Source organism: Desulfosediminicola sp. (assembly GCF_048381775.1).
In the GTDB taxonomy this organism is placed as follows: Bacteria; Desulfobacterota; Desulfobulbia; order Desulfobulbales; family Desulfocapsaceae; genus Desulfopila; species Desulfopila ganghwensis.
In genome coordinates this window covers 57672-115342 of record NZ_JBLXGE010000004.1, presented here as the reverse complement: position 1 = coordinate 115342, position 57671 = coordinate 57672, and the positions used below count along the sequence as shown (strand labels likewise).

Annotated in this window: 42 protein-coding genes (1 of these 42 only partly in view); 18 read left to right on the top strand and 24 right to left on the bottom strand. The window is 48.6% G+C overall.

The window, feature by feature from the left end:
• Positions 1–211: 211 nt before the first annotated feature.
• From ACN5NT_RS08160 to ACN5NT_RS08150, 3 genes are all read right to left on the bottom strand, one after another.
• Complete coding sequence (locus tag ACN5NT_RS08160; RefSeq protein ID WP_136797832.1) at positions 212–778, bottom strand: NUDIX hydrolase; 567 nt, start codon at positions 776–778, stop codon at positions 212–214.
• Between the two features lie 113 nt (positions 779–891).
• Positions 892–1488 carry a MarC family protein gene (locus tag ACN5NT_RS08155; RefSeq protein WP_419175096.1) on the bottom strand — a complete coding sequence of 199 codons (597 nt, stop codon included), beginning with the start codon at positions 1486–1488 and terminating at the stop codon, positions 892–894.
• A gap of 374 nt (positions 1489–1862) precedes the next feature.
• Positions 1863–2408 carry a GNAT family N-acetyltransferase gene (locus ACN5NT_RS08150; protein WP_419175095.1) on the bottom strand — a complete coding sequence of 182 codons (546 nt, stop codon included), beginning with the start codon at positions 2406–2408 and terminating at the stop codon, positions 1863–1865.
• Between the two features lie 126 nt (positions 2409–2534).
• Between ACN5NT_RS08150 and ACN5NT_RS08145 the strand changes: the two genes are divergently transcribed.
• Positions 2535–3542 (top strand): LysR family transcriptional regulator, encoded by a 1008-nt coding sequence (locus tag ACN5NT_RS08145; RefSeq protein ID WP_419175094.1) that lies wholly within the window; start codon positions 2535–2537, stop codon positions 3540–3542.
• A gap of 293 nt (positions 3543–3835) precedes the next feature.
• Here ACN5NT_RS08145 and ACN5NT_RS08140 read toward each other — a convergent pair whose 3' ends face one another.
• The 6 genes from ACN5NT_RS08140 to ACN5NT_RS08115 all read right to left on the bottom strand — a co-directional run bounded on the left by ACN5NT_RS08140 (position 3836) and on the right by ACN5NT_RS08115 (position 11938).
• Positions 3836–5866: a molybdopterin-containing oxidoreductase family protein gene (locus tag ACN5NT_RS08140; protein WP_419175093.1), complete on the bottom strand. Its 2031-nt coding sequence runs from the start codon at positions 5864–5866 to the stop codon at positions 3836–3838.
• A 32-nt stretch (positions 5867–5898) separates the two neighbouring features.
• Positions 5899–7284, bottom strand: a complete 1386-nt coding sequence (locus tag ACN5NT_RS08135) for a glycerate kinase type-2 family protein (RefSeq protein WP_419175092.1) — start codon at positions 7282–7284, stop codon at positions 5899–5901.
• Positions 7285–7677: 393 nt separating this feature from the next.
• Entirely contained in the window at positions 7678–8913 is a 1236-nt protein-coding gene (locus ACN5NT_RS08130) for a HEAT repeat domain-containing protein (RefSeq protein WP_419175091.1), read from the bottom strand.
• Between the two features lie 322 nt (positions 8914–9235).
• Positions 9236–9601 (bottom strand): hypothetical protein, encoded by a 366-nt coding sequence (locus ACN5NT_RS08125; RefSeq protein ID WP_136797839.1) that lies wholly within the window; start codon positions 9599–9601, stop codon positions 9236–9238.
• 343 nt (positions 9602–9944) lie between these two features.
• Positions 9945–10724, bottom strand: a complete 780-nt coding sequence (locus ACN5NT_RS08120) for a TatD family hydrolase (protein WP_136797840.1) — start codon at positions 10722–10724, stop codon at positions 9945–9947.
• A gap of 209 nt (positions 10725–10933) precedes the next feature.
• Complete coding sequence (locus tag ACN5NT_RS08115; RefSeq protein WP_419175090.1) at positions 10934–11938, bottom strand: extracellular solute-binding protein; 1005 nt, start codon at positions 11936–11938, stop codon at positions 10934–10936.
• 494 nt (positions 11939–12432) lie between these two features.
• On the opposite strand from ACN5NT_RS08115, the gene ACN5NT_RS08110 reads away from it, so the two are divergent.
• Positions 12433–12834, top strand: a complete 402-nt coding sequence (locus ACN5NT_RS08110) for a YkgJ family cysteine cluster protein (protein WP_419175089.1) — start codon at positions 12433–12435, stop codon at positions 12832–12834.
• Positions 12835–12839: 5 nt separating this feature from the next.
• Here the strand turns inward: ACN5NT_RS08110 and ACN5NT_RS08105 are convergent, their stop codons facing one another.
• Positions 12840–13154 (bottom strand): MTH1187 family thiamine-binding protein, encoded by a 315-nt coding sequence (locus ACN5NT_RS08105; protein WP_136797843.1) that lies wholly within the window; start codon positions 13152–13154, stop codon positions 12840–12842.
• Positions 13155–13528: 374 nt separating this feature from the next.
• Here ACN5NT_RS08105 and ACN5NT_RS08100 point away from each other — a divergent pair, with 374 nt between their 5' ends.
• The 8 genes from ACN5NT_RS08100 to ACN5NT_RS08065 all read left to right on the top strand — a co-directional run bounded on the left by ACN5NT_RS08100 (position 13529) and on the right by ACN5NT_RS08065 (position 26749).
• Positions 13529–16159 carry a cation-translocating P-type ATPase gene (locus ACN5NT_RS08100; protein ID WP_419175088.1) on the top strand — a complete coding sequence of 877 codons (2631 nt, stop codon included), beginning with the start codon at positions 13529–13531 and terminating at the stop codon, positions 16157–16159.
• 479 nt (positions 16160–16638) lie between these two features.
• On the top strand, positions 16639–17889 hold the full coding sequence (glyA, locus tag ACN5NT_RS08095) for a serine hydroxymethyltransferase (protein WP_419175087.1): 1251 nt from the start codon (positions 16639–16641) through the stop codon (positions 17887–17889).
• Positions 17890–18312: 423 nt separating this feature from the next.
• A complete protein-coding gene (locus ACN5NT_RS08090; protein ID WP_136797846.1) occupies positions 18313–19524 on the top strand; it encodes an MFS transporter in 1212 nt (403 codons plus the stop codon).
• Positions 19525–19583: 59 nt separating this feature from the next.
• On the top strand, positions 19584–20015 hold the full coding sequence (locus ACN5NT_RS08085; protein ID WP_419175086.1) for a response regulator: 432 nt from the start codon (positions 19584–19586) through the stop codon (positions 20013–20015).
• A gap of 385 nt (positions 20016–20400) precedes the next feature.
• A complete protein-coding gene (locus ACN5NT_RS08080; protein ID WP_419175085.1) occupies positions 20401–21786 on the top strand; it encodes a TolC family protein in 1386 nt (461 codons plus the stop codon).
• Positions 21787–21796: 10 nt separating this feature from the next.
• Positions 21797–22837, top strand: coding sequence for an efflux RND transporter periplasmic adaptor subunit (locus ACN5NT_RS08075; RefSeq protein WP_419175084.1), 1041 nt, complete (start codon positions 21797–21799; stop codon positions 22835–22837).
• Between the two features lie 52 nt (positions 22838–22889).
• Positions 22890–26111, top strand: coding sequence for an efflux RND transporter permease subunit (locus ACN5NT_RS08070; protein WP_419175083.1), 3222 nt, complete (start codon positions 22890–22892; stop codon positions 26109–26111).
• Positions 26112–26215: 104 nt separating this feature from the next.
• Positions 26216–26749, top strand: a complete 534-nt coding sequence (locus ACN5NT_RS08065) for a DUF309 domain-containing protein (protein ID WP_419175082.1) — start codon at positions 26216–26218, stop codon at positions 26747–26749.
• 126 nt (positions 26750–26875) lie between these two features.
• Here the strand turns inward: ACN5NT_RS08065 and ACN5NT_RS08060 are convergent, their stop codons facing one another.
• The 3 genes from ACN5NT_RS08060 to ACN5NT_RS08050 form a co-directional block, all read right to left on the bottom strand.
• Entirely contained in the window at positions 26876–29149 is a 2274-nt protein-coding gene (locus ACN5NT_RS08060) for a GspE/PulE family protein (protein WP_419175081.1), read from the bottom strand.
• Between the two features lie 191 nt (positions 29150–29340).
• Positions 29341–31182, bottom strand: a complete 1842-nt coding sequence (locus ACN5NT_RS08055) for a tetratricopeptide repeat protein (RefSeq protein WP_419175080.1) — start codon at positions 31180–31182, stop codon at positions 29341–29343.
• 338 nt (positions 31183–31520) lie between these two features.
• A complete protein-coding gene (locus ACN5NT_RS08050) occupies positions 31521–34892 on the bottom strand; it encodes a transglycosylase domain-containing protein (protein ID WP_419175079.1) in 3372 nt (1123 codons plus the stop codon).
• Positions 34893–35186: 294 nt separating this feature from the next.
• Between ACN5NT_RS08050 and ACN5NT_RS08045 the strand changes: the two genes are divergently transcribed.
• The 3 genes from ACN5NT_RS08045 (at position 35187) to yhbY (ending at position 38647) form a co-directional block, all read left to right on the top strand.
• Positions 35187–36872 (top strand): LysM peptidoglycan-binding domain-containing protein, encoded by a 1686-nt coding sequence (locus tag ACN5NT_RS08045; RefSeq protein ID WP_419175078.1) that lies wholly within the window; start codon positions 35187–35189, stop codon positions 36870–36872.
• Positions 36873–37057: 185 nt separating this feature from the next.
• Positions 37058–38254 (top strand): TraB/GumN family protein, encoded by a 1197-nt coding sequence (locus tag ACN5NT_RS08040; protein ID WP_419175077.1) that lies wholly within the window; start codon positions 37058–37060, stop codon positions 38252–38254.
• Positions 38255–38311: 57 nt separating this feature from the next.
• On the top strand, positions 38312–38647 hold the full coding sequence (gene yhbY / locus ACN5NT_RS08035; RefSeq protein WP_419175076.1) for a ribosome assembly RNA-binding protein YhbY: 336 nt from the start codon (positions 38312–38314) through the stop codon (positions 38645–38647).
• A 394-nt stretch (positions 38648–39041) separates the two neighbouring features.
• Here yhbY and ACN5NT_RS08030 read toward each other — a convergent pair whose 3' ends face one another.
• The 11 genes from ACN5NT_RS08030 to rimP all read right to left on the bottom strand — a co-directional run bounded on the left by ACN5NT_RS08030 (position 39042) and on the right by rimP (position 50560).
• Positions 39042–39809 (bottom strand): MBL fold metallo-hydrolase, encoded by a 768-nt coding sequence (locus ACN5NT_RS08030; RefSeq protein ID WP_419175075.1) that lies wholly within the window; start codon positions 39807–39809, stop codon positions 39042–39044.
• A gap of 1 nt (position 39810) precedes the next feature.
• The gene (gene dut, locus ACN5NT_RS08025; protein ID WP_419175074.1) at positions 39811–40293 is read right to left on the bottom strand and encodes a dUTP diphosphatase; all 483 of its coding nucleotides are present in this window, start codon (positions 40291–40293) and stop codon (positions 39811–39813) included.
• An 89-nt stretch (positions 40294–40382) separates the two neighbouring features.
• Positions 40383–42461 (bottom strand): polyribonucleotide nucleotidyltransferase, encoded by a 2079-nt coding sequence (gene pnp, locus ACN5NT_RS08020; RefSeq protein ID WP_136797860.1) that lies wholly within the window; start codon positions 42459–42461, stop codon positions 40383–40385.
• Between the two features lie 197 nt (positions 42462–42658).
• Positions 42659–42928, bottom strand: coding sequence for a 30S ribosomal protein S15 (gene rpsO, locus ACN5NT_RS08015; protein WP_136797861.1), 270 nt, complete (start codon positions 42926–42928; stop codon positions 42659–42661).
• Between the two features lie 211 nt (positions 42929–43139).
• A complete protein-coding gene (gene truB, locus ACN5NT_RS08010) occupies positions 43140–43877 on the bottom strand; it encodes a tRNA pseudouridine(55) synthase TruB (RefSeq protein ID WP_228721325.1) in 738 nt (245 codons plus the stop codon).
• 23 nt (positions 43878–43900) lie between these two features.
• A complete protein-coding gene (locus tag ACN5NT_RS08005) occupies positions 43901–44917 on the bottom strand; it encodes a DHH family phosphoesterase (RefSeq protein ID WP_136797863.1) in 1017 nt (338 codons plus the stop codon).
• Positions 44886–45305, bottom strand: coding sequence for a 30S ribosome-binding factor RbfA (gene rbfA, locus ACN5NT_RS08000; protein ID WP_136797864.1), 420 nt, complete (start codon positions 45303–45305; stop codon positions 44886–44888). The genes ACN5NT_RS08005 and rbfA overlap by 32 nt, the downstream gene beginning before the upstream one ends.
• A gap of 13 nt (positions 45306–45318) precedes the next feature.
• The gene (infB, locus tag ACN5NT_RS07995; protein ID WP_419175073.1) at positions 45319–48264 is read right to left on the bottom strand and encodes a translation initiation factor IF-2; all 2946 of its coding nucleotides are present in this window, start codon (positions 48262–48264) and stop codon (positions 45319–45321) included.
• A 102-nt stretch (positions 48265–48366) separates the two neighbouring features.
• On the bottom strand, positions 48367–48675 hold the full coding sequence (locus ACN5NT_RS07990) for a YlxR family protein (RefSeq protein WP_136797911.1): 309 nt from the start codon (positions 48673–48675) through the stop codon (positions 48367–48369).
• Positions 48587–50014, bottom strand: coding sequence for a transcription termination factor NusA (gene nusA / locus ACN5NT_RS07985; protein ID WP_419175072.1), 1428 nt, complete (start codon positions 50012–50014; stop codon positions 48587–48589). Before nusA ends, ACN5NT_RS07990 begins: the two co-directional genes overlap by 89 nt.
• 90 nt (positions 50015–50104) lie before the next feature.
• Positions 50105–50560 (bottom strand): ribosome maturation factor RimP, encoded by a 456-nt coding sequence (gene rimP, locus ACN5NT_RS07980; protein ID WP_136797867.1) that lies wholly within the window; start codon positions 50558–50560, stop codon positions 50105–50107.
• A gap of 774 nt (positions 50561–51334) precedes the next feature.
• On the opposite strand from rimP, the gene ACN5NT_RS07975 reads away from it, so the two are divergent.
• From ACN5NT_RS07975 to ACN5NT_RS07955, 5 genes are all read left to right on the top strand, one after another.
• The gene (locus tag ACN5NT_RS07975; RefSeq protein ID WP_419175071.1) at positions 51335–53785 is read left to right on the top strand and encodes a DNA topoisomerase III; all 2451 of its coding nucleotides are present in this window, start codon (positions 51335–51337) and stop codon (positions 53783–53785) included.
• Positions 53786–53825: 40 nt separating this feature from the next.
• Complete coding sequence (gene rsfS, locus ACN5NT_RS07970; RefSeq protein ID WP_136797869.1) at positions 53826–54203, top strand: ribosome silencing factor; 378 nt, start codon at positions 53826–53828, stop codon at positions 54201–54203.
• 98 nt (positions 54204–54301) lie between these two features.
• Positions 54302–55699, top strand: a complete 1398-nt coding sequence (gene thrC, locus ACN5NT_RS07965; protein WP_136797870.1) for a threonine synthase — start codon at positions 54302–54304, stop codon at positions 55697–55699.
• Positions 55692–56546, top strand: a complete 855-nt coding sequence (locus ACN5NT_RS07960) for a purine-nucleoside phosphorylase (RefSeq protein ID WP_136797871.1) — start codon at positions 55692–55694, stop codon at positions 56544–56546. Before thrC ends, ACN5NT_RS07960 begins: the two co-directional genes overlap by 8 nt.
• 118 nt (positions 56547–56664) lie before the next feature.
• Positions 56665–57671, top strand: partial view of an amidohydrolase family protein gene (locus tag ACN5NT_RS07955; protein WP_419175070.1) — the 5' portion only. 307 nt of this gene lie beyond the right edge of the window; 1007 of the gene's 1314 nt are visible here — the first part of the coding sequence; it begins with the start codon at positions 56665–56667; its stop codon lies off the right edge, out of view.

Here is a 57671-nt window from a genome sequence, read left to right as displayed (position 1 = left end):
TAGCACGACAAGAGTCATAAAATAAATATCTCATTATCACTAAAGCTTAGCTTCACAAGGTAAGGCGTGCGGAGCAAAGGGAGGGGGCTGGAACTACATACCAACCAGATCAGGAAATGGGTTGGTGCAAAAGTATCTTATCCATACTCTGCTTAATGTTTATAAGCAGCATTCATCTATCTAACTACCCTTGGGACTTCAGCTGTAAGATTCAGCTACTTCTGGATAAATAAAACATCAGAGCATTCAGCACCAGCCCGTGGTCTATGGACCCGCTTTTGATGCGCTCCAGAATCTGCTGCTCCGATTCCAACATACATTCAATATCTTCCATATCATCAAAACTTGGCTCCGATACACGCACGGCATCCTCAACCAGTATGGTGTGACAGTAATTGCGCTGAATAGCCGGGTTAGGACAGACCCGACCTATGAGTTGGGGATTTCTGCCTGCAAAGCCTGTTTCTTCAAGCAACTCCCGGCATCCAGCTTCTATTGGATGCTCATCCGGTTCCATCATTCCGCCCGGGATTTCAAGCTCCATACGCTTGGAGCCGTAACGGTATTGGCGAATCAGAAGGATTTCTTTTTCAGGTGTAAGCGCAACTACATTTACCCAATCTGGAAAATCAAACAGGTAGAGATCTTTCTTTTTGCCGCTTCTTTTACAAACAACCGGCCCCGCCTTTACCGTTACAACCGGTGTTTCCAACACTGTACGATCCGGATGGATTTCCCAGCCGTTTTCAATTTCCAGCTCCTGCTCAGACTTCTTCATTGCTCTCCTTTGCCCTCTTTATTTTGCCGACGCACTTCCAGTAAAAGACCCTATACCTCACTTTCGCTCGCGTCAACATCTCAGAGCTGCAATACAACAGCAGCATAGATACCTTACAGCTGCAGTCCGCTAATTCCATCAATAAACATCTGAACAGAAAGCATGAGCAGCAACATTCCCATAAGCCTCTCCAACGCCTCCAAACCTTTCTCTTTTAGAACCCTGAGCAACAAAGGTGCAAAGAGCAACACCACAGCGGATACGCCCCAGGCAAGCAGGAGCGCCAGCAAAATTTCAAGAATATGAGCATTGCTGGACTTGGTCAACACCAGAAGTGTGGCCAGAGCTGACGGCCCTGCAATCATCGGAATAGCAATCGGTACCACAAACGGGTCTCCATTGGTGCCGTAAATATTGGTACCCGAAGCCGGTGGAAAAATCATTTTAATGCCGATAATAAGAAAAATTACGCCACCTGCAATGGTCACCGCCTCAGTCTGCAGATGAAATATCTTAAGAAACTGATTCCCTGAGAAGAGAAAACCCAGCAGGATGACAAGCCCATAAAGCATCTCACGAGCAATCACTCTGCGAACTCTCTGCTTTGGTACAGATTTCAACACAGAGAGCATTACCGGTACATTGCCGAACGGATCTATAACAAAAAAAAGCAGGGTTGCAGTTGAGAGAATTGAAAAGCTCACTTCCATTGTATTCCTGAACAGTTAAGTATGATTACTATTGGCAATACATCTGCAGCGGCAAAAATCCGGACACTGTTGGAACGAGTGCACCACTCGCTCGTCAATCAGGCCAGAATCTCCATACCAGGATCCCAAAGGCAGGATACAACTCTGCATAGCCGCATCAACATCTCTTGTTAGTAACGGGTGAACCGTTACGACAGCGCAGTTATGTCTGTGGCCTATTGCCATCAACCAGAGACTACTCTGATTGCTATTTATTGTGTGAGGTGATGAGGTACGTCACCAACCACCACCCAGCTGATGAGGAAGGAGATGAGCACGCAAAAGCGATTCCAATGAGAACTCAAACAGCCGGTGTGGTAATCGGTCTCTGTGTGCTAAAGTGAGAGTGACACAGAGTTGTGGTGGCTTGTTACTGCCCAGGCGGGAGCCGGCAGCTCGTATTGCATCTGGTGCCAGACATAGCCGCCAAAATCAGACGAAGACGGCCCACCATAGCTAAAACCAAGTGCAGTATAGAAATCAACCAGATCGTCTTTACAGAGCAGGATGATCTTTTGTTTTTCTTTTCTTCCAGATACTTCAATCATTTTTTCCATGAGCTTTCTGGCAATACCGTTACCACGATATCCCGGGTCGACCGCCAGGGAGAACACGATACCGTTTTTGCCATTGCGCACATGACCAATGAGGTATTTCAACTCTTCGTCGGTGATGTCATCTTTATGTGTTGCTCCGCAGTTGATCATACCAACGATTTCGCTGCCGGCTTCTGCAACATAAAACCCGTCCGGATATACTTCGATACGCCTTTCGATGAAGTCTGGCGGTGCCACTTCCATAGGCTGATAGCAACGCTCTTCAAGAGCTACACATGCCTGTAAATCTCTTCGCTCAACTCTTCGTATTCGTATTTCACTCATATCCGTACCTGTTATCGCCTAAATGTTTTCAGGATTTTGTGGTTCCTCATTTAATCCTTGCCACGTTACAGGAGAGCAGTTAATAAGTAAAATATATATAAACAATCCACCTAATAAGTTTGAGTTATGCAACACGACCTGAATCGCCTTCGAATTTTCTACTATATTTACACACATAACAGCGTCAGCGAGGCAGCAAGAGAGATGAACCTCTCCCAGCCTGCAGTCAGTCAACATCTTCAAAAACTGGAAAGAGAATTGAAGGTGCAGCTATTTACGCGCATACACAAAAAACTGGTCCCCACCGCTGCAGGCCACAAACTCTTCACCACAATCCAGCCATTTTTATCCGACCTGCCCGACATTCTCCAGGGCCTGCGTCACCCTGCCGATACACCCTATGGATTGCTGCGAATCGGTGTGCCATATGAATTTGGCCGCGCATACATGCCTGAGATCTGTTTTTCGTTTAGACAGAAGTACCCAGACGTACGCTTTTCCATCCGCCTTGGAGAACCGGTACCTCTATTGAATCTGCTGCGGGAGGGGGAGATAGATTTTGCGGTGATCGATCTGGCCCTGACCACCATGCAGATGACCGGAGGACCCGATTTTTACAATATCATTCCGTTAATCGATGAAGAGCTCACCTTGATCTGCTCCAAACACTATTACGACAGGAAGATTGAGGGAAATCATTCATACCAGCATCTGATTGAACAGGATTTTATCTCTGACGAACACGATGATCTCTTTTTAAAGCATTGGTTTCTACACCACTTCGGCAAATCCAATATTCATCTCAACGTGGTGCTGATGGTTGAGAGTCATCAGGCGAATCTCAGATGCGTCAAGCTGGGGATGGGGATGGCGGCAACCTCATCGCATCTTGTCTGGCGCGAGATTACTGGGGGCAAAATAGTGCAGATTAACAGCCCTACTCCCAACGCCATCAACACCATCTCCCTGGTCGAATTGCAGGACCGGATACCCACCATCACTGAAAAAACATTCCTTACCCATATCAAGCAAACCATGCTGGAAGATTCAATGATAAAGAGGTTCCGGATTAATGCCGATCCTACCGTTGCAGACAGTTTCGACAGTGCTGATTCTTTCCCGGATCTACCTTAACCTGAACTTCCAATGAAATATTTTGTCACAACAGAGAAATCATCCTGAACTTTAAGGTATTGCCATAATTCAGAATCTCTACTTTGAGGACAAAATAAGCACCGAAGGTGCCCCGAATGCATTACCGCCGGGGCACAAACCAGCCAGGGTCACTTTCTTCAGCATCCTGACAGCAAACAGGCAAGACCTTCAACTGAATAATCTCTGATTCTGAAGACTACCAATGCCTGCCGCATAAAGCCTCGGACCTGACGCCGCCTGAACGGATCATGAACTCGGCCTGATACGAGCTCCTACATTATCTCTATTTGCACCCGACTCTCATGAAACGTCGGTCCCTCTCCAATATCGGTCACTTTCTGTGAGGTGAGATCGTTGATCCCTGTACCGCTGGAATCGGTTTGCCAGAAAATACCTGGCGCTACCAATAACCCACGCTGGGTGGCATCCGTTACCACGGCAACACGCTCTGCCTTACCGCGAAAGTTGCTCAACCTGACGCAATCGCCTTCCTTGATATCGTATTCAGCAGCATCTTCAGGATGAATCAAGACCTCACCGTTTTTCCCTGGATAGCGCTCGCCAAAAGTGGAGTTCAGTAGATCCATGTGCGGTGGGGTGATCAGGGCAAACGGGAATCTGCTGCAGAGATCTTTATCGGCAAACTCAGCCGCTTTCAAAACACAGGGGATTGACGGGATACCAGGTTCGCCTGCTGCCGCGAATTTGTAGCTGTAATTCCAGCACTCTTTCACCGACTGGCCTAAACGCCTGCGAGTAGAGGTTATCCAGCCGCTAAATTTTTCTCTCTGGTAGCTGAAATCTGCCGGCAGACCTTCTATGGTCGCGATGTACGAGGCGAGGCGATCTTCCTCGCTCTGCAAAAACGGCTCATCGGTAAACCTAAGTTTTTGAGCCAACTCCTGGAACAACTGAAAATTACTCTTCGCCTCACCCAGGGCGGGAACAACAGGGTTCACTACACCAAGCTGGAAATGGCCATAGCCTGTGTAGAGATCTCGATTTTCCAGAAAAGTCGTGGCTGGCAGCAGCAGGTCGGCATATCGTGCAGTGGGCGTCATTACCTGCTCGTGCACTACCGTGAAGAGATCTTCACGCAGTAGCCCCTGCCTGACTGTTGAGCCATCCGGCGCCACACTTAAGGGGTTGCAGCTATAGACCATAAACAGGCGAATGGGGTCTTTCAAAGTGGTGAGTGCATGGCCAAGGTGGGCCATATTGATAAAACGAGTCGGTTTCTCGAGTAGCTCAGGAAAACGGACCCTGGCACTATCACCTGAAAATGCTTTACTCGAGTACAACAGCCCCTGCCCAGGTTGACCAGACAACAACCCCAGCGCCGCTGCAAGAGCCGTGATAGCACGAACGCTCATGCCGCCGCGGCTATTGCGGCTCAGACCTATACCAATTCTGATAAATGTAGCCGGATTATCTTGAAGCAGCGTGGCGATTCGTTCAATTTCCTGCTGCGGCAGACCACTTTGCTCACAAAACTCCTGCCATGGTGTCGCCTGCAGATACGCAGCAAGTTGCTCAAAATCCGTGGTCTGCTCATCAATCATCTGCTGGTCGAGCAAATCTCTTTCCAGAAGAGACTTTATGGCGCCAAGCGCCAGTGCACCGTCACCACCAGGCAATACCTGCAGATACTCATCTGCAGACTGGGCGGTTTCGTTACGGTACGGGTCGATCACCAGCAGTTTAGCCCCATTCGCCCGAGCTTTACTGATGTATTGCCAGAAGTGAACATTAGTGACTTTTACGTTGATGCCCCAGGCCACTATCAGCTTTGAGTCTTCAGCCACCTCTGGCGGGCTGCCGGGCACTTTGTCGAGATGCATACTCCACCCGGCACCGGCGGCCGCAGAGCAAATTGTTTCTATAATTCTGCTGGTGCCGAGCTTATGGTACAAGGCATGACCGGCGTTGCAGTTCAAGTGCCCCATATTGCCTGCATACTGATATGGCAGAATAGCCTCCCCGCCATACGTGTCACGCACATGACTCAGTTTGTCGGCAAGTAGTTTCAGCGCTTCATCCCAACTGATTCGGGCAAATTTCCCCTGGCCCTTTTTACCCACTCGAACCTGGGGATACAGTATTCGATCTTCAGAGTAGACACGCTGGTGATATGAGCGCATTTTACGGCAGAGAAAACCATTTGTGTACGGGTGATCAGGATCTCCGTTCAGTGAGGTGATCACTCCGTTTTCAACTTTCGCTACCATGCCGCAACTGTCCGGACAATCAAGAGGACAGACTGTTTTTTTCAGCTCAACCATATTCACATTTTCTGACTGCATGGAACTCTCGTCTGCTCGGGTTATATTCGGAATTAATTGACCAGAAATATCTGCAGATCACAGACATTGGTGTTGGTTGGCCCGGTAATGTATAATCCGTTAATTGCGGAATAGAAATTATAGGCGTCGTTATCACGTAAATATGCCGCAATATCGAGTTGCAACTCCTGACATTTTTGAACCAGCCCAAGGCTGGCATAACCACCGGCGGCGTCTGTCGGCCCATCGTTGCCATCGGTTGCAGCTGAAAGGAACGAAACTCCCTCATACAAGGCTGGTTCCTGCTGCATAAGCTTAAGAACATGAAGCGCCAATTGCTGGTTTCTACCGCCTTTCCCTTTGCCAGTAAGGACAACCACCGGCTCCCCGCCTGAGATAATACAAAGCGGTGGTTCTCCGAGCATTGCGTATTGGTTCGTATCGGCAACGATTGCTGTAAGCATTTTCGCCACCTCACCCGTGTCGCCGGTAATTCTGGAAGTGAGGCGCACTACCCGGTAGCCGAGCTTTTCAGCCTCTATGGCTGCCGCCTCAAGAGCCGTTCGATTGGTACCCATCAACACATTGCTGGTGAGATCAAGCGCCGGTGCTTCCGGCTTAAGCGACTCCTCTACTTTACCGGCGGCTCCAAGCTCAAGATAACGGCAAACGTTAACCGGAATTCGCTTATGCAAATCATACTTTTCGATGATTGCTAAAGCATCGCTAAATGTCGTGACATCGGCCGCGGTAAGCCCTGAGGCAATGCTGCTTAAATCATCTCCCACTACATCGGAGAGGATAAAGTTGATGGAGCGCGCCGGGGCAATTGCCGCCAGCAGCCTGCCACCCTTGATAGCGGATAGATGCTTTCGGACACAGTTGATTTCGGTAATATCGGCACCGCAGGAAAGTAGCGTCTGGGTGGTCTGCTGTTTATCAGAGAGGGTCAGTTGAATTGCATCTTCTCCCTGATAAAAACCAGGCAATGGAAGAAGAGCCGAACCTCCGCCTGAGATGAGAGTGATAACCAGGCTGCTCTCTTTCGCCCGTTCAGCCAACCGGAGTAGCTCGGCCGCCGCTTTTACCCCTTGCTCATCAGGCACCGGATGAGCTGCTTCGATCATTCTCACCCGGCTCAACTGCTCTGTATGTCCATACTTTACCACCACCAGACCGTCACTGATTCGCGGCCCAAGAATCTCCTCCAGAGCTAAAGCCATGGGGGCGGTAGCTTTACCCGCCCCGAGAACAAGCACTTCGGAGAACTGATCGAGATCCAGCACGGCCTCTTTGCCATCCAGATTATAGCGGAGTAACGAGCCGTCCATAGTGACATGATCCCGCATCATCTTGTAGGGCGAGACACGGTCAAGTGCCGCCTTGAAAATCTGGTCCAGCTGTTCTTTCTGCGTCCGGCGTAACTTCGTATCAACCATAGACAAACTCAGACAATAATTCAGGTTTCAATTTTTCCCGCAACCGTGCTTTACCATCAGCTTGACGACAGTCCGGCGTGTCGGGTCTAGAGTAATTCAGCGTCTGAAAACTGTACACTCTGACCCGGAAAATGTATAGAAGAGAAAGCGCGCTTGGTCTATTACTGGTTGAATCCCGGATGATTGACCTAAATCTCAGATTGTTGCCAGCACGGAATTGATTGAATCGGATGAAAGTCAGAGTGCTTTTCGTTTCAGGTCGAAAAAGGTCACCCTGCGGATTAAGAGATTTTTCCGCAGAATCTTCGTCACAAGCCATGGGCGGTAGATTCTTACAGCCACCCGGCCTTTTTGTTTCGATCTCCGAAAAACTTTCTTGATGAGAAATCCAGGCTAGAGAGCTGAAAGCTGTTCAACAGTTTTTCTGGCAGCGGATACAACAGGGTCGCCCAGCCTCTTTTCCTGTTCCCGCTCGCTGATGAGGTGTTTAAGCGTTTCAGAAACTCTGATAGTTGGGTACCCTCTCAAAGCTTCACAAATTGCGATCAGCAGGTGATCTCTGCTCCATTGCTCTATGGTATCGCGTGTTTCCAATAAGCGGATAAGCGTGTGCTCAATCTGTGGAGTATTGAGTTGAGATAGAATTTCGACCAAACGGGTCTTTAGACGATCATGGCAGGTCGTGAGCGCATCAATCAACAAGTCGACTCTCTGCTCCTCCAAACCGCAGATAATATCAATGACCTGCTGCTGCACTCGAAGGTCTGGATATTTCAAAAAAGGCAACACCAGTTCCAGATGTTTACTGCAATCAAAATGGGAAATTACCTTAAGAGCGTTGCGCACCATATACCATGATGCGCCCTCCCCCAGTTGTTCAAGCAATTTGACTGCTAGCCCCTCCCCCAGTTGCGACAGGATTTCAATTAAGGCCAACCGCCGTTTTTTATCTGGGGATTGATACAGCTCATTGATAAGCATTGAAGCCCCGCCATTCGCAAAGTACTTTACCAGGAAGACGGATTCAGAATCAGGCTGCCCCTCATTTATCACTTTTAAATTGATTTTTTGGTCGAGGAATCTACCAAGAAGAGCATTGTTCAGCCGACCAATAAGCGCCTGTACCGCAGGAGGCCGTTCAAGCTGTCCGTTGCTTATCTTCTGCAGCAACTCAAGCCAGACTGTGAACTGGGCAAACATTCCCCTGGCCAGGAGTTTCTCAGGAATTATCGGCAACAGCGAACAAACGTGCTCTGAACAGCAGAGCAGCTCACGCTCCAGATGCAACCAGCGCAGAAAAATCCATGAGAGAGCCTGCAACAGCTCGTCATCTGCTTCCTCAATAGCGTTGCCAAGAAAAACAGTCAGGACGAAAAGGGCTTTCTCACGATACTCCGCGGTAGGGCAAACACAAACATCGCCGAGTGTTTGCAGGAGATAATGGCTGAATTCATTATAGCCGGCCCGATAAAGCTGCAACTGGTATTGAGGAAGGTTTTCTATCCACTCCTCATCATGCAGCGTATCATAATGTTTTTCGGCAAGTGCGAGCAAGTTGACCTGAAACCTGAGCAGGTCTTCAGGGCGTCCCGGAAACTGTAGTTCAACTGTATTACTGGTGTTTTGCATTCCGTATTTCACAGGTAACTGTAATGCTGAAAAGCTTTTTCGTAATAAAAACTACCAAGAGAACCTACCTCTCAATATGTATCGATACCAAAATAAACAACCAGCTTGAAGTTGGGTTAAGGAGCCTGTCGGGCTATGATCTTTCACCGCGTTACCAGTGGGCCCAGGTTCGGAGTCCTGATAATAAAGCGTAATAGTTTTTTCTTTCAGGCCACCCTCGGCAAGCATTGTACTCAAAAGAGAAGATCGAGGGAATGCTTCCCAATATTGGGATTTCGAATATAGCCTCTCAATTCGACGGAGCGCTCATCAGAATTCCGGGCTAGTTACGGTAAGCGTTGCGTTTGGATTCAGGAAACATAGTAAAAACGGGCCACCACTTGAGAGAATGATCAAAACGTACCACAAAGCCTTGCTCATCCATACGCCCCACATTGCCTTCCAGTTCAACGGACAGATCACTACCATCCCTGTGCATGGTTACTCTGACCCGCACCTGCTCGCCATAAATCAGAAAATCGTCGCTGTTCTCATCGGTGTAAAGATAAAGACTCTGTAACCCTATATCGCGCATCTGCCCCTGCACAATACGGTGATCAAGCGTTTCCACCTGGACCTCGGCATTACAGCTTAACCTGCAACGCTCTCGTTCATCTTCCACCACAGCCAAATGATCAAGTAACCCCATAATCGTTTTCCCTAGCGAAATGGGTGAAATTTACTTCCAAATATATTTCAACTAAATACACGCCCTTTCCTTCCTCGGGCTATCCGAATTGCTAGCAGACAATATACCTTTCTTATCTCACAATTAGGTAACAGAACGAGATGAAAAAAGAATATTTTCTTAATATTTTCAGAAAGCTATTTAAACCTCTGAAGTTCGGGAAATGAGCCGAAACATACCTAACACACGTATTACTTCATAACGAAATGAATGACAACATGTTTTTAAACGATATGAAGGATATACTGGACTTTGTACAATGAAGCATTCAGCTCACATTGGGTAATGACTTCAACGTGATTTTTCAACTATTCGTTAGCAGCCGGGGAAGTACTCGACCTGCGTTAAGGGAAGTCTGCCTGGCGATTTCATCTTTACCCTCGCTTCGCAATTCAGCTAGGCAATCCAATATCTCAGGTAGATATTCAGGTAAGTTGTTTTCACCACGGTGGCTCATGGGGGGGATATCCGGTGCGTCGGTTTCGAGTACCAGTGCTTTCAAGGGCAACTCGGTGGCCAACCTGCGAATCTTCAGTGCCCGGTCATAGGTGACTGTACCGCATATACCAAGAGTAAAGCCAAGCTTGATAAAATGACAGGCCTGCTGATAACTGCCACTGAACGCATGGACAATTCCACCATTGTCGAAACGTTTGCGCCTGAGCGTAGCCAGTACCTGATCATGGGCTTTTCGTATGTGCAACAGCAAGGGCAGGTTGTAGGTTTTGGCTATATCAACCTGGGCTTCAAAAAGCTCCTGCTGCATTTTGTGATCGAGATTTTTCACAAAGTAATCCAGACCTACCTCGCCGATTGCAACACAATGCCCATTTCCTGCCAGAGCTTTCAATTTTACCAGATCAGCTCTCTGGTGCTGATGCAGATACATAGGATGCAGACCCGGTGCGACATGGAGTTGGCTATGGGACTTGCCCAGCATGAACATCCGCGACCAACCACTGCGTACAACCCCGGCCAAAACGAAATCTGTTACCCCAACATCTTCGGCACCCCTGATTACAGTCTCATAGTCTGGAAAATGTCGTTCAATATCAAGGTGGCAATGGGTATCGACAAGTTTCACGCAGTTCTCCCTCCAGCCAGCAGCTGCTTGCTGTAATGACTCTCTATGATTCGGTAGTGCAAATTATAGCCCTGGCTGCACAGACTACCAACCCGCAGCCAGGATGGACAAGGAAAAGATAAGAAAAGTGAGGCGTTGAGGAAAGAAGAAATGTGTTATAAGGCCACAGACGGTCTTCGATATGTAACAACCTGCCACCCACGGCACACCTACCGGTACCTGGCTGCTTTCATGATCTCCAGAGCTTCATCATGCAATTTGCCACAGAGGCTGGCCTTAACAGGATCAGCATGGAATGGTCCCAAGCTTTCCAGCGTCGGAATGAGAGCCACTTGAGAATTTACAGGATACTCCATTGCCACATGCATCAGAAGCTCCTGCGCTTCCTTGCCGGAGAGCCATTCAAGCAGCTTTATCGCTTCTTCTCTGTGTTTTGTCCAGCGCGTCAAACCCGCACCGCTGATATTCACGTGTACGCCACTGGATTCCTGATTCGGCCAGAAAATAGCCAGTGGCAACTCGGGCCATTTATTTATCATTTTGGCAAAACAACAGGAATTCGCCATGGTAACATCACCAATACCGGCAGCAATCGCCTCCAGGGCCGTCGTGTCCGTGCTGAAGGGGGTTACCACTTGATTTTCCACCCACCCGGAAACAATTTCCCCGGTCTTACGGCTACCATGCTGAGCTATAAGGGAAGCCACCAGGGACTGACTGTATATTGCTTTTGATGAACAGAGCACCAGCCTTCCCTGCCAGTAATCATCAGCCAATCCTTCATAACTTCGAAGCTTTTGAGCTGCATCGGTTGAGGTGTTGTACACAATGACACTTGCTCGAAGCGATAGCCCGAACCAGGTATTATCCTGACCCTGGTATTGGTCTGGGATATTCTTTTCCAGGATCACGGAATCCAACGGTTGCAGCAAACCAGCCTCATCCGCCAGCCAGAGATATCCAGCATCTACCGTGTAATAGATATCTGCCGGCGAATTTTCCCCTTCTTCTTTCAGCCGCTCAAGCATATTTCCAGCTTTGCTGGCAATAAAAATCAATCGGACTCCGGTCTTGGCAGAATATTCCTCAAACAACGGCTCCATCTGTCGCCACTTTCGCGAAGAATAGACAACCAGCTTTTTTTCTGCAGTGAAAACCGGAGCCGGCATCATGAAGATAGAAATGAGAAGGGCCACCAGAAGCCTTGAGGACATTTTCGCACCTGCTGGTATACGTGGTCCAAACTGTGAGCAGTTTACGTAATACAGCGAAAATTACGAACACAGCTGAGAATTTCAAAAGAGTTGCTCTTTCTCAAATTCGACAAAATGTTTATGGAGAATCCGGACTAGCATAATCCATAGATAATTCATGCCATTAGGCATAATTTAATGGTAGTTGGCTTCTTGGTGGCTGTCAAATTCTGAGTTACATGAAAAGTTCAAAAATACACAGGCCTGACTCATGAGTAATCCGGTCATTACATGAATAGTCAAACAACTGTTTTTTCAGATTACCCCTAACACCTTACTCCCCACACCTCACTTCTTGAAGCTGAGCGTTCGTGGTAATCAGAACGCCTTTTCAATTATATTCCCGAACGGTACCTTTTGAAGCTTACCTCTTTACTCACAAAATGTTAGGCTGATAGATCTTCGTTTCTTAATGCAAGTGGAATCAACCTGGGCATACCCCATCAAGGACAACCATGAACAGCACAGCAGTCACTGAAAATTACATCCTTTCCGGCAATAAGACATATTGCAACTACTGCCCCGGTTACTGCTGTTATAGCCTGGAAGGTTCGACACTATTACTGGACTCGGACGATATCAACCGTCTGGCCAGACATTTCAGGATCAGCGACGGTCAAACACGCAATCTCTATATAAAGGAGAATAACACCTTTAAAACCAGACCTGATGGCTCGTGTATTTTCTTGAGCGACGACAAGATGTGCTCCCGATGCACCATCCACCAGGCCAGACCAAGGCAGTGCAGGGAGTTCCCATATCACTCCCCATGCCCCTACCTTGAGCGTGAAGATCTGCTGCAGCAAATCCAACCAAGGGTGGAACAAGCACTGTCAGCCGGCAAGAACAATTCCTGACAATGTTAAGATCTGGTCCCTCCACCCATTTTCTCCACCACACTCTTTACTTTATCTTCCATCGTCTGGGGCCTGTCGACCCTGGTCCCGAGTTTTATGGTGGTGGTGATTCTGGGTGCGCCCATCTCGTGGATCTTCTCATGGCATTTTTTCACAACAGCCATGACATCATCCCACTCCCCCTCGATATTGGTACCGTAGGCATGCAGACTTGATTTTAGTCCTGCCTTCTGGATTATCTCTTCGCAGGCAACGACATATTGTGATACAGAAACGCCGACTCCAAGGGGAACTACGCACAGATCAAGAATTACCTTCATTTTCCACTCCCGTCTTCTTCTATCATTGACCCCTCATATGGGTGATTACTTAAATCCTGAAAATTACAGAAAATTGTCTGGTTTCGAGTCTACACATCAAGCGTAAAGGTTCAGTACTCAACCCAGAGCCCCGCACCGCAAAAAATATGAGCCGGGTGAACTCCCCGAACAGTGAAAAGCCGACCAGAATGACAATCTTAACATTCCGGTGTGTTAATGATTTAACCGGAACGATTTCATAAAATTTTCAGGCTGACAATATAATTGAAAAATACCATATGGCGTGTACTGCTCCAACCACTTCAGCTAACATAAAACCAGAAGCTCTCATAAACAAATACTCTTAAAAGCACTCATCAGCCTAAAAAGTATATATGCCAGCCTATTACAGTGCATCCTGCAAAGAAGTCCTAAAACTCCTCAAGACCGACTCAGGCGGTTTAAGCCAGGCTGAGGCTGAAGACCGGTTGAACCTCTTTGGCCCAAACAGCCTTAAACCGCCTCCACCCATTTCCGCCTGGAAAATACTATTCAATCAATTCTCCAACTTTATTATCTACCTGCTCCTATTTGCCGTACTTTTTTCAATTATTATTGGTGAATACGGTGACTCCCTGGTGATACTCGCCATTCTTGTTTTGAACGGCATAATAGGTTTTTTTCAAGAATACAACGCCAACCGCTCTCTGGAAGCGTTGAAACGGATGGCAACCATTCAGGCCGCGGTTCTGCGCGACGGCAAACTCAAACATGTCACAGCCGAGCAACTGGTCTGTGGCGATATACTGCATCTTGAGCACGGTGATAAAATTCCAGCCGATGCAAGATTGCTCAATGTGGTTGAACTCCAGCTTGATGAATCTCCCCTTACCGGCGAAAGCATGCCGGTAAGGAAACAGACCGCCCCTATCTCCGGTCAACCGGGCCCTGCCGACCAGACCAATATGGTTTTTTCCTCGACCTCTGTTGTCGAAGGACGTGGTCTTGCTGTAGTTACCGCCTGCGGGCAAGAAACAGAAATCGGCAAGATTTCGACTATGATTTCTGAAGCAAAAGAGGAAAAGACACCACTACAGCGTCGCCTCGATCGCTTCGGAAGAAACATAGGCATGGTCATTATCGGCATTTGCCTGCTGGTCTTCCTGCTGCTCATGTCCCGCCTGAGGATCGACGGTGAACCGCTCACCAACCCCATCTTTCTGCAATTTGCTTTCATCTCCATCAGCCTTGCTGTAGCTGCTGTGCCCACAGCATTGCCAGCCGTTGTTACCATTGCACTCTCTATAGGAACCCGCCGACTACTCAAAAAAAATATGCTGGTTCGAAGACTTACCTCCGTTGAAACCCTTGGCAGCTGTGACGTAATCTGCTCGGACAAAACAGGGACACTCACTCGAAATCAAATGACAGTCAGAGAGGGTTGGTGCCTCGGTACATCCGTCGATTTTGATCAGGATGATGGTATTCATGCCATCAAAAAAAGCGAACAGCTCAATTTGCTTTTTACGGCAGGAGTCGCCTGTAACAACAGTCTGGCCAATTTACGCTCAGACTCCGGTGGTAATCCCACCGAACTCGCCCTGCTGAGGGCTGCGGATAAAGCGGGCATAACGTTCGAAGGAATGCGCCTGGCTGAGCGCCCTTTCAATTCACGAAGAAAATGTATGAGTGTGGCTGTTGAGTCCGAGAACCGCAGCCTGCTCTACTCCAAAGGTGCCCCAGAGCAAATGTTGAATCGTTGTACCCATGCAGTCATTCAGGATTCGTCCCCAGCGATGAAACGAATTCCGCTCTCTGAGACTGAGAGAAATGATATCAGCGATACGTATCACCGGTTCGGAGCGCAGGCAATGCGGGTGATCGCCTTTGCTTATCGCGAGATTTCAGACAACGAGGATTTTGATGAATTAGCCGAAGAGGGGCTTACCTTCATAGGCCTGCAGGCTATGATCGACCCTCCCAGGGAAGGAGTTGTCAGCGCCATCGAAAAAGCCAAGCTCGCCCATATTCGGGTAATCATGATCACCGGAGACCACAGGGAAACGGCGAACGCGATCGCCAAGCAGACCGGGATCGAGGGAGAATGCGTAACTGGTGCTGAGATAGATGCGATGAACGACATAGATCTGGCGGTAACACTCGATACAACGAATATTTTTGCCAGGGTCGTACCCGAGCATAAACAGCGGATTGTCAGTGGTCTCCAGGATAAAGGCCATATCGTCGCCATGACTGGTGACGGGGTGAATGATGCCCCTGCCCTGAAAAAAGCAGATATTGGTATCGCTATCGGCAGCGGCACCGATGTTGCCCACGAAGCTGCCGACTTTGTGCTGCTCGACGATTCTTTTATCAGCATAGTAGCCGGCATAGAAGAAGGCAGAGGTATTTATGAAAATATCCAGAAGTCTATCATGCTGTTACTTTCAGGCAACCTGATGGAGGTGCTGGTTATCTTTCTCGCCGTGCTGCTTGGTTTTAACCTGCCGCTCACCGCCCTGCTTCTGCTCTGGATCAATCTCATTACCGATGGTGCCCCTGCTCTCGCCTACAGTGTAGACCCCTACGGTACCGCTATAATGCAGAGACCTCCTATTCCACCTGGTGAAGGGATTCTTCCCAGGACAAAGCTACGCCTTCTTGTATCTCTGGGTAGCATAGGAGCCTTGATCAGCCTTGTTCTTTTTCAGCTTACCGGTGGAGGTGGTAATGAAGTGGCCGATATTCAACGCGGCCAGACTGTTGTCTTCAGCTATATAGTGCTCTTTGAAATGATACTGGTTTTCATCCTTCGAAGAAGTTATCAGGTGCCCCTATTGAGTAACCACTGGCTCTGGATCGCGGTTGTGTTTTCTCTTGCAACCCAGATCTTCATTCTCTACACCCCGGCCCGTTTCGTTTTTCATGTTACTGCCCTTGAGATACAAGAAATCTGCTACCTGCTGCTGGCCACATTCGTTTTCATGATCCCCGCTCTTATCATTACCAGGGCCAAACCAAACTGAATAAATACCTCCCTTATTTTTTTTCATATGCAAATCAGCTGTGCCAGTTGCTGGAGTACCCTGCAACTCTGATTTTCGTGTCGAAATAGACCCTGTAATTCCCACATTCTTTAGCAGCCAGCCCCTATTTTTACGAAATCCTCAAAATCACAGGCCGACACCGGCACCGTTCAAATATTGGCCTTGAAGGAATAACCCACCTTTTAGTTGGGCCAGCGGGCAGAAAATTCTACGTTTCTCGCACCACCATTGAAATTCTGCTGTTCAATTACAACCATATTCGTTATAGTTTCCAGCTTACTTATTGGAGCGTCCTTATATATTAAACAGGATAATTTCAGTATCCCCGGTTTTAACACTGCATTATTGTGTCTGCGCAGACGGCCTGATTACACAATCTTATGCCCGCTGCTTATAATTACAGCTTTTGAACACAGCATTCATATTACATCCAGCCGTGCGGCCTTGAAGGAGCAACGATGAAAGAACTTTACAACTCGGACCAGGAAATACACTCCCTGATAAAGCAGGAAGAACTGCGCCAGGCAGCGAAAATTCGTCTTATCGCCTCAGAGAACTATGTGTCTCTTCCAGTGATGCAGGCTACCGGTTCTGTTCTCACCAATAAATATTCCGAGGGGTATGCAGGAAAGCGCTATTATGAAGGGCAGCAGCTTATCGACCAGATAGAACTGCTTGCCATCGAGCGTGTCAAAGAACTATTCGGGGCAGAGCATGTCAACGTTCAGCCATACTCCGGTTCCCCTGCCAACCTGGCTGTTTACCTTGCATTTCTCAATGCGGGAGACACCATTCTCGGCATGGCTCTTCCACACGGCGGCCACCTTACTCATGGCTCCCACGTCAGCATCTCTGGAAAGTACTTCGACGCACACCATTACAGCCTCGACAAGGAAACCGGACTGTTGAACTACGATACTATCCGTGAGACAGCCTTGGCCTGCAAACCGAAGTTGCTGATTGCCGGGCACTCTGCCTACCCGCGTATCCCTGACTTCAAGATCTTCCGCGAAATCGCAGACGAAGTTGGTGCGATCCTGCTGGTGGATATGGCCCATTTTGCTGGTCTGGTTGCCGGTGGCGCTCATCCTTCGCCAGTGCCCTATGCAGACGTTGTAACCACCACAACCCACAAATCACTGCGTGGTCCGCGCGGCGCCATGATTCTCTGCAAAGAAAAGCATGCTGCAGCGATCGACAAAGCCGTTTTCCCTGGAATTCAGGGTGGACCGCACGACAGTACTACTGCGGCAATCGCCGTTGCCATGAAAGAAGCCTCAAGCGATGCGTTCAAGAGTTACGCAGCCCAGGTTGTAAAAAATGCCCGGGTCCTGGCAGACAATCTCATATCCAACGGTTTCCAGCTTGTGACCGGCGGAACCGATAATCACCTGATGCTAGTGGACCTGACCAACAAAGGCGTTCCTGGAAAGAAGGCCGCTAAAGCTTTGGATGCGGCAGGAATCGTATTGAACTACAACGCGGTACCTTTCGATCCTCGTAAACCGTTCGACCCCTCCGGAATCCGCATCGGTGCTTGCGCTGTCACATCCCGCGGTTTTACTGAGAAAGAAATGGTTTTCATCGGTGAGAAAATCAATTCCGTCATAAATGATGTGGAAAACGTAGAATTGCAGAAAAAAATTGCCTCAGAGGTCAAGGAGCTTTGCGGCAACTTCCCGGCACCTGGCCTGGAGCACCTCGCGTAATCCCGCCCAGCCGGAAAAAGTAATAAGCCAGGGGGATGTTTCTTCGGAAACATCCCCTTTTTTTGTTTTTCTTCTCCTCTGATGATTTCAGACGGTCAAACTCCGATTTCATTACACCTGCTCTGCACTCAATCAGAACCCCTGAAAGCCGTATCTCAATTTTAATATAATATCATTTACGTAACCTATTCAGCGTATCAGGGGACATTGATTTTTTTCCGCAATGCTGAATATCGCGCGCTCCCATCAGATAATCAGGACAACTCAAAAAACCGAGCCATTTTCAAAAAATCGTTTATATTCTTCTGCCCCTGTGATGTGTTTTACACTCTCAAAATTCGGCCTTAGCATGGCTGCCAAATTGCACTCCCCCCTTCTCCCGGCAGATGGAGAAGATCAACCTCATATTGCAACCCAAACCCCATGATCAGCTTGCGTCCATCACTTAGAGCCAACATCTATTATCTTTACCTGATCAAACTTTCTAAATGGTTTATGCTGATCATGCCTATTGTCGCTCTCTACTACTCCGACAACGGGCTGGACGAATTCGACATCTACCTGCTGCAGGCGATCTACTCCATCAGCGTCGCAATAATGGAGATACCCTCAGGGTATATGGGCGATGTCATAGGCCGTAAGAAATCCCTCATCCTTGGAGCCATCCTCGGCACATTGGGGTTTATGCTCTATGCCGTCTCAGGAACATTCAGCCAGTTCCTGGTGGCTGAGATCATTCTGGGCCTTGGCGGCAGCTTTATCTCCGGCTCAGACTCAGCCCTGCTATATGATTCGTTAAAAGACTCCGAAGAAGAACATCTCTACCTGAGGTACGAAGGCAGGATCACCGCGCTAGGCAATTTAGCAGAGACACTGGCCGCCATCTGCGGTGGTTTGATTGCCGCTTTTCTCAGCTACCGTGCAGTATATGGCGCGCAGGCAATCATTGCAGCCATAGCCATTCCGGCCTCGCTGATGCTGGTTGAGCCGAAGCGAGCGATTTTAACAGATCGCCCCGGCTTAAAGCAGATTCTCACAATCTGCCACCAGTCACTGTTTGTAAACCTGAAACTTTGTTCAACTATTCTGCTCTCTTCAATTATCGGCACCTGCACCCTGTGCATGGCCTGGACTGCCCAGGTCTATTTCGTCGAAAGGGGTCTCAATGAAGTGAGCATTACCCCAATCTGGGTAGTTCTCAACCTTATGGTCGCCCTGGTTTCCGCCTTCGCCTACAAAGTTCGGGATACTTTTGGCCCAAAACTGGTCGTGATCTCCATAGTCATTTACATCCCTGTTGGCTATATCCTGCTTGGAGCCTTACCTCTCGCAGCTGGATTGTTTTCATTACTTCTATTTTATGCAGTACGCGGGTATGCAACGCCGCTGTTGAAAGATCTCACCAACTATTACTGTGCATCGGATATACGTGCGACGGTGCTTTCCATACGCAGCCTGATCATACGCACCGGTTTCAGCATACTCGGTCCATTAATCGGCTATGGGGCACGCCACTCAAGCCTTTCCACTACCCTTGTTATGACGGGCCTGTTACTCCTCATATTGTCCATTGGCGCCTGCTTCTTTTTCTTTCACCAGATACCGGGAGGAGATCCGGAAAAAGCACACACGTAACAGATTATATGGTATATTTATTGAATCAGAAAAAATAATTCTTCTTTGCATTGACAACAATGGCAACAGAACATCCCATAGACAGCCCTGCAAAAACCGCATTGGCATGCACCACTAAATGTCACATTCTGGTTGTTGATGATGAACCTATTAATCAGCAGATCATGGGGGCTATGCTGAATCGATTTGGCTGCACTGTTAAAAATGCAGCCAATGGGCAGCTTGCTCTGGCCGCTGCTTCATCGGAAAATTTCGATCTCATCTTTATGGACATCCAGATGCCGGTGATGGATGGAATTGAAGCCACCCGGCAATTACGCACCAACAGGGCGTACGCCAAAAATGCCGTTACCCCGATTGTTGCCCTCAGTGCCTATGCCATAGCTGGTGATAATTCAAGATGGCTTGATGCCGGAATGAATGACCACCTGGCAAAACCAGTTACCCTTGATTCTCTCCAGCACATTCTCGAAGTGCACCTCAAAAAATAATTCGGTTTGTCCTGGTGTGCACCTATAACTTCTCTTTTTTAGAAAGCGGTTCCTTTCCTGACTTCTGATGTCATCAGAATGCCTAACCAGCACGCTATCAGCCAACACTTTGCGCTTCTTTTGCTTTTCAGCAAAAAATAACTACCATTCACCTGCTACATAAAATACAATATTGCCGGTTAAGGTTTGAAAATTACCTCATATTTTTGAACACCTTATTTGCAACCGTCTCGCGCGTATGATCCATAGCGATTGTCTTTCAGCCAAGGTGAATCATCCCATTTTTTTCACCAAATATTTTGACACAAGTAATATAACGTATTACTTTGATTAAGCATTAAATTAAATACTATTGCTTTATAAAATTATTACTCTTTGAGCTAATATGACACGTACACATCTTACAGTCCTGGCCATATCCTTATTGAGCCTCAGTGTCACAACGACAAATAGTATTTCTGCCGTTGCCACATACGGGCAGGGGGAAGAGAGCGCAAGAGAACGGGCTCTCCAGATCACCGGGAAATGGACTCTGGCCGATGCAGTTGACTTTGCCCTGGCAAACAACCCTGCTCCCAAAATAGCTAAAGACAGCACAACAGCGCGTGCTTCCGAGGTCGATGCCGCAAATTCTGCTTTTTTCCCGTCACTTACCCTGGCTTCAGAGTATAGCCAGACTGATAGACCAATGTACTCTTTTGGCAACATTCTCAACCAGGGTGCCTTTGACGACTCCATTGATTTCAATAATCCAGGCAGAACTGATGCCCTGGTACTTGAAGCACAAATCGACTACCCCATCTATGACGGCGGCAAGAGGCGTGCACGTGTCGATCAGGCACAGGCTGCAGAAGTAGCAGCCCTTCACCATCAAGAGGATGTAGAGCAAAACCTGGCATTTGAGGTGATACAGAGTTTTCACCGAATAGTGCAGGCCGGAGAGATGGTTACGGTGCGAAAAGCTGAGATCAACGCCATAACCGCTTCACTCCAGGTGGGCCAGGCGCGATTCGAGGCGGGCGCTTTATTGCGGGAAGATCTGCTCAACCTGGAACTGCAGAAGGAACGTGCAACGGAAAACCATATCCGGAGCATCCATAACCAACGGTTGGCAAAAACACGATTCTGGAACCTGCTTGGCTTTGAAAGCACTCCCCCAGACATTATGCCCGAGCATGTCACTGTTCAAAGCATTCCCAAGTCGATCACCCCTGAAAACCGGCGGGAATTGAAGTTGATGGAGGCCAGAATCCGCCAAGGTGAAGCAGTACTGCAACATGCCAAGGGAGATAGCCTGCCAACCATAGACAGTTTTGGTCAATACCAGTTTGAGCACGGCACAATACTTGGCGAATCTGGTGATTCCTGGCTTGCCGGTGTGCGATTGGAATACAGCCTGTACAACGGCAATCGTACAGAAGCTATGGTTGCCGCAGCAAAAGCTGGACTCGCTGGCTTAAAGAGGGAACATGAACAGTTACGCCTTGCCATAAGCCTTGATATCCAACAGGCGGAAATTCAATACCAGCAGTCACTCGAGCGACTTCAGGTCACCCAAAAGATGGTACAGGTAGCTGAAAAGAGCTCTGAATTAAGCCGGGCCCGTTTCCAGGAGGGACTCATTCTCGTCAGCGATCTGATAGATTTTGAAATGCGCCTCACCGACGCCAAGGCACGCAGAGCCTCCGCCCGTGCAGATAACCAGATAGCCATCGCCAACCTGCGCCGGGCCGTCGGCATCGATCAATTTCCAGTAACAAACTCTCTGTAAGGATATGCTCATGAAACATTTCGACGCGCTCAACACTATCCTGGTAGGCGTTGCTCTGCTATCCAGTATATTTCTGGCAGGATGTGACAACGCTGAACAACACCAGCCTGACCCACGCCATATGGAGCCGGCCAAAGTCACTCTCGGTACAGCTTCCATGATGCCTGTGCTGAACCAGATCGAGCTTATCGGTACTGTCGAATCGGTCAACAAGGCTGAAATTGCCGCGAAAGTCAGTGGCACCATCACTGCCATGCCCATTGTACTCGGCTCCCGGGTCGAAAAAGGCGATTTGCTGGTGGAGATAAGCGCCGGGGAGATCGATGCCAAATTACAGCAATCACACGCTCAACTCGAACAGGCCAGACGAAACCTGGCCCGGGAAAGGACACTGCTGAAGAAAAACGCCGCAACTCCCGAAACAGTAAAATCATTGGAAGAATCACTTGCTATAGCCCAGGCGGCGTATAGAGAAGCGAACATCATGCAAAGCTATACCAGAGTGCTTGCTCCATTTGACGGGAGAATCACTCGTAAAGACAGCCATGTCGGTGACATGGCAAGACCAGGTAAGCCTTTGGTACGAGTCGAAGATGAGATTAAACTGCAAGTGCTCACCCACATTCCCGAATCAATAATCTCCAAAATTACAATAGGGGATCAGCTCGATATACGTGTACCAGCACCAGATCTGACAATTACCGGCAGGGTTTCAGAACTCTCCCCAACCGCCAACCCCACCACCAGAAGCGGTGAGGTTAAGCTCGACCTCCAAGCCAATCCGGCTCTCCAGCCCGGACAATTCGCCAGAGTTGCAATAGCCCTCGACAACGCTTCGATGCTTGCTGTACCTATCGGCGCCATCAGTACCCATGGACAGATGCAAAGAGTTTTTGTCGTGCAGGATGGCATAGCCAGGCTCAGATTGGTCCGTTGCGGTGCGACTTATGGTGATGTTGTCGAAATTTTATCAGGACTTGCAGTTGATGATAAAGTCGTTGTAGCCGGCCATCAAAAGCTGCACGACCTGCAACCGGTGATATTCGATTAACTCGAACTTCTCATTTTAAACAGAGACCAAGTCATATTATTCAATACCTGTCATGACAGATAAAAAGACACATGCACCCGGCTTTGCCGGACGCCTTGCCGCCGCCTTTGTTTCCTCGAGACTGACCCCGCTCTTTATCTTTGCTTCGATTCTGCTTGGCTTTCTGGCAATCATGATGTTGCCCAGAGAGGAGGAACCACAGATAAAGGTGCCGATGATCGACGTTATGGTCTCCATGCCGGGAGCAACGCCCAAGGAAGTTGAACAGCAGCTCACAATTCCCATGGAGAAACTGCTCTATGAACTTCCAGGCGTCGAATATATCTACTCCACGTCCATGGCCGGCCAGAGCATGCTGGTGGTACGGTTCTATGTAGGCGAAAATTTAGAGACCTCAATCGTGCGGCTGAACCAGAAGCTCGCTACCAATTTCGATCGTATCCCCTACTCGGTAACCCCACCCCTGATCAAACCGCACACCATCGATGATGTGCCGATACTTGCGCTCACCTTCCACGGGACAAATTACGATCACGCCACTTTGCGAAGACTTGCGGCTCAGGTTGATGACAGTATCAAATCTATCCATAATGTTGCTGAAACCAAACTGATTGGTGGCACCAGGCGTCAGCTGACAATTCATTTCGACCCACTCCTGCTTGCCTCGCGAAACCTGACAGTAGCTGAACTGGCACCTAAAATCCAACAGGTCAATCTACAGTCCTACTCTGGCAGTCTGCTCTCCCGTAATCAGGAAGTGCTGGTTCAGACAGGTACCTTTCTTAACTCAAGTGAAGAGATAAAACGCATTGTAGTAGGTGTCTACGGTAATTTACCGGTCTATCTCGAAGATGTGGCAACTGTCACCGATGGCCCTGAAGAACCATCTAATTACGTGCTCTTCGGCACACCTGGCGAGGGTGAGCCCCAGGCAGCCGTAACCCTTTCAATTGCTAAACGGCCAGGTGCCAATGCGGTGCAGGTGGTCCATGAAGTATTGGAAAAAGTCGATAATCTCAAAGGCGTCATCATCCCAGGTGATCTTGAGGTAACCGTAACCCGCGATTATGGCGAAACTGCTGCCGAGAAGTCCAATGAGTTGCTGCTACATATGGGCATTGCTGTGTTCGGCGTTGCAATTCTGATCCTTCTATTCCTCGGTTGGCGCGAGTCTATGGTAGTAATGCTCGCTATCCCATCAACCCTGGCGCTGACTTTGCTGGTCTTTTATCTATACGGCTACACCTTGAACCGCATCACCCTCTTTGCGTTGATATTTTCCATCGGTATTCTGGTTGATGACGCCATTGTAGTTGTTGAAAATATTGTTCGGCATCTTCATCTGCCGGGGAACTCTGGCAAGTCGCGTGTCCAGATTGCTATTGAAGCCGTAATCGAAGTCGGCAATCCGACGATTCTCGCCACCTGGGCTGTAATCGCGGCAATTTTGCCCATGGCGTTTGTTGGTGGGTTGATGGGCCCCTATATGCGCCCTATCCCTGTCGGTTCATCCGCTGCCATGGTGTTCTCGCTGCTGATCGCTTTCACTGTCACCCCCTGGGCGGCAGCAAGGCTGCTGAGAGCTGCAGTCGATGGTAAACCTGGAAAATCCGCCAACCATGATCAGGTACCGGATGACTGGTTCACTCGCATTTATCATCTGGTAATGGAGCCGCTACTTGCCAGACGGAGCTGGAGACTGCTCTTTTTCACTTCAATTATCACTCTGCTGCTCGGTTCCTTCAGCATGGTCTACCTCGGCCTGGTGAAGGTGAAGATGCTCCCTTTTGACAACAAGAGTGAGTTTCAGATTATTCTGAATATGCCGGAAGGCTCAACTCTTGAACACACCAGCCGGGTCGCCATGGAAATGGCCGAAGTCGTCAGAAAGGATCCTGCAGTGGTCAACTACCAGATTTATACCGGCACAGCTTCACCATATAATTTTAACGGATTAGTCCGCCATTATTTCATGCGCTCCGGCCCGACCGTTGCCGATATTCAGGTGAACCTGCAACCAAAGAATGAACGCAGCCTGCAGAGCCACGACATCGCACAACGGATACGTCCGGGGGTGAGTAAGATAGCAGCACGGCATGGTGCAACAGTCGCTGTTGCCGAAGTACCGCCAGGTCCACCTGTCCTGCAAACCCTGGTGGCGGAAATTTATGGCCCAACAGATGAAGCCAGGCTCAACCTCGCCAACGCTGTCCACGGTATCTTCATCAACACTGAAGGGGTGGTCGATGTGGACTGGTTCAGGGAAGAGGACCGTACCAGGCAGGTGATCACGGTCGATAAGGAAAAAGCCGCCATCAACGGCATCAGTGAAAAGCAGATCACAGAGACCATCGAGGCTGCAATTGGTGGAATGGTTATCGACCTCTTTCACCAACCCAACGACAAAGAGCCAATCAATATGGTGCTCAAGCTACCGCCTGCCGAAAAAGCACGTATTGACTCCATACTCAACATTTCACTCAGACCCGAAACCTCTCCGGACGCAAAGCTGGTTCCACTGCGCGAACTGGTAAACATAAAAGAACGTGCAGTGGAACAACCAATCTACAGAAAAAACCTCAAGCCCGTAATTTATGTGACCGGCGATGTTGCCGGTTCGGTGGAGAGCCCGGTCTATGCGATTTTCGATATGAACGCCAAACTTGCCCAGCTCGATGGACGGCTCGTGGGCGGTAGTACCGAATCAATCAAAATATATAACCTGAACCAGCCTTTCGATGAATCTGAACCAGCCATGAAGTGGGATGGCGAGTGGCACATCACTCTGGAGGTCTTTCGTGATCTGGGCCTCGCTTTCTGCGTGGTGATGATCCTGATTTACATGCTGATGGTTGGTTGGTTTAAAAACTACCTCACCCCGTTTGTGGTTATGGCTGCCATCCCGTTTTCCCTGATTGGCATCCTGCCGGCACACTGGGGATTTGGTGCCTTTTTCACGGCTACTTCCATGATTGGTTTCATGGCAGGTGCAGGCATTGTAGTTCGGAATTCGATTATTCTGGTCGATTTTATTGAATTACGGATACAAGAGGGTCACGATCTGGCCAAGGCGGTGGTTGATGCAGGAGCAATACGTTTTCGCCCAATGCTGCTCACCGCACTGGCAGTTGTTGTCGGAGCATCGGTAATTCTGGCCGACCCGATATTCCAGGGGCTGGCCATTTCCTTGATGTTCGGTGAGATTGCCTCACTCCTTATCAGCAGAATGGCTGTACCGGTGCTGTACTATATGTTAAAGAGCGGCAAACTCTAGCCTCATCTGCGCGTCTATGTGATAGAATAAACCAAACAGGCTAATATCTCGTGAAGCCGGGTTACACCCGGCTTCATTTCACCCAGCAGCGGCCACCATCCCCTATGACTGAAAAAATATTCAATCCGTTTACCGACCGGTTAAGTCGTGATATTCGGAATACCCTTTCAAGCTCACTGGTTGAATGTCTGGAAGCCGGTAACATCTCCAGTGCGGAAGAGGTCGCAAAACGATATCTCGCCGAACACCCTGCCCCACTATATTCCGAGTATATCCAACAACGACTGCAACTCTACAAAGAGGCAGTAAAGACAATCCACGGCGGTTCAGAAGATCCTATATGGAGGAGTACGATTCTCTGGAACCTCGGGCTATTCTTTGAAATGCACGAGGTGCTCGAGCATGCCTGGTACAGTGCCCAAGGTGACACTAAGCTCATCATGCAGGCCCTGATCAGGGCGGCGGGGGTCTATGTGAAACTGGGCTGCGGCTACAAACCGCAAGCCAGAAAAATGGCAGATAAGGCAATAGATGTACTGACAATACACCAGGAATTTCTCAGCGACTATTTTCAGCCCGAACCACTACTGAAGGCCCTGCGGGAACTCGATCCTCAGCCACCGGAATTAGTGCGATAGATAATTCGTCTTTTACTTTTTCGCATCCCGTATCGTTCCAACTGCCATCTGCTCATGACCGGTTTTCATATTGCCGTGCTGGCATACATTGAAATACCGGCCATTTTCCTATAATCCCATTGGCAGCTAGATGGAGCAGGTAGCCATAACCTGATTATAATCGGTTTTTCCATCAAATATCAGCTGGATACCTTCCTGCAGCAGCACAGTCATGCCGTTATTAATCGCCTCCTGCTTGATCTCTTCGGAGGTCGCTTTGTCGATGATCATTTCTTTAATTTTCTGGCTGGCAATAAGCAGTTCAAAGAGACCAGCCCTTCCTTTATAACCACTGTTATTGCATTTATCGCAGCCCTTGGCCTTGTACAGCACCAACGAATCCGAATAGCTGGTCTGGATATGATCATAAAAAAGGATGCCATATGACTGCACCAGATGATCAAACTCTTTCTTGCTGGGAGTGTATCCCTCTTTACAATCAGGGCAGAGAGTACGAACCAGACGCTGGGCGAGAATACCAATCAGTGAATCTGAGAAATTGAAAGGGTCCAGCCCCATATCGATCAGACGGACAACGGTTTCCGCCGCCGAGTTGGTGTGCAGGGTACTGAAAACCAGATGACCGGTAAGAGATGCCTCGATGGCCATGCCGGCGGTCTCTTCATCTCGCATCTCACCGATCATGATGACATCGGGGTCGGCACGAAGAAAAGCGCGCATTGCAGCGGCAAAGGTATAACCGATACTTGGCTTAACCTGAACCTGCCTGAGTCGATACTGGGTAATCTCAACCGGGTCTTCCGCGGTCCAGATCTTTTTTTCCGGTGTGTTGATGTAATTGAGGGCTGAATGCAGAGTAGTGGTTTTACCGGAACCGGTGGGGCCAACCACCAGAAATAGACCGTGGGGTTTAACCAGGGCCTGGGTTATCCGATTATAAATCCTGGCAGGAGTAATCTGCTCAAGCGGCAATGGCTTTGAGTCTGCAAGGATTCGCAACACCACATCTTCGTTACCGCCTGCGGTTGGGATGGTCGCAACCCTCAGCTCCACGTTGTCCGCTCGGGTTGTGGTGAATTTTATCTTCCCATCCTGGGGTTTTCTTTTAATGGAGATATCCAGATCAGCCATTACCTTTACCCTGGCAATTACCGAAGTGACATTATGTTTTGGAACTCGAAGTATATTTTTGCAATGGCCGTCAATTCTGAACCGAACCTCAGAGTCCTGAGTCATGCCATAAGGTTCAATGTGAATATCTGAAGCTCCAGCATAATATGCGTCTTCCAGAATTTTATTTACAAGCTTTATGGCAGGGCTGTTATCGATCTCAACACGCTCGTCGACTTCCTGGTAATCATGACCATTTAAGCCCGGTTTCTGCTCATACTCCCCTTCCTCTTCGTTGCCCGGCCGGTATTTCTCAAGTACCGCCCTGATGTCATCACCGAAGGACAGGAAGATTTTGGCATGAAGCACGCCATATGTTTTCTTGATCTGGGTGAGATCCGGCTGATTAACCGGGTCCTTAGCTGCCAGAAAAAGCGTGTCGTCCTGCTGCTCGACTGGAATAATGAGATCTCTCTCAAAATTGTCGAAATTACCCTTGGGGACAAGCGAGGCAACAGAATGAGTGGATTGGGTAAGGTCCATAAATTTGGTCTGATAGACCATGGCCAGAGTATCGCCAAGTTCTTCACGCTCCACCATGAAGTTCTCCATCAACACCGACTCGACATCCCTTTCCTGTTGGGTCGCAATCACCATGGCACGTTCCATTTCCTGCCCGGAGATGATTTCCCTTTTTATAAGTTCCTCATATCTGAGAGGTACCTTTTTGCCGGACTTATAATGGTTGTAAAGGGCAATACCCAGCGTTTCTGCGAGTTCCGCTATGCGTCGTTCATCGTCAGTATCAAATTCCAGTCCGTCACAACGATTTATGAGCTGAATCACCCCCAACAAATTCTTCTGGTAAACAATTGGTGTAGACAGTACCTGCCGGGTAACGCAGCCACCTTTTTCATCCCAGCGCCTGTCAAAAGTGAGTGTAGGATGTATTCTTTTCAGCCCCTCGGTATCGTATACATTAGGGATATTCAGAGTTTTCTGGGTATCGGCGACAAAGCCGATTATGGATTCCCGGTTTATGTCCGTCCTGATTTTCCTGAGAGCCTCCCCCGGCAGCAACACCCAGGAGACCAGCTGATGCTTTTTGGCATCCACCAGAAATATGGTCGCCATCTCGACATCGTACACCTTGAGAATCTTATTGCGTAGCCCAACCATGATAGAATTGGGGCTGGACGCAGCGTGAATCTCATTCATAAGTCGTTTGAAAAGAACATCAAAGGGACTGCTGGAACGAACCTTGGCACTTGGGGGGGCAATTGCAGACATGGAAAACTCCGTCAACACAAATTACGGTGGACAGCAGCACAGCGAAAACGAAACCTCGTTTCGCCAAACTACTTTACTGACGATCGAGAAATGATGATCATCCAATACCAATTGATACAGATATGATCAAGCCTACGGCTCAAAAAACTCCCCCCGGTTAAAGATAACCGGGGGGAGGTAACAGTTTGCAGTTACTGAACGAGAGGCCGCTCAGTAATGGGAGATTGTGCGGAAGGCTGCAGGGTTCCAACACCGAGACCTGAATTGAATGGATCAATTGTCTGCCGGGACTGAAACTGAAAATCATTTTCTGTCATGCGAAGCAGGTTCGGATCAAGACGATTCATTTCCTGTTCCACGCGTTTGATATTGCTGCGAACCTTATCCGCAATCTCAACATCCGGATATTTGACGAGTATGTCTTTGAGCTTACGGTGACATTCGAGCAGAAGCTTTTTCTGGCTTTCCTGATCTGAAGTTTTGGTAAAGCGGATGAAGAGGTCAGCAGCCTTTCTTCGCTCAGAATTAGCGGCCAGCAAGGCAACTTCAGATATCTTGCTCTCGGCCTTGGCACCATATTCCGTGTCAAGCATCTCGGTAAAGAGTGTTATCGCCTCTTCGTAGCGCTCACCTTTTACCAGCAGCATGCCATTATTCCATTTACGCTGCAGATCCTGAACCTGGGTGAGTTTCAGGGTTTCTCTGTTGACTGCATCTGCCAGAACAAGATCATCTTTTTTGAGCCTGAGCTGATCGCGTTTCTGGTTATCGATCAGATCGAGGGGAACCGAGTCAATAGTACGAATCGCTTGATCATATTTCTTCTCAGCCACAAGCTGATCCACATTGGCAATTAACCGATTCACCCAGCCATCGGCTCTTTTCTGGCTATCCGCTTTAATGATATCCACATTAGAGGAAACAGCGGAATACGGGTAATTCAGCAGAAACTCATCGGCCTGCCAAACAACCTTGTAACCATCTTTTTCTGGAATAAAACCAAGGTAATTCCTAAGCAGACCGGAGTATGCCTTTAACTCGGGCCCACCTTTGACACTCCCTTCGAGAATGGAGATCTGCAACTTGGACCAGTCATCGATTTTGCCAAGGCTGATATACGCTTCAGAAATCTTATTATACTGCTCTTCGGCAGCCTTATAGTTACCGCTGGCGGTGTACAAATCAGCAAGCGTCTTTCGATACGAAACAAGATCGGAACCATTGCTGCCTGCGGCGGACATCTCGTCAATAACCTGACGATAGATCTTCGCCGCCTGCCCTTCCTGGTGCAGATACATCAGGGCATTACCGTATCGAAGCTTTGTCTGCTGGTTCAGACGATCTTTCTGGTTCTCGGGAATCTGCAGCCATACCTGAACAACTTCTTCATATTCATGATTGTCGGCATAACGCTTCACGAGTGCTTCCAGCTGCTCAAGTCCGGTGTTATCCTGAGACTGTCCCCAGCCGATGCTGTTTTGAGTGCTATCCCCTAACAACTTGCCACAGGGACTCTCAAGAAACTCAATATCCTGTATCTGCAGATCCTGAATGACCGTACCACTCACTCCACCGTTACCGGTATAGTTGTGATTCTGTAACAAATCTTCCCTGAGCGCAGTATATCCGTTCAGTACTCCCTGCAGCTTTCTGAAACAGCGGACCATTTGTTCGGTATCATCCTGGCTCAAATCCACCTGCATGGATTTACTGTCCAACTCTTTCCATTTCTCAAGCTTACTACTGTACTGGTAAATTCGATCATTTACATATTGCATTGAAGGCAAGACCTGCTCCCGGGTTACATCCTCCAATGTCAAACCTGACTCATCAGCAATATCGAGATATCCAGGCTGCTGAACAGTCTTTGCCCCGGGGGTATCGGTGGTGCCGTCACCAGTATATACAGGGGCACTCATATTCGGGCCCTGCATGCCGGATGATGGGGTGGCAACTCGTTTCTGGGACTGAACACAACCGGTCAGCGCCAACATACAGCATGCGATAGTACTGATGTAAAATGTCTTCTTCATGATCAGGAGAGGGTCTTAAATTCCGGGGGAGCAGTCGTACAGACCTCAGGGCCTGCGACCGCCGCCTCAATTTATGTCAATATTATTAGTATTTTCATCTTATTACCATATCTGCAGGCGATTACAAGTCTTTAGCCCGCATTTCTTGCAACCAGCTAATCGTACCATATCTGCGAATCAGCTCAAAGCACAACCAAATCATTATAACCAGTTAGCACACTCACTAACCAGGTTATTACTGCCAGCTGCAAAGAACAGGGGCATTGAAGTTTGGATTCAGCACACCAACTTCAATGCCCCTGTGACGTTTCTACCAAAATTTTTTGAGAAACAGAAGATCAAGGCTCGAAAGCATTTACCAGCTCATCAGAGACAGAAAAAAGCAATCCTTCTCCAACCTGCCAGAAAGGTTCGAAAGTTCTCTCCGGGATGAAACCACTTTCACTTAATTGACCAAAGGTAAGAATTGAAGGCTTATAGCGACTCAATTCGCTCACAGTGCTGGCAGGCTGACCAATCACTCCCCCACCATCACCCTTCACTGCCATGTTCAGCTGGCCAAGATTATTATATTTTAACTGCAGGCCATTAAAAGAGAGATCAACCGGATCAAATGACTCTATATAGCTCCGCTCCTGGATAATGGTATTTACGATATCAACCCAGGACGGCAACGCACCGGCGGCCCCGGTGATTCGAATTGTTGATTTGCGCATATCTGAATTATCGTCAAAACCAACATAGGCGCCTACGGCATAGCCTTTTTCCGGGACCATATAGGTACCGCTCTGACCCAACCCCGGCAGATACCCAAAGAATGATGCATTGGTGTAACGATTCGCGGTTCCGGTCTTGCCCATCAATGGCACAGGAACCGTCAGGTTGCCAGCCCCGGAGCCGTCAGCCGCGGCAATCTTCACCGCTTTGTCGGCTCGACGACCGGTACCGAACTTCATCACATTTTCCAGTATGTTATTTACAGCAATCCGGCTCTTTTCTCCAAGCACTGGAGTAACGTGACGCTCCGGCTGATAGAGGAGTCTGCCATCGCTGGATTCTATCCGATCAATAATCAGCAGACTGTCGTTATCACTCCCCTGTGGATGCTCCCCATAGGTTGTCAGCTTACCGGTGACCATGGTTTCGTACATCCTGGTCGTCTCAAGCAAACTCATTACATTTGAGCCAAGGGCAAAAGAGAGCACTGGTTGCAGATCGCTTTTTACTCCCATCTGCCGGGCTAGATCGATCAGATACCTCAACCCGACATTGATCCTGAAATCCTTCACCTCGGAAAGCACCTCAAAGCTGTAAGGCAGCTCCCGTTGCAGGCGGCGGTACTCAAAATCCATCTGTCTTGAAAGCATGTCAAACGACTCTACAGACACCTCTCCGTAGAGAAGGATATTACCCCAGAACTGTTTGCGCTCCACCTCTGTCGAGACAAAGAGCTGTTGCTGAAGATTTCTGCGGTTTATGACTCTGAGGTCGCCATGCACCAATTTTCTTGGCATGAAAACATATCGACCAAGATTAAAATCGAAAAATAATTCACCGGAACTTAAATCATCGCCAAGCAGGTCCGGTCGCATTAGACCAAGCGGATCTTCCAACCTGTCGGTGTAATTGTGGAGTTGACTTCGTAACTCTTCGAACTTGAGAAAGGTCTTTGAAAGAATTTTCTTTCTGAGCTGCAACTCCTCGATCTCGTAATTCTTTAGTTTGGATCGGTCTTTGAGACTCGCGTTGAGCTGTTCCGTAAAGTTGTCAAAATTCAAGCCGTAATGCAGCGAGTTGAAGTACTTGTACTCCTCAATCATGTTCTCAAACATAAAATCAGCTTCACTATTTCGTAGAGCTGCATTGTATGCGGCCTCGCGAAGTACATCCTGATTCACCACTATGCCGTAACGATCACGAATGCGGTTTCGGTATGTACGATACGGCTCCTGCTCTCCGTTCACGACCTTTGGCGTGAGGCCGAGATGATCGGCAACCGTTTTAAACTGGATAGGGTTCAATTGCTCACAGAGATTTGCCAGCAACCAGACAGACGCGAGATTTTCAGATTTTACACCTGCCCAGCTCATCGAGACCCATTCATGGGGACTCTGGTGGTCGGGACGGGGGAAATACGGTTGATTATGGTAGACGAATACATCCCTGGAATTCTGGAGCAGATCCGAACTGTTCCAGCCCAGTTGCAAAGCAGCTGCGAAGACAAATGGTTTGAGGGAAGAGCCCATTGTCCGTTTCGCGTAGACGGCACGGTTATAAAAGCGATTTTCCGTACCGCCCGCCATGGCCCGGATCATACCATCCTTCATAACCATAGTTGCGCCCTGGACCTTGGGGTATTTTTCCAGGTCGAGCAGCACATCGCCAACCTCGTTCACGTCGCGGACGCTTACCCATACTTTATCTCCAGGCTGAATCTGCCCGGCAAGCTTTTCCGTATCAGCCTTGGCTGGCTTGGCCCAGATATTCTTCTGCCACTTTACCCGGGGATCGACCAGATGCTCAAAACCCTTGGTATCAAGCGTACCTGCCCCGAGTTTTCTACCAAAATCGACAACAGCGAGGATCTGGCCGCCGGTCACTGTGACACTGCTTACCGTGCCGAAAAGAAATGAGCCGACATCCAGCCGATTGTCACCGGCATACGTCATCTCACTGTATTCCTGCTGCACTTCATCACGCTCATAACCGCGCAGTAAGGTGTCGAGCCGGGAGAGGTCGTGACGAAGAGCGTAGAGGGTTTTTGCCTGGATATCCTTATCAACGGTGGTGATAATCCGGATACCGGAAGTAGCCACATTGTCTATATCGTGTTTTTCCAGACTCTCGGTTATCTCCTGGGTCGTGACAGCATCCTTTACCATCTCCATCACATAATCGAGAGAGTACCCCACCTGCCCCTGATTAAAACCAATATTGGAAGCAAGTGCTTCCCGGTATTTCCCTAGGCCGATCATTTCCAGCTCGAGCATTTTATCGAGCACATATTTCAACCGTCCCCTGGCCCGCTGCTCTGCCAGTTCAGCACTTTCTCTGGTTTTCTTGATGAATGGATTATAATAATTGGGTCTTTTGACACTGCCGGCAATAAAAGCACACTCAACCAAAGTCAGCTCACTCGGCTTCTTGTCAAAGTAATATCTTGCGGCAACCCCCAATCCATGACCGTTCCCACTCACATAGAACTGGTTGGCATAAAATTCGAATATTTTTTCCTTCGGATAGCGATATTCAAGCCGCAACGCAAAGAGCAACTCTTTTAATTTCGCCTTATATGATCTCTCGGTTCTTTTAAATAGATTTTTTGCTGTCTGCTGGGTCAGGGTACTACCGCCCTGGACAATTCTACCCGCCTGAACATTTCTGATAACCGCCCTGGTAATTCCGAAAACGTCAAAGCCGAAATGCTCAAAGAACCGGTTATCCTCAGCCGCCACCAAAGCATTGACAAAATCTTCAGGAATCTCGCCATATCGAACATATTGACGGTGAGCCTCGTCAAAAAACACCCCGAGCTTTGTCTGATTATCATTATAAAATACAGGACTTTCCTTACCAAGAATTGACCCGATATTATTCTCATCAATCTCGGTACCAGGTTCCAGCACGATATAATAGTACAGTCCACCTGAAGCCGTTGCTACAGCTGCAAAACAGACAAACAGGAAAAAATAGAATAGCTTCTTTAACATAGTTGTTTTTTTCTGCCGTGACAGGGTGATATGCGGTATGTGACAGGCAACTGCTTAAAGCCGGGTGTCGGCGGACAGCATTATCCTTGCAATTCTTTACCACTTAGGTTTTAAATACTCTCCAAATATCAATAGCTCTGCGTCAAAACAGACCTGAATGTACAAAGTTATATTGCAGAACTCAATAAACTTTTCCGGGTAACCTATATGGTTCAACGCCCCGTTTACTTAATATATAGGCCACTGATAACTCATATGTTTCTAAAATATATTACGACTGCCCCCCTACTTACAATGATTTCGTCAGCACTTTTTCTCTCAGGCTGCGCGATCAATGAAAAATCCGATTATCTTGCAACAAAAGACGGAAATATCGAAGGAGCCGCTGACAACGACATCAATGATCCCGACCTCAAATACCTTTCAAGCGAATCAGATGCGGACCTTGATGAAGAATTACGGGCTTTAAGTGAAACAGGTGAATGGGGAGAAGATACCACCATCACCGGAGTAGAACAACTCTTCGATTTCCCCGTGGTAACTAATAAACAGGTAGAGATGTACCTGAACCTGTTTCAGACCAGCCAGCGCCGCAGTTTTGAGAGTTGGCTTGCTCGCTCTGGTAAATATGTCCCTTTCATTGAGCATGAACTGGAAAAGGCCGGACTACCCAAAGACCTTGCATATCTCTCAATGATTGAGAGTGGCTACAGTCAACGCGCCTATTCCCGCTCCCGGGCGGTTGGTCTCTGGCAGTTTATGGCGGCCACCGGCAAACAATACAACCTGAAAATTGACTCATATATAGACCAGCGCATAGACCCGGAAGAATCCACAGCCTCTGCAATCGCATATCTTGGCGATCTCTACAAAGAGTTCGGTGACTGGCATCTTGCTGTTGCCGCCTATAATGCCGGGCCAGGAAAAATTCGTAATGGTCTGAAGCGCTATCAGGTAGATAATTTCTGGGATCTTGCCCAGCATAAATATCTACACCTCGAAACCAAGCGCTATGTACCCAAGCTGATAGCAGCAATCATGATCTCAAGACAGCCCGAGAGATATGGTTTTACCAATATCGCCTACGAAGAGCCTCTTACATACGATAAAATCCAGGTCGAACCAGGCATGCCCCTTGATGCTGTAGCTATTATCTCCGGCACCAACGTCAGGGAAATCAAGGCTCTCAATCAGGAACTCCGTCGCGGCAAGACCCCTCCCAACAAGGTCGGTTACAGTGTAAAAATACCGGCAGGAAGCAGATCGCTTGCCATGTCGAATCTTGACAATCTGCACTCCTATGTCAGCACCGGTTACAAGACGCACACTATCAAGCGGGGAGAAACTATCGCCTCAATCTGTAGAAAGTATAACCTGAACACCACTGCGCTGTTGAAAGTGAATAATCTCAGGTCCTCCAATCTCAAACCGGGGACCAATCTCCGCGTTCCGTATCCGATGGTAAAATACCAGTTGCTGCCGGACGGTGATTTGAGCAATCTCGCTGCATATAATGATAATCTGATCCTGCATAAAATCCAAAGTGGCGAGACTATCTCCAAAATTGCTAAAAAGTACAAGGTTCCGCAAAACATGATTGTCTCCTGGAACGGCTTGAAAAGTGTCCACTCAATCCGCGCCGGGCAGCAACTCGCACTCTTTATAGAGGATGCGAATAAAAGCACCTCAGGAACCAGGCGAATACTCGCTTCAACCAGTAAGTTGATTATCGATCAACCGGCTACATCTGCGCTCGTATCATCATCAGGTGCTATCCCCACACTTACTGCACAGAAAAAGGGCTTGCCGGATGAAGTTTCCATCCCGAGCGACTATAATTGGTACAAAGTTCAGGATGGTGATTCGTTATGGACCATCTCCCGCAGATTTAACATCTCTGCGGATAGCATCCGGGAGTTGAACAACCTCAAGTCCAATCTCATCCACCCTGGTAGTAGGCTTATTATCCGAAAGGGATAGAATATTCCTGTCAAAGAGAGAAAGAAAGCAAAGGCTGGCTTGAATTTACGCTGACAGGATGTATCTTTTGACAGAGTCGATGGAGCTACGTTTCAGGTTTTCATGGAATACGTTCCGTTGTTCCCCCATCTCGATACTTCTGCAGGAATGCTGATTAATTGGCTGTATAAGAGAAAATATATTCCATGACAACAACAGAAACCGACGCTTATGACTATGGACCAGATGTTCATAGAATCACGATTGCCGATAAGGAAATCCTCCTCATCGGCACTGCCCACATCTCACAGGAATCTGTAGATCTCGTAGAACAGGTAATCAATTCGGAGCAGCCCGACTGTGTCTGCCTGGAACTTGATGACCAGCGCTACCATGCCATGTCCCGCAAGGAGAACTGGCAGGCTCTGGATCTTAAACAGGTCATTCGCAACAAGCAGCTGTCCACTCTCCTGGTCAGCCTGCTGATGGGGTCCTACCAGAAAAAACTCGGGAACCAATTAGGGGTTAAACCTGGTGCCGAACTTCTGGCAGGTGCTGACAGCGCCAAAGCAAATGACATTCCTATTAGTCTCTGCGATCGAGATGTTCGAATCACTTTACGGAGAGCATGGAAATCAACCTCATTGTTTCGTAAAGGCCATTTACTGACTTCTCTTCTGGCCAGTGTTTTCGATTCAGAAGAGATCAGCAAAGAACAGCTTGAAGACATGAAGAAGAAAGATGTGCTTTCCACCCTCATGTCTGAAATGGGAGAATCATTTCCTGATCTGAAGCGAGTGCTGATTGACGAGCGTGACATATATCTTGCCGAGAAAATAAAGGCTTCTGCTGGTCAGAAACTGGTCGCAGTAGTCGGTGCAGGACATGTAGCAGGTATAAAAAAGTCTTTACCGCAGGATCAGCAAAACAAGATGGCGGAAATTAGCACTATTCCGCCGATTTCCAAGGGGTGGAAAGTCGCAGGGTGGTCTGTCCCCATGCTGATTCTCGCTTCACTCGTGGCCATCGGGGTGATGAAAGGCGCCAGTGTTGCAGGTGCCAATTTGATGTTCTGGATTGTCGCCAACGGTATTCCAGCGGCTTGTGGTGCCCTTTTGGCACTTGCCCACCCGTTCACCACTATAGGGGCTTTTACCGCAGCCCCTATCACAAGCCTGACACCGGTTATTGGTGCAGGTTATGTAACCGCTTTTATTCAGGTTATGACACGACCTCCTGTAGTTCGTGAATTTGAATCAGTTGGTGATGACATCTCGTCCTTCACCGGCTGGTGGAAAAATAAACTTCTCAGGGTCTTCCTGGTATTTTTCTTCACCGGTCTCGGCTCAGCTATCGGCACCTGGGTAGGCGGCTATGAAATCTTTAAAAATTTAATAAGTTAACTGCTTATCGTAGATATATAATTCTATAGGCAGCAGAACAACAGGTTGTTCACCACTATGACTGAAATTAAAAATGACGAAAAACCTGCTCTTACCAGCAGGCAGAAGAAATATCTTAAAGGCCTCGCTCATGACCTGCCGGCGCTGGTTCAGGTTGGTAAGGAAGGTTTGAGCGAATCGCTTATCGAAGCCGCCGATGTCGAACTCGAACGACGCGAGCTTATCAAGGTGAAACTTGGCAAAAACAGTGGCGTGGAAAAGGATCTGGGCGGAGAACAGCTCGCCAAGGCAACAGACAGTTACCTTGTTCAAATCATTGGTAAAACCCTGATTCTTTATCGCGCCAATCCCAAACGTAAAAAAGACGAGCGCATCAAGCTTCCCAAAGCCTAAAACGCGTTTTGGCCCCTTACGGGGTCAGGCTCTTTTTTTATTGTAAGTGCCTGCATACTGCAAGGCCCGTGCTATATTTTTAGCACCGGGCCTTTTTCTTTTATACAGGAACTGTTTCTGTTAGCGAGATCTTCAACCCTGTGGCTTAAAACCATTCAACACTGATCACGGTATTGAAGAGGTCGAGCGTGTGATCACAAAGACCGGAGACATTCTGATAGAAGCTGTCAAAAAATCGACAAGAGCACTATCGGTTTTTCAGGTCAATCAGCCGGTGACGATTTTCATTATCACCAGGCCAACAAAGTGCAGGCGTCGATAATTGCTCGAGACAGACGGGAAGTTGAAAATGTCACTGAGTAGATGGATTCATCTCCAGCACACTTCAAAAAGATCAGAGTTGAAAAAGATCTGTCGCCTTGTCCTGCTCAGCTGCAAGCAGTCTGGCAGGATGGTCAGCCGGCATGTGGGGCAGCGCAGCAGCCATGGCAAAATTAGGGGTATTATTGGTTTCGCTCAGGTGAGCCAATACCGCAACCCGCAAAGAGTTGTGTACCAGGCTACCTAAGAACTCTCCAGCTTCCTCGTTTGCCAGATGGCCATGACTGGATCGCACCCTTTGCTTGAGCATCAGTGGATACGGTCCGTTCTTCAACATTTCCGGGTCATGGTTAAACTCAAGGACGAGGCCATGGCACCGGGCAAGCCGTAACTCCATCAACTTGGAAACTTTACCAGTATCGGTACAGTAGCCAAAATGTTTCGTGCCATCACTCACCACATAGCCAACCGGATCGAGTGTATCATGGGAGATGCGAAACGATCTCACCTGAAGATCGTCGATGCTCAGCTCGTCTCCCGTGGCAAAATCAGCCCTCTGATATAGCTTACCCAGCCTCTTCTCCGCCCCCTCAAAGGTACCTGGATTTGCATGAACAGGTACCTTGCAGCGCCGCGAAATAACTCCTGCTCCGGCAACATGGTCATTATGTTCGTGGGTCAGACAGATCGCTGTAATATTGTCCAGACTTCGACCAATAGAAAGTAACCGTTTCTCAAGCTCTTTACCTGAGAAACCATTATCAATAAGTATCCCGGTAGCACCGCTTTCTATATAGACAGAATTTCCCCGGCTGCCGCTGCCAAGCACACTGAATCTCATGTCAGCGAACTCCGGTATGGCCGAAGCCTCCAGCGCCGCGTTCGGTATCATCAAGTTCGGTACAGACATCCCAGCAGGCCAGCGTTACCGGAGCAAGAACCAGTTGAGCTATACGATCCCCCCGCCTGATGGTAAAGCTGTTATTTCCCAGATTGATGAGGCCGACTTTCACCTCACCGCGATAGTCTGAATCGATTGTGCCAGGACTATTTATAATAGTAATGCCGTGTTTTACAGCCAGGCCGCTACGTGGTCGGACCTGTATTTCGAAACCTTCGGGAATAGCTACGGCAAAGCCGGTCGGCACCAACACAATTTCACCTGGTGCGAGCTCAAGATCATCCTCCACCGCCGCCCCTACATCCATACCGGCAGACCCGGCTGTTTCATATGATGGCAACTGGAGATCATGCTGTTCTTCAGGCAGTAACCAACAGAATTTAACTGGCAAGGTACGTACTGTGGGAGTTCGGAAAGATGTCATAATAGCCTGGTTCAAAATGAAAAAAAAAGAAAAAAAAAGCCGACCCATAAAGAGCCGGCTTAATATCAAATCTGATCCCTTTTCAGTGATCAGTCACTCAGCAATGCCTTACGGCTGAGACGAATACGGCCGCGGTTGTCGACATCAAGGACTGTTACCTCAATCTCGTCACCCTCGCTCACCACATCTGATACCTTAGCAACACGCTTGGTGTCAAGCTCAGAGATGTGAACAAGACCATCGGTTCCCGGCAGAATTTCTACAAAAGCACCGAAATCCTTAATGGTTTTGACGGTACCCTTGTAAACTGCACCAATCTCTACCTCTGCAGTGAGTTCCTTGACTTTGGCGATCAGGGCGTCACCAAGGGTGCCGTTGACAGTGAACATTTTCACCAGACCGCTGTCATCAACCTCAATCTTGGCATCGAACTCTTCTGAAAGCCCTTTGATGATTTTGCCACCAGGGCCGATGATGTCACGAATCTTATCCGGATTGATCTTGTGGACGAAGTATTTCGGTGCATGGTCTGCAACCTCTTCGCGGGACTCGGAAATACCTTGGCCCATCTCCTCCAGGATGTGAATACGTCCTGCCTTGGCCTGCTCGAGAGCACGACCCATAATATCGCGATCAACACCATCAATCTTGATATCCATCTGCAGGGAAGTCAAACCGTCGCGGGTACCGACAACCTTGAAGTCCATGTCGCCAAGATGATCTTCATCACCAAGGATATCGGAAAGTATTACAATCTTCTCTCCTTCCTTGATCAGCCCCATCGCAATACCGGAAACTGGGTTCTTAAGCGGTACACCGGCATCCATCAGTGCCATGGAACCACCACAGACAGTTGCCATGGAGGATGAACCGTTAGATTCGAGAACTTCGGAAACCACACGAACGGAATACGGAAAGTCCTCTGCGCTTGGCATTACAGCGGAAAGACCGCGCAATGCCAGGGTACCATGACCAATATCACGACGGGAAGGTCCACGCAACATGCGAGCCTCACCCACGCAGTATGGAGGGAAGTTATAGTGAAGCATGAAACGATTGTTGACCTCACCGAGCAAGGTCTCAATACGCTGCTGATCACGCTCGGAGCCAAGTGTCGCGGTAACCATTGCCTGGGTCTCACCACGGGTAAAAAGTGACGAACCGTGGGTCATTGGCAGACAGGCAACTTCGCAATTGATCGGACGAACCTGGTCGAAGGTTCTTCCGTCGATACGAACTTCCTCTTCGACGATTCTGGAACGCATCAGATCTTTCTTGTAGTCAGAAAGATAGTCTGAAATCTCAGAACCACTTTGACCTTCTTCCTCAAGTTCGGCAACGACTTTCTCTTTGAGTTCATCGTAGAGGTCGTAGCGCTTCATTTTGTCGCTGCAGGTTACAACCTCATTCATGCCCTCAGCAGCGATCTCGCGTACCTTGGCCATCAACTCTTCATTAACCGCCGGAGCATCAACTGTACGCTTAGTCTTGCCGTTGGTTTTCTGCAGCTCTTCCTGAATGTCGATGAGCGGCTGAAGATTCTCATAGGCATAGAAGATACCAGAGAGGACCTCGTCTTCTGTCAGCTCGTCAGCCTTACCTTCAACCATGACTACCGCGTTTCTGGTACAGGCAACGACGATATCCATTGTAGACTTTTCAAGTTCTTTAGCGGTTGGGTTGAGCAGGAACTGACCATCGATACAGGCAACACGGCCGCCAGCCACAGGACCGGCAAACGGGATGTCAGACAGGGTGATCGCGCAAGATGCACCGGTCAGAGCCAGTACATCAGGGTTATTCTGCTGATCTGCAGAAAGTACAGTAGCGATGACCTGGGTCTCCGCCATATACCCCTCAGGGAAGAGCGGACGAAGCGGACGGTCGATAATGCGGCAGGTGAGAATTTCGTGCTCACTCGGACGACCAATCTCACGACGGAAGTAGTTACCTGGAATACGGCCGACAGAGGCGAGTTTTTCCTGGTATTCAATGGTAAGAGGAAAGAACGGAGCGTCAGGACGCGCCTTTTTCGCTCCAACTACGGTTACCAGAACTACGGTGCCACCACATTTGATGACAATTGATCCTGATGCCTGTTTGGCAATTTTACCGGTTTCGATGGAAATTTTCTTTCCACTGATTTCGGTTTCGACTTGTGTAAACATATTTTCTCCAATTATTCAGCATCAGGGCAATGCAATTGCCATTGTACTGACTGGATTATCCACCAGCCCCGTATGCTTTTCTATTTTCCGGAATTCCTATAAAGACAAAACCTCAGACCGTAGCCGGGTTATGGCACAGCCTGAGGCATACAATGGCTCTAACGTACGTAGGGGAATACCAACAACACTGGCATTGACTACTTCCTAATACCGAGATCCTGAATAAGAGCTCTGTATTTGTTTACGTCTTTTTTCTTGAGGTAATCAAGCAGGCTTCTGCGCTGTCCAACCAACTTCAGAAGGCCCTGACGAGAGTGATGATCCTTCTTGTGTGTCTTGAAGTGCTCGGTCAGGTACTGGATACGGTCGGTCAAAAGAGCAATCTGCACCTCTGAAGAACCGGTATCTGAAGAATGGATTTTATGTTTTTCGATAATTTCGTTTTTCTTAATTGTTGTTTGTGCCACAACATTCCTCCTGTACTGTATACTCAATCTAATCAATCGATATCATTAATTTCGGCTTCATTTTCATCACAGAGTTAGATAGGCTCTCTGATAAAAATACGGTCCCCAATGTGAACCGGCAGGTGGCTTGGGAGCAGGTGGCGTGTCCCAAAAAGTCACCTATAATCTATAATACAACTACAAAACATATTAAAGTAGCCAACTCTGTCATTTATTGCAACAGATTCCCGACATCCTCTACCGATAACATGCTTTTCATGATGTTCTCACGTTCAGCAGGGTCGGAAAGTGTCTGGCCATTGACTGCATTTTCTATAGTGAATGGACCGCTTCTGGTTCTCCGCAATCCTGTTAGGTACGCACCGCAACCCAAGGCTGTACCTATATCAGCTGCCAGGGTTCGTATATACGTTCCCTTGCTGCACACCACGCGAATCTGAAATTCAGGATGATACCCACATAAATCACCTTTGGTATCTATGCGCTCAAGTTCCAGGATGTTAACTCTGCGAGGCTCCTTTTTCACCTCTATACCTTTACGAGCGTAATAATAGAGTGGTTTACCCTTATATTTAAGAGCAGAATATGCGGGTGGTTCCTGCATCTGCTCACCCCTGAAAGAGGCGAGGCATTCCTCAATACGACGTTCGCTCAGGTAGCCAACCGCTCCTTCACCAACGACTTCACCCTCAGGGTCAAGTGTGCTTGTCTGCCTTCCAAGACAGAGTGTAGCCACGTATTCCTTCTCTCCATCCATGAAAGATGAGATCAGGCGAGTCGCAGGTCTGCCGCCACAAATAATCAGCAGCCCTGAGGCAAATGGATCGAGCGTTCCTGCATGACCGACCTTTTTAATGCCAAGCAGCTTTCGAACGTGGCGAACCATGGTAAAAGACGAAGGACCGACCGGTTTGTCGATCAAAAATACTCCGGCATAAAAATCTGACATTGATATATGTAATTACGGAAAGGCTATTCCGCTTGATCTTTTAAACGCAAGCGTAATTTCTGCAGCACCAGCGAGTGAACTTCATCCACGGTTTTGTCCTGAAAACGGAACCCTGCGGCATTTCTATGGCCGCCCCCACCGAAGTCTGCTGCAACATCTGCCACATCACACTCGCCTTTTGCTCTGAGGCTGACAGAAACTGTACCCTCGGTTCCTTCTTTCACAAATACCGCAACTTTAGCTGTGCCAAGGGAGCGAGGGTAATTAATAAAACCCTCTACATCGTGAGAGGTTGCGCCACTTTTCTCCAGCATCTCCTGGGTAACGTGGACAAAGGCCAACTGACCGCCATCATAAACCGCAAGGGTACTTAACACCTGCTGGAGCAACTTAATTCTCGGCAGACTGACATTGTCGTAGAGATTCTGGGAAATCTCATGCGGCTTGACGCCTCTTTCTAAGAGTTCGGCAACGACGCGGAATGTGCGAGGTTTTGTCGACTCATAACGAAAAGAGCCGGTATCGGTACAAATCGCCACGTAGAGATTTACAGCAGCCTCATAAGATATTTCGGCATCGAGAGCCAAAGCGAGTTCATAAATCATCTCGCCGGTTGAAGACGCACCCGGTTCAACCCAGCGAAACTCGCCATAATCCTTATGAGATTTATGATGATCGATAACGAGAAACGGCCTGAGTTTCAACAGGTCTTCCATGTGAACGCCAAGCCGTCGGTCATCACCTGAATCAAGTGCAACGGTGATGTGGCCATCACCTGCGGCTCTTGCCTCGGTGATGACCGTATCTATATCGTTATTGGCACGCTCTGTGCCGGGCAGGAAACTGAACAGTTCGGAAACAGGCTCTTCGAGAAATACCATTACCCGTTTACCCATCGCCTCCAGAATGTCGGCGAATGACAAAATAGAGCCAAGCGCATCACCATCAGGATGGATATGGGTTAACAGGGTAATACTCTCAGCCTGCCTGATTGCTTCAGTTATTTTTTCAGGAATCTTCGCTGCGGTCTTTTCGCTCATTCTCTATTTCCTGAAAAAGTGATTCAACGTGAGCCACCTTGTCGGCATTGTCGTCATACCTGAATTGCAGGTCAGGTGTATGTTTCAGGTTCAGGGTTTTAGCCAGATGACTGCGCATAAAACCTCTTGCGTTCTGCAACGACTTCTCTGCCCCTTTAGCCCGCTTTTTACCACTTAACAGGGTAAAAAAGACGCGGGCTATTTTCAGGTCGTCCGTAACCTCCACTCTGGAGATATTCACCTCTCCAAGTTTCGGGTCACGGACCTTGCTGAGCATAAGCACTGCCAGTTCGTTACGAATTACATCGGCCACACGGGCGGGCCGCTTCTTCTCCTGTCGGCCAAGGCCGATGGAGTCAAGCGTTTCTTTCGGATCCCAGATATTCACACTTCACCAACTACTAGTCCAGGGTCGCTTCCACCTCGAGCATTACAAACGCTTCGAGATGATCACCTACCTTGATATCATTAAAGTTCTCTACGCCGATACCACATTCATAACCGGTAGCGACCTCTTTAACATCGTCTTTGAAGCGCCTGAGAGAACCGATTTTGCCAGTGTAAACAACCACACCTTCCCTGAGAACGCGAACACCGGCATTCCTCTGAATCTTGCCATCGGAGACACTACAACCGGCGATAACTCCGATTTTCGGTACACTGAATGTTTCACGAACCTCAGCAAGACCAATAACGTCTTCCTTGTAAGTCGGCTCCAGCATACCCACCATCGCTTTACGGATATCGTCCAGCGCATGATAGATTACGTCGTAAGACCGGATATCGACATTTTCCTTGGTGGCAAGTTCCTTTACTTTAACGGTCGGACGAACGTTAAAGCCGATGATAATTGCTTCAGAAGCAGATGCCAGCAGGATATCGGATTCGGTAATGGTACCGGTGCCTTCGTGCAGCACGCGAACTTTAATATCCTTGGTGGAAAGTTCTTCTGCTGCCTTGGCGAAGGCCTCAAGAGTACCCTGCACATCAGAACGGAGAATAACCCGCAGTTCCTGCACCTCTCCTTCGCTCATCTTCTCGAAGAGCTTGTCGAGGGAAATCTTGCTGTTGGCTCCAAGCTCAGCTTCACGTGCCTTCATCGCACGAACCTGGCTGACGTTCTTAGCCATCTTCTCATCGGTAACAACGACGAATTCGTCACCTGCCTGCGGTACACCTGAAAGACCTTGAACCTCTACAGGAATAGAAGGACCAGCTGTCTTGATGGTACGTCCGCGGTCGTCGAACATTGCCCGAACCTTACCGGCATGCATGCCCACGACAAAGTTGTCGCCATTATTTAAGGTACCTTCCTGGACGAGTACGGTTGCCACCGCACCACGACCTTTGTCAAGCTTAGCCTCAATTACGCGACCTTTGGCTTTTCTCTGTTTGTCAGCCTTGAGCTCAAGTATTTCAGCCATGAGCTGAATGGACTCCATAAGCTCATCGATGCCGATATTGTTCTTGGCAGAAGTCTCACAGAAGATTGTCTGACCACCCCACTCTTCAGGAATCAGGTCATAATCAGCAAGTTCACGCTTAACACGATCCGGATCGGCATTGTCTTTATCGATCTTATTGACCGCAACAAGAATGGGAACATCAGCAGCCTGGGCATGATTGATTGCCTCACGGGTCTGATCCATCACACCATCATCAGCGGCAACAACCAGAATAACGAGGTCAGTTACCTGGGCACCACGGGAACGCATCTCGGTAAACGCGGCATGGCCTGGGGTATCTACAAAAGTAACGTCACCAGCGCTTGAGCGAACATGGTATGCACCAATATGCTGGGTAATACCACCAGCCTCACCCTCAGCCACATCAGTTTTTCGAATGGCATCGAGAATAGATGTTTTACCGTGGTCAACGTGCCCCATAACTGTAACGACAGGTGAGCGTGACACAAGTTCTCCACCCTCCTGGGACTCATCAAGCATCTGGATACCGATCTCTTCGGTAATTCCCTGCTCGACTTCATAACCGAAGTCAGCGGCAATCAGCATAGCGGTATCCACATCAACAGCCTGGTTGATAGTCGCCATGACACCGAGGCCCATCAGTTTGGCAATTACCTCACTGGCCTTGATGCGCATGCGGGCAGCAAGCTCGCTTACTGTGATGGTATCGTAAACTACGATACGGCGTTTACTGGCCTTCATCTCGGCTACAGGCTGAACTACACGCTCTTTCTGCCCTCTGCCTTTTTTCCCACGTTTACCTTGGCTGCGGCTATAGTCATTGCCAAAGTGGGTAAATTTTACGTTCTTGCCACCTTTTTTTCCGCCTTTAGCCGGTCTGCGATTACGATCATCTTCTTTGACAACGGCGCCTTTCTTACCACGTTTTTTACCACGTGCATCATCTGCAACTGGTTGAGCAGGGGTACTTGGAGCAGCTGGCTGATCCGGACGCGCTGGTCTGCGACTCGGTGCAGGTTTTGTTGGCCTTTTACGAGGTCGTGATGGATGACTACTTTCCGGCTCTTTTGGCAACTCAATAGTACCAACAATTTTGGCCATTCCACGGCGCTGCGGCTGGGCAGCAGGTTTTGCCTTTGGCTTTTCCTGCCTGGCAGGCTTATCTGCTTCTACCTTCTTTAAAGGCTGGTCCTGTTTTGAGGGCGCGGTAGGCTGCTTTTCTTCTACAACAGGTTCCTGCACCACAACTTTTTCAGTATTTTCTTTTCTCACCAATTTTTCCGGCTGGTCAACAGCTTCTTTTTCTTGCTTTAATTCTTCACTGACGACACTTTTTTCCGGTTTGGAAATTGCCGGTTCAGACTTAGGCTCCGGTTTTGGCTCCGGAGAACGACTCTTTTCAACTTTAGCAGGCTTGGGAGGTACAGGACGACTGATAACCTTGGCGACGTTCTCGGCCCGGGGAGTGACGGGCTGTTTCTTCGCAGGTTCAGCATCAATCTCCGCCTCACCAGCACCTTGCTCCGGCTCTTTTGCCTCAATTTCTTTTTCTGGCACAGAAGACTCTGCAACCGCATCCGCTACCGTAGCTTCGGCATCAACACTTTCAGCAGTCGATTCTGGCGCCACATCATCCATCGACGCTGTTTCTACAGACTCGTCCTGTGGCTTCGCCTTACGACGGATTACGGTTGATCGGCGGCGAATAACAGTCGACCCCTGATCACCGCTGATCCGCTTTTCAACCATTTTGGTATCTGAGTCTTTCAATACCGTAGTACGGATTTTGGCAGCTGTTTCCTCATCGACTGATGAACTGTGGCTCTTAATGTCGTAGCCAGCTTCTATGAGTTTATCTGCCAAAGCCTTACCACTCATACCGGCTTCCTTGGCCAGTTCGTAAACCCTAACCTTGCTCATTCTTTACTCCCGTATTTCCTTCTCTCCTAGCACTCAGAGCTCTTACCGATTCATCATCATAAGATGGATCATCACTGTAGAGCTATTATAGATACTATTTCCTCAAAGGCGAAATACTCTTTTCCATTTTTTATTCTGCTTTACGAACCTCTGCAGACAACGTTCAACCTTGCAACAGTATGCACCCCGACCGGTTTCCCGACCAGTTTCATCAATTATCGGCGAGTCACCTCGCCAGACAAAACGCTGAAGGTTGCTTTTTATATCTTTGCGGCCACAAGCCACACAAGTTCGTACCGGTTCCGCCACACAACACCTATTCTTACGCTTCAGGCTTCTCCTCGGAGACTTCGTCCCCACCCTCTGCGTCGCCAGATTCTTCAGCTTCCCGAGCTTCCTCACGTTCCTCATCGGTAACGTCTTCATCAAGGGTTCCTACCACTTCGCTGGCAACCTCTTCCTCTACCGATGTCTCTTCCTCAGCCTCCTGATCGCTCTCAGAGAGCTCAGGCATGGCCGCCGCTGCAACCTTAGCGGCCTCAATCAATGCAGCTGCAGACTCATTGCCGAGAGAACGAATCACCAGAAGATCTTCGACACTCTTTTGGGCAAGATCAGCAACAGAGCGGACACCTTTGCCGAAAAGTTGATCAGCAAGCGACTCATCAACTCCGTCAAGAGCCAGAATTGTCTGATAACCGGCATCCTGGAGATTATTCCAGCGCTGCTCGCTCTTCACATCAATTCTCCAGCCCAATAGCCGGGAAGCAAGTCGTACATTCTGTCCTTGCCTGCCAATTGCCAAAGAGAGCTGATCGTTTGGAACAACCACCAGCATAGAGTTATTGTCCTCATCAACCCGAACCATGCTTACATGAGCTGGAGCAAGCGCATTGTAAACATATTTAGCCGGATCCGGGGACCAGGTTACAATATCAATCCGCTCACCCTGAAGTTCCTGGACAACGTTCTGCACCCTTGAACCCTTCATTCCGACACAAGCACCTACCGGATCAACGTCACTTTCTGAGGAGCTCACTGCAATCTTGGCACGAAAGCCTGGCTCACGACTTACGCCCATGATACGTACGATGCCCTCAGAGATCTCCGGCACTTCCATCTGGAACAACTTAGCCAGGAACTCATCATTTGTCCTGGAGAGAACCAGCTGTGAATCACGTGCGGTCTGACGCACCTCAGTAAGATAGGCGCGGATACGGTCACCTTGTTTGAAGGAACGCTTGGGAATCTGCTGATCCTTCGGCAAAATAGCATCGGTACGACCCAGATTGATGATCATATTGCCACGTTCAAAGCGCTGCACAATACCGCTTACAACCTCACCCTGTCGATCCTTGAACATGTCGTAAATCACTTCACGCTCGGCATCTTTCATCTTATGGATGATTACCTGCTTGGCTGACTGTGCAGCAATACGACCGAGATCGGTAATATTTTGCATCTTTTCGCCAAGCTCATCACCCATCTGTACATCAGGGTCCAGGCTTATAGCTTCTTCATATGAAATTTCAGTCTGTTCATCTTCAGCCACTTCGACGACACTTCGGAACTGAAAGACCTCTACCTCGCCGTATTCGTCGTTGTAGCGAACCTCAATATCCCGCCGGCTGCCAAGCTTTTTACGCGCAGCTGACTGTACCGCCTCCTCAATGGCCTCAACCAGCAACTGCTTGTCGAATCCGCGATCTCTGCTGATCTGATCGATTATGCGTTTAAGCTCCGATACCATTTTTTTTGCTCCATGCTTATTGCTTCCTGCCTCTTTACGGGAGGACATTCGCACTCAGTTGTAACGCAATTGTCTTTCACCCTTCGAACACTACAGTGACAGACGGGCTTTCCTGATAAGTTCAAAAGGCAGCTGCACGGTACTTTCGTCTTCCAGCTGCAATTCTACGTGCTCATCATTTGACTGCTGAATAACTCCCACAAACACTTTCTGATCGCCAACAGCTTCCCGCAGCTTGATGCGCGCTTTTTTGCCGGCAAACCGCTGGTAATCGGCAAGAGACTTCAAAGGCCTCTCAATACCTGGAGAGGAGACCTCTAAATTATATGGATAATCAATCAGATCTTCCACGTCGAGGAAATCACTCATTTCACGACTGACATCAGCGCAATGATCAACAGTTATTCCCTCTTCACTATCTATAAGAATCCGCAAAACCCAGCCGTGCCCTTCTCTTCGGAACTGAACATCAACCAGTTCAAGTCCCATGGAGGGCAGCAAAGTTGCTGCAAAATCTTCAATTTTTTCAATTATAAAGTCGCTCATCAGCCAATACCCGCTACGAAAGCGATGAATTTTCCTTTAGGCCCATGCCTCACGGCGGCACCTGATATACCGGCATCATCATTCAGGCATAAAAAAAAGCGGGCAAAGCCCACTTTCCAAAGCCTTCCTGCAGAGACACCTGCTGGAGGTATACCGGCGTTGTCGAGCGGAGCATTTTACGTAAATGACTCCAACCCGAATTGAAGAAAGGAGTTTTCACGCAACTACCCTGCAATCTGCCTCAACAGATCGAAAGTCCAATCTTTCAATGTGGCAAATAAAACATACTTCGTTTTCCCTGTCAAGAGGGCCAACAAAAATGAGAATCGGCAAAACATAGAAAGATCAGAGCTTATCAGATTATTCCACTCCTGAAAATTTAACTGCTTTTGTCTGTTACGCAAGAAGCAAGATTTAAACAGCGGTCATTTACCTATGGGTTGCAGGTAACCATTTTGCCACCAACTATACCTCTATATTTACTTGCCTTTATTAGGAAATTCATAAAGTGGTGAAACCGGATGAATGGTAAAAATATTTTAAAATCCATTTGACAAACCTGACGCAGATATATACAACATCTTTCAATTCCGGGATGGTTGGTTTTTCCTATTCATTATGATGTACTTTCATTCACAGGCAAAAAAACCTGCTTCAAGAGTTGCGTTAACACGCCAAGACACATAACATTCTGTCACCTGATCAATAATCTTCCAGGGTAAACGGCTGGCCCAGATATTTCGCCTTGCTTCACTGCCCCCTATAATAAAATACATGACAGCAAAAACTCTCATAATTGCCGAGAAACCAAGTGTCGCCGGAGATCTCGTCAAGGTACTGCCAGGCAAATTCAAAAAGACGAAAACTCACTTTGAAAGTGATGATTATATAGTTTCGTATGCCATAGGCCACCTGGTATCCATCTGCTACCCGGAAGAAATCAACCCGGATTACCAGAAATGGGGAATGGAAAACCTGCCAATTCTCCCCGAATCATTTCCCCTCAAGGGCCTGGACGGAACAAAATCCCAATTAAATGCCTTGCAGAAGCTGATCCGCAGAAAAGACGTTGTTGAGATAATCAACGCCTGTGATGCCGGTCGCGAAGGTGAATTGATTTTTAAATACATAATCAATTACGTCTGGAACAACTCCGTAGCCAGAAAATCTTTCAAGCGTCTATGGCTGCAATCGATGACCACAGATGCAATAAAGAAAGGTTTTGACAATCTGCGGCAGAATGAAGAGATGGTACCGCTTGAGGACACCGCTCTCTGTCGCTCAGAATCTGACTGGCTGATAGGCATCAATGCAACCAGAGCCCTTACCGGCTTCAATTCAAGGAAAGGTGGTTTTTTCCTTACTCCCTGCGGGCGAGTGCAGACCCCGACCCTTTCACTCATAGTAAAACGTGAGCAAGTCCGCCTGGGGTTTGAGCCGGTTCCCTACTCTACCCTGACTGCAACCTTTGCAGCTGATGGGCAGGAGTATCTCGGGAAATGGATAGATACTGGTTTTAGAAAAGACCCGGCCAACTCCTACGCTAAAGCCGACCGGATCTGGGAACCTGAGAAAGCGCTGGCAATCGTAGACAAATGTACAGGCAAGCCCGCCGAGGTTACCGAAACCAGCAAGGAGTCAACCCAGCGTTCACCACAACTTTACGACCTCACCTCACTCCAGCGTGAGGCGAACTCCCGTTTCGGTTTTTCTGCCAAAAATACTCTTGGCCTGGCCCAGGCCTTGTATGAGCGGCACAAGGTGCTCACTTATCCGAGAACTGACAGCCGGAACCTGCCTGAAGACTATGTAAAAACCGCCACGGAAACTGTTAAAAAGCAAAAAGGCTGGCAATATGGTAAATTTGCAGCTGAGGCTCTTGAAAAGGGCTACATCAAAAAAGACAAACGCATATTCGACAATAAGAAAATTACCGATCACCATGCGATTATGCCCACCAGCCTGTTGCCCAAGGAACTTTCTGAACCAGAGCTGAAAATTTACCAGATGGTTGTTCAGCGCTTTCTGGCAGTTTTTTTCCCGGCAGCTGTATATATGAACACCAGGCGGACCTCCATCGTTGAAAAGGAGACCTTCATCACCGAGGGCAAGATTCTTCTGAACGCAGGCTGGAAAGCCATTTACGGCGGAGGTCAGTCTGGTGAGAACGAAAAGCTGCTGGCCCCCTTGGCTCCAGACGCCAAGGTCAATTGTGACTCCATCGAAAAAGAAGACAAGGAGACTACCCCGCCACCGCGATATACAGAAGCCACACTCCTGTCGGCGATGGAAAAATCCGATAAATTCATTGATGACGAAGAACTCGCCGATGCCATGAAAGAGCGTGGGCTTGGCACACCTGCCACCCGTGCGGCGATCATAGAGAAACTCATCAAGGAAAAGTATATTGTTCGTGAGGGCAAGGACCTGACTCCCACCGGCAAAGCCTTTGAGCTGTTATCCTTGCTGGAAGCCATGAAAATTGAGGTTCTCGCCTCTCCGGAAATGACTGGTGAATGGGAATATAAGCTTAACCAGATCCTGAAAGGGCAGCTTACCCGCGAAAAGTTCATGAAGGAGATCCGGGATCTCACCAGGCATATCATTGACCAGATAAAAAACTTTGAAGCCACAGAGGTTCGTCAGGAAGCACCCTTCAGCCCGGTTGACGGAGTCAAGTTTTTCGGTTCTCCTACAGCCTGGATCTCAGAAGACGAAAAGATCACCATCCGCAAGATCCTCGGTGGGCGGGTAATGAGTGACGATGAGATAGTTCGCCTTATCAAAGGCGAGACACTCGGACCATACAGCGATTTCCGTTCAAAACGCGGCAAACCTTTCACCGCTTCGGTTCGCTACAACAAAAAAATTGAATTCATCTTTGCTGATTCGACTGATGATATAGATATTGAGGAAATCAAAAAATCAACACCGCTTGGACAATCGCCAATTGACGGAAGCCCCGTTTACGAAACACCTGCGGGCTATATGTCTGCTTCCGCTTTAGATGGTGACAAGGACAAGGGACTGAAAATCGGAAAAATCATTCTTTCAAAAGAAATATCGTCCGCAAATATCAAGCAACTCTTGACTGATGGCAAAACAGAGTTGATAAAAGGCTTTATATCTAAAAAGAGAAAACCTTTTGACGCGTATCTGCTGCTCGGGAAAAACGGCAAGATCAGTTTTGAGTTTCCACCGCGCAAGCAGCGTAAAACAGCATAAAAAATTTCACCGCCCCTACAGATTTCGGGGCAAGAATACTATGAGAAAACTAAAAAAAGAATACCGCGATAAAAGCGGGCTGGAACTGGCCAAAACATGTGCCCAGGTTGCCCTGGATACCAAGGCTGAAGACGTTGTAATTCTGGACGTACAAGGTAAAGCGTCTTTTACTGACTTTTTTGTAATCATGAACGGCCGTTCGACCCGTCATGTCCAGGGACTCGCCGAGGCTATTGAAGGTGAGATGCGCTCAAAACGTGTTAAAACCTCAAGGGCAGAAGGTCTTCAGGACGGAATGTGGGTTCTTCTTGATTTTGGGGATGTCGTTGTTCACATTTTTTATTATGATCAGCGTGAGTTCTATGATCTGGAAGGGTTGTGGCATGACGCCCCCCGAATCAACGTCGAAGACCAGTAACTGACACCTGTACTGGCCAGACTATTTCACTTTGGCAGTCTCCACTGCATCCTGAATTCCCATGAGCTGCCAAATTCAACACCTTGGACAGATAGATTATGCAATACATCAGTACACGTGGCAAAGTAAGTAATATTCCCTTTACTCAAGCAGTCCTCATGGGACTTGCAGAAGATGGCGGACTGCTGCTGCCGAGAACGATCCCGAGAATCGGCAGTGAGACACTTACGGCCTGGCAGGAGCTAAGCTACAGTGAGCTCGCTTATGAGGTGATGTCGCGCTTCATTGATGACATTCCTGCGAGCGACCTGCGTAACCTCATCAATGCCTCCTATGAAAGCTTCAGCCACGACGAGGTAACTCCACTCGTTCATTGCGGCGATTTGCATATCCTTGAGCTCTTTCATGGTCCGACCCTGGCCTTCAAGGATGTGGCGCTGCAGTTTCTTGGCAATCTTTTCGAATATCTACTTGAAAAGGATGACTCTTTCCTGAACATTCTCGGAGCCACTTCAGGAGATACTGGCAGCGCTGCCATCTATGGCGTGCGAGGCAAGGAACGGATTAACATCTTCATTCTGCATCCGCACCGGCGCGTAAGCGAAGTGCAGGAAAAGCAGATGACCACCGTGCTCGATGACAATGTCTTCAACATCGCGATCAAGGGTTCTTTTGATGATGGCCAGGCCATCGTTAAGTCCATTTTCGGAGATGTAGAATTCAAGAACAGATATCACCTGGGGGCCATTAACTCCATCAACTGGGCCAGGGTGCTCGCCCAGGTTGTTTATTATGTCTGGAGCTGCCTGCACGTCAACTCCCACGAAAAGCTGGCTTCCGTTGATTTTTCCGTGCCAACTGGCAACTTCGGTGACATTTTCGCAGGATATATTGCCAAACGCATGCTTCCGGAAGGAACTATACGACGCCTTATCCTTGCAACCAACTCCAATGATATTCTCAGCCGTTTCGTAAGTGCGGGAGATTACTCACTCAGTGATGTTGTGCAGACCTCCAGCCCTTCCATGGACATTCAGTCTGCATCCAACTTCGAGCGTTACCTCTATTACCTTATGGATAGCGAACCCGAACGTACCAGGGAACTCATGGAAGAATTTGCGACAAGCGGGAAAATTGACCTGAATGCCTATCAGGACCAGATTCGTCGTGACTTCGGCACGTATGCTGTCAATGAAGATCAGGTGGTAGAAACCATTCGATCTTTTTACCAGGAATTCAATTACGTCCTCGACCCGCATACCGCAATTGGAGTTAAAGCCGCCCAGGAACACCGGAGTACTGGAATCCCGATTGTTTGCCTGGCCACTGCCCATCCGGCAAAGTTTGGTGATGTTGTTCACACCGCCATCGGCCGTGACCCTGATATCCCCGAATCAATTGCAGGGCTCGCCGATCGGGAAGCCCGTTGCGAATTGATGGATGCAGACAAAGCAGGTATTGCGGAATACCTGAAAAACCACGCTCGCCATGGCTGATTCAAGCTTTGCAGCTCATGTCAGGAAAGTAACGGAGTGTGTCGCCCATTTTCGTGACACACTCCCGTTTATGCCCCGCACTGTGATCCAGCTTGGTACCGGGCTCTCCGGTTTTGCCGACAAAGTCGAAAATGCGCTGGTAATTCCCTATTCTGAAATACCTCATTTTCCTGCCTCCACCGTTGAAAGCCATCAGGGTAACCTGATTATAGGTACTCTTGAAGGTGAGCAGGTGGCTGTACTACAAGGCCGATTTCACTTTTACGAGGGCTACTCAACCAAAGAAGTGACCTTTCCCATCAGGGTACTGTCACTCCTTGGGGCCAGACTACTCATTCTCACCAATGCTGCCGGCGGCCTCAACCCGATCATCGCTCCCGGCTCTATTATGGCGATCAGAGATCATCTGAATTTCCTCGGCGAAAATCCCCTTCGTGGTCCAAATATTGATGAGTGGGGACCGCGCTTTCCAGATCTTTCAGTGCCCTACCACCCCGGCCTTATTAAAACAGCCATGGATTGTGCCACAACCTGCGGCCTGAAAAACGTGATAAGCGGGACCTATGCCTGTATACCAGGCCCAAGTCTGGAGACGCCTGCGGAAACCAGGTGGCTGCGGGATTCCGGAGCGGATGCTGTGGGAATGTCTTCTGTGCCGGAGGTGATCGTAGCGCGCCACGCTGGCATGGAAGTACTCGGTCTCTCGGTTGTTTCCAATGTTAACGATCCTGACAATTTTCAGCCGATCCTGCTTGAAGACATTATAGCGACTGCTGCCAAAGTAACTCCGCAACTTCAGCAGCTGGTTACAGAGGTAACCCGCAGATTGCCATCACTCTCCATTTAGGTCACCCTGTCGATGGCGAAATCGAGATGCGACCAGGTTGCTGTCGTGGTATGTTCACAGCCAATCAAGATCTCAATAGGCTGTATTCACAAATCTTATTTTCTTTCTGGAGTATCCCATGGAACAACCGGATCTCATAATAAGCGGTGAGTACCTGCTCCCTGCCGCCAGCCAGTCCTCTGTGCTCCATAACCACGGAGTAGCTGTAACAGGTAACGCCATAACAGAAATAGCGCCCACCGGGTTACTCACCGGTAAATACCCGCAAGCCGAACATCTTCACACCCCGCACGGCCTGGTGATGCCAGGGCTGGTAAACACCCACACCCACGCTGCAATGGCATGCTTCAGGGGTATCGCCGATGACCTGCCGCTGATGACCTGGCTGCAGGACCATATCTTTCCGGCGGAAGCCAAACTTACACCGGAAATCGTCTACCATTCAACGCTGCTCTCTATCGCAGAGATGATTAAATCCGGCACAACCAGCTTTTGTGACATGTATCTCTTCACGAAAGAGGTCGCTAAAGCAGCACAAACTGCCGGTATGCGTTGCTGGGTTGGTGAAGTTCTCTATGATTTCCCATCACCCTGCTACGGTGCACTGGAGAATGGTTTCAGCTATATTCAGGAAATGTTCGATCACTACCGGGACGACCAGCTAATCACTGTTACTGCCGATCCGCACAGTGTCTACACCTGCTCACCGGAACTACTGGAAAGACTGGGAGAAGTTGCAGCGAAGGAAAACAGCATCTACCATATCCATCTCTCGGAAAATCAGTCAGAAGTTGATACCTGTACGGAACGATACGGCAAATCACCGGTTCGGCATCTGCAGTCACTTAATCTACTTGGCCCCAATGTGCTGGCAGCACACTGTGTTAAGCTGGATGATGAGGAAATTGAAATCCTTGCCAGCAACGGAGTAAAAATAAGCCACTGCCTTGAATCCAACATGAAACTCGCCTCAGGTACCGCCCCGGTGGTGGAACTCCTCAATTCCGGAGCCCACCTCTCTCTCGGCACTGACGGGAGCGCTTCTAATAATGATGTGGACATGTTCGGCGAGATGAACAGTGTGGCAAAAATTCATAAAGCAATGCATAGTGATCCCACCGTGAT

Excerpts from the sequence above, each read along its gene's own strand:
- thrC (WP_136797870.1), top strand. The coding sequence starts at position 54,302 with ATGCAATACATCAGTACACGTGGCAAAGTAAGTAATATTCCCTTTACT.
- ACN5NT_RS08110 (WP_419175089.1), top strand. The coding sequence starts at position 12,433 with ATGAACAGCACAGCAGTCACTGAAAATTACATCCTTTCCGGCAATAAG.
- ACN5NT_RS08130 (WP_419175091.1), bottom strand. The coding sequence starts at position 8,913 with ATGCAAAACACCAGTAATACAGTTGAACTACAGTTTCCGGGACGCCCT.
- dut (WP_419175074.1), bottom strand. The coding sequence starts at position 40,293 with ATGACATCTTTCCGAACTCCCACAGTACGTACCTTGCCAGTTAAATTC.
- yhbY (WP_419175076.1), top strand. The coding sequence starts at position 38,312 with ATGACTGAAATTAAAAATGACGAAAAACCTGCTCTTACCAGCAGGCAG.
- ACN5NT_RS08075 (WP_419175084.1), top strand. The coding sequence starts at position 21,797 with ATGAAACATTTCGACGCGCTCAACACTATCCTGGTAGGCGTTGCTCTG.
- ACN5NT_RS08115 (WP_419175090.1), bottom strand. The coding sequence starts at position 11,938 with ATGTCCTCAAGGCTTCTGGTGGCCCTTCTCATTTCTATCTTCATGATG.
- ACN5NT_RS08155 (WP_419175096.1), bottom strand. The coding sequence starts at position 1,488 with ATGGAAGTGAGCTTTTCAATTCTCTCAACTGCAACCCTGCTTTTTTTT.
- nusA (WP_419175072.1), bottom strand. The coding sequence starts at position 50,014 with ATGGTATCGGAGCTTAAACGCATAATCGATCAGATCAGCAGAGATCGC.
- ACN5NT_RS08160 (WP_136797832.1), bottom strand. The coding sequence starts at position 778 with ATGAAGAAGTCTGAGCAGGAGCTGGAAATTGAAAACGGCTGGGAAATC.
- ACN5NT_RS07990 (WP_136797911.1), bottom strand. The coding sequence starts at position 48,675 with ATGAGGAACGTGAGGAAGCTCGGGAAGCTGAAGAATCTGGCGACGCAG.
- ACN5NT_RS07960 (WP_136797871.1), top strand. The coding sequence starts at position 55,692 with ATGGCTGATTCAAGCTTTGCAGCTCATGTCAGGAAAGTAACGGAGTGT.
- ACN5NT_RS08005 (WP_136797863.1), bottom strand. The coding sequence starts at position 44,917 with ATGAGCGAAAAGACCGCAGCGAAGATTCCTGAAAAAATAACTGAAGCA.
- ACN5NT_RS08040 (WP_419175077.1), top strand. The coding sequence starts at position 37,058 with ATGACAACAACAGAAACCGACGCTTATGACTATGGACCAGATGTTCAT.
- ACN5NT_RS08105 (WP_136797843.1), bottom strand. The coding sequence starts at position 13,154 with ATGAAGGTAATTCTTGATCTGTGCGTAGTTCCCCTTGGAGTCGGCGTT.
- ACN5NT_RS08085 (WP_419175086.1), top strand. The coding sequence starts at position 19,584 with ATGGCAACAGAACATCCCATAGACAGCCCTGCAAAAACCGCATTGGCA.
- infB (WP_419175073.1), bottom strand. The coding sequence starts at position 48,264 with ATGAGCAAGGTTAGGGTTTACGAACTGGCCAAGGAAGCCGGTATGAGT.
- rsfS (WP_136797869.1), top strand. The coding sequence starts at position 53,826 with ATGAGAAAACTAAAAAAAGAATACCGCGATAAAAGCGGGCTGGAACTG.
- ACN5NT_RS08045 (WP_419175078.1), top strand. The coding sequence starts at position 35,187 with ATGATTTCGTCAGCACTTTTTCTCTCAGGCTGCGCGATCAATGAAAAA.
- ACN5NT_RS08150 (WP_419175095.1), bottom strand. The coding sequence starts at position 2,408 with ATGAGTGAAATACGAATACGAAGAGTTGAGCGAAGAGATTTACAGGCA.
- ACN5NT_RS07975 (WP_419175071.1), top strand. The coding sequence starts at position 51,335 with ATGACAGCAAAAACTCTCATAATTGCCGAGAAACCAAGTGTCGCCGGA.
- ACN5NT_RS08060 (WP_419175081.1), bottom strand. The coding sequence starts at position 29,149 with ATGTCTGCAATTGCCCCCCCAAGTGCCAAGGTTCGTTCCAGCAGTCCC.
- ACN5NT_RS08100 (WP_419175088.1), top strand. The coding sequence starts at position 13,529 with ATGCCAGCCTATTACAGTGCATCCTGCAAAGAAGTCCTAAAACTCCTC.
- ACN5NT_RS08055 (WP_419175080.1), bottom strand. The coding sequence starts at position 31,182 with ATGAAGAAGACATTTTACATCAGTACTATCGCATGCTGTATGTTGGCG.
- pnp (WP_136797860.1), bottom strand. The coding sequence starts at position 42,461 with ATGTTTACACAAGTCGAAACCGAAATCAGTGGAAAGAAAATTTCCATC.
- ACN5NT_RS08030 (WP_419175075.1), bottom strand. The coding sequence starts at position 39,809 with ATGAGATTCAGTGTGCTTGGCAGCGGCAGCCGGGGAAATTCTGTCTAT.
- truB (WP_228721325.1), bottom strand. The coding sequence starts at position 43,877 with ATGTCAGATTTTTATGCCGGAGTATTTTTGATCGACAAACCGGTCGGT.
- ACN5NT_RS08090 (WP_136797846.1), top strand. The coding sequence starts at position 18,313 with ATGATCAGCTTGCGTCCATCACTTAGAGCCAACATCTATTATCTTTAC.
- glyA (WP_419175087.1), top strand. The coding sequence starts at position 16,639 with ATGAAAGAACTTTACAACTCGGACCAGGAAATACACTCCCTGATAAAG.
- ACN5NT_RS08145 (WP_419175094.1), top strand. The coding sequence starts at position 2,535 with ATGCAACACGACCTGAATCGCCTTCGAATTTTCTACTATATTTACACA.
- ACN5NT_RS08125 (WP_136797839.1), bottom strand. The coding sequence starts at position 9,601 with ATGGGGTTACTTGATCATTTGGCTGTGGTGGAAGATGAACGAGAGCGT.
- ACN5NT_RS08135 (WP_419175092.1), bottom strand. The coding sequence starts at position 7,284 with ATGGTTGATACGAAGTTACGCCGGACGCAGAAAGAACAGCTGGACCAG.
- ACN5NT_RS08065 (WP_419175082.1), top strand. The coding sequence starts at position 26,216 with ATGACTGAAAAAATATTCAATCCGTTTACCGACCGGTTAAGTCGTGAT.
- ACN5NT_RS08050 (WP_419175079.1), bottom strand. The coding sequence starts at position 34,892 with ATGTTAAAGAAGCTATTCTATTTTTTCCTGTTTGTCTGTTTTGCAGCT.
- rimP (WP_136797867.1), bottom strand. The coding sequence starts at position 50,560 with ATGAGCGACTTTATAATTGAAAAAATTGAAGATTTTGCAGCAACTTTG.
- ACN5NT_RS08080 (WP_419175085.1), top strand. The coding sequence starts at position 20,401 with ATGACACGTACACATCTTACAGTCCTGGCCATATCCTTATTGAGCCTC.
- ACN5NT_RS08070 (WP_419175083.1), top strand. The coding sequence starts at position 22,890 with ATGACAGATAAAAAGACACATGCACCCGGCTTTGCCGGACGCCTTGCC.
- ACN5NT_RS08140 (WP_419175093.1), bottom strand. The coding sequence starts at position 5,866 with ATGCAGTCAGAAAATGTGAATATGGTTGAGCTGAAAAAAACAGTCTGT.